Genomic DNA, 57,671 nt, shown 5'->3' with positions numbered 1-57,671 from the left:
GCGAGAACTGCTCCTGCCAGGAGACCTGCATCTGCCGCACCCGCCACTCTCCCGCTTCGGTGACGACCACCCGCTCGGGCCGGTGGCGCGCGATGGCCTCGCCGAGCTGCGCCGTGAAGGAGCCGCGATTGCCGGCCGCGTCCTGGGTTACGTACTCGACCGTCCAGCCCAGCCCGCGCAGTTCATCGGCGAAGTGGCGCATGGCAGAGAACAGGAAGGCGATCTTCTTCTTGTGATGGCGCACGTAGAGCGCCTCGTCGCCCAGTTCCGCCATGAGCACGAGGTCTCGCGACGGTTCGCCGGCGGCTAGGCTGCTGATCGCGGGCGAGAGCTGGTCGCCGAGGACGAGGATGAGATTGCGGACGGCCGTCATCGACATGAAGGCAGATACGGCCAAAGCCCCTGCCCGGTTCAGTCCGGGCTCAGACGCCGTCCGCTCCCGGCGCCGGCTGCAGGAGAAGCCGGACGAGTGGATTGGGGAAACGCCGCGCCATTGTGACCGCGTAGAAGGTCTCGACGATCCCGGGCAATTGCTCGCCTTCGACCAGCACAGCGGCCGCGATCTCGTCCTTGACCACGATGGGCGGAAGCACGGCGAGGCCAATATCCTCGCGGGCGAGAAGGCGCATCATCGCCATGTCCTCGACTTCCGCAACGATCTGCGGCCGGACCCCGAGGCGATCCGTCAGCGCGTCGAAACCGCTGCGCACGCTGCTGTCCACGGTCGGCAGGATGATCGGGTGGTTTCGCAGCTGATCCGCCAGGCCCAACGCGGATCGCATGCGATCCGGCGTGCCCACCAGGCTGACCGGCCGCTCGGCCAGGCGATGGGTGACCAGCGGGGTCAGCGCGTCGCCCGGCGGTGCCCGATTCAGAAGGACGACGTCGAGGTTGAGCGCCTCGAGCGCGCGCAGCAGCTCAGCCGCGCCACCGGAGCGCAGGATCAGGTCGATGTCCGTGCGGCCGAGCACCGGGCGGAGGAACTCCATCTGGAAGTTGCGCGACAGGGTGGCCAGCGATCCGACGCGCAGCGCCTGGCGTGACGCGCCCGTCTGGCGCAGCGTGCCCAGAAGCTCGTCGCCGGTGGCGAAGATCGTATCGGCATGGTCGAGCGCGATCTGCCCCGCCTCGGTGAGATGCAACTGTCGCCCGCGCCGCTCGAACAGCGCATGGCCGAGACGCCCCTCGAGTTTGCGGATCTGCACCGAGAGCGCCGACTGCGTGAGATTCAGCCGCTCCGCCGTGCGGGTGAGGTTGCCGTCATGGGCAACCGCCCAGAAGTACCGCAGGTGGTTGTAATTCAGCGACTGCATATCGTTCGATATTATCGAACGAATTTCATTACACAATGCATTTTATTGAACCAATCCGGAGAGCCATAAGGCGGGCCGTAAGCCCTCGGACCCCCCGGTGACTCCCTTGTCGTACGCTCTGCTGCCGCTCGCCGCCCCGCTCCTGCTGCTCTCCGCCGCCGCCCTCGCATTCGCCCGCCCCGGCCGGCGGCCGCGCCTGGTGCCGGCCATGGCGGTGAGCGCGGCGCTCGGCGCGCTGCTGATCGCGATCGGGTCTCTCGCACTTCTGGTCGTGCGCGGCGCCGGCACCAGCGGACTCTTGGGCTGGGGCGGTCTCGGCCTGTCGGTCCGGCTCGACGCGGTGAGCGCCACCATGCTCCTGCTGGTGGCCTTCGTCGGCTGGATCGTCGTGCGATACGCCCGGACCTATCTCGATGGCGAGGCCCGGCAGGGCACCTTCCTCGGCTGGCTGTGCGCGGCGCTCGCTTCGGTCCTCCTCCTCGTCCAGGCCGGCAACCTCGTCCAGCTGGTCGCCGCCTGGATCGCGACCGCGGTCGCCCTGCACCGGCTGCTGCTGTTCTACCCCGAGCGCGCGGCGGCCCGGCGCGCGGCGCGCAAGAAGAGACTGTTCTCGACCATCGGCGCCCTCGCGCTGAGCCTTGCTGCGGTCTTCGTCTGGGCGATCTTCGGCACGACCGACATCGCTACCATCAATGCGCTGGCCCGGAGCGGCGGCGCGACGGGGGCCGGCCTCGTCGCGGCCGCCCTGCTGGCGCTCGCCGCGGTGCTGAAGTCGGCGCAGTTTCCGACCCACGGCTGGCTCACCGAGGTCATGGAGGCGCCGACGCCGGTTTCGGCCCTGCTGCATGCCGGCGTGATCAATGCCGGCGGCTTCCTGCTGATCCGCTTCGCCGACCTGATGCTGTCCGCCCCTGGCGTCCTCGCGGTGCTGGCGATCGTCGGCGGCTTCACGGCGCTGTTCGGGGCGCTCGTCATGCTGACCCAGCCCGCGGTCAAAACCTCGCTCGCCTGGTCGACGGTGGCGCAGATGGGCTTCATGGTGCTGCAATGCGGGCTGGCGCTGTTCCCGCTGGCGCTGCTCCATATCGTCGCCCACTCGCTCTACAAGGCGCACGCCTTCCTCGCCTCCGGTAGCGCGGTCGAGCAGGTGGCGTCCATCCGCCGGCCGGGACCGGTCGCCGTTCCCGACGGGCCTGCCGTGGGCCGCGCCTTCCTGATCGCGCTCGCCATCTATGCCGCCATCGGCATGGCGTTCGGCCTGGTCTTCGGCTTCGACCACAAGTCGCCGCAGGCGCTGGCGCTGGGCACCATCCTGATCTTCGGTGTCGCCTACCTGCTGGCCCAGGGGCTGGCCGACGCCGCGCCCCGTGAACTGACCCGCCGGACCGCGCTGTACGCCAGCGCCGCCGCGGTCGGATACTTCGCGCTGCATTCCGCGGCCGAATGGCTGACCGCCGGCGTGCTGCCGGCAACGCCGGCGCCCGGCCGTCTCGAAGGGACGCTGATGGCGCTCGCCGTGCTGACCTTCGGGCTGGTGGCGGTCGCGCAGGCGCTGTTCCCGCTGTGGGCGACGCACCCCGCCGCCACGGGACTGCGCGTCCATCTTTCCAACGGCCTCTACGTCAACGCCACGATCGATCGGCTGCTGGGCGGCTGGTCGGCCTCGAAGGCCTCGTGATCCCCCGTACGCAAGGACGAAGACCATGATGACGACCGCGATCCTGCAGGCCGCCGACCGGGCGGCGCGTTCCATCCCGCCGCTCTGGCCGCTCGCCTCGAGCGTCGCCGTGAACCCGTTTCTCGGCCACACCGGCGAACCGCTGGCGACCGCGACCGCCCGCCTGCGGCGCACCGCCGGCATCGCCCTGACCCTGCCCCGCAGCTGGTACGCGGCGCGGCTGCGGTCGGGCGAGATCGCCGACGAAGATCTGCAGGCCGCCTTCGACGCGGCGCCCGCGGGCCTGCGCCCCAAGACGCTGGCGGCGCTCAAGCAGGCGGCCCAGGCCGAGCGGGAGACGCCGCGCGCCCTTCCGACGGTCGCCGAGCTGGCGCGCGACCTCTCCGCCATCGACTGGCCGCGCCTCGTCGAGGACCGTATCAGCCACTGGGCCTCCGCCTATTACGATCAGGGGCAGGCGCTATGGGTCGGCGCGCAGGCGCGGAGCGCCTATGCGGCGTGGCGGGCCGTCGCCACGCACGACCTGACGCCGGAGATCGTCGGCCTCGCGGGCTTTGCGCAGGGCGTGGCCGACGCTCCCGCCGATCCCGGGGACGCGCTCGCCGATTTCGTCGCCCGCCTCGGCCTCAGCGGGGCGGCGCTCGAGAGCTATTTCCACCGCCTGCTGACGACGCTCGGCGGCTGGGCCCAGGTCGCCCGCCATCGGCTCTGGCAGGCGGAGCTGAGCGGAGGGACCGACGGGTCCGTGACCGACCTCCTCGCCATCCGCATCGCCTGGGAGGCGGCGCTGCTGCGCCAGTACGGCGACGCGCTCGCGCCGCACTGGCAGGCCGCCATCGCCGCCTATGCCGAGCCCGTGGCCGCGACCTCGGACGATATCGTCGATACGATCCTGCAGGAGGCGGCCGAGCGCGCCGCGCAGCGGCGGCTGCAGACGCTGCTCGCCGCGACGCCTTCGCCGCCGACGGCTTCGGGTCGCCCGCGGCTGCAGATGGCCTTCTGCATCGACGTGCGGTCGGAAGTGTTCCGGCGGGCGCTGGAGAGCGTCGATCCCGCCATCCGCACCCTGGGCTTCGCCGGCTTCTTCGGCCTGCGGCTCGGCCATCGGTGCTTCGCCTCCGACGTGGTCGAGGCGCGCCTCCCCGTGCTGCTGTCGCCGACGGTACTCACTTGCTCCGGCGCCACGACTTCGGCGACGGAGGGCGCCGACCGGACGGCGCGTATCGCGGCCCGGGCGCAACGCGCCTGGGGCCGCTTCAAGCAGGCGGCCATATCCTCCTTCGCCTTCGTCGAGGCCGCGGGTCCGCTCTACGCCGGGAAGCTCCTGTCCGACGGGCTGGCGCTGAAGCGGCATCCGGCGCCGAACGACCCGGCGCCGCGCCCGGCCGAGAGCCTGGAGGACGCCACCAAACTGGCGATGGCCGCGAGCGTGCTCAAGGCGATGTCGCTCACCGACGGGTTCGCGCGGCTGGTCCTGCTCGCCGGACACGGCGCCAACGTCGTCAACAACCCGCATGCCAGCGCGCTGCACTGCGGCGCGTGCGGCGGCTACTCGGGCGAAGTGAACGCCCGGCTGCTTGCCGCGCTGCTGAACGATCGCGAGGTCCGCAGCGGTCTCCGCATGCAGGGCATCGAGATCCCCGACGACACGCTGTTCCTCGGCGCCCTGCACGACACGACGACCGACGCGGTCACGATCTACGCCGACGACCACCCCTCCGCCTCGCATGCCGCCGACCTGGAGCAGGCCGCGCGTTGGCTGAAATCGGCCGGCATGCTCGCGCGCGGCGAACGGGCGCTGCGCCTGCCGCGCGCCGCGCGCAGCGAGGACATCCCGCGCCGGGCCCGCGACTGGGCCGAGCTTCGGCCCGAATGGGGGCTGGCGGGCTGCCAGGCCTTCATCGCCGCGCCGCGCGCGCGCACCGCGGGCCGCGACCTCGCCGGCCGCGCCTTCCTGCACGACTATGACTGGCGGCGCGACGAAGGCTTCGGCGTACTGGAGCTGATCCTGACGGCGCCGGTCGTCGTCGCCAGCTGGATCAGCCTGCAATATTACGGCTCGAGCGTCGCGCCCGAGCTGTTCGGCGCGGGCAACAAGCTCCTGCACAATGTCACGGGCGGGATCGGCGTGGTCGAAGGCAATGGCGGCCTGCTGCGGGCCGGGCTGCCGTGGCAGTCGGTCCATGACGGCGAGGCTCTGACGCACGAGCCGCTGCGGCTGTCGGTGCTGATCGAGGCGCCGCGCGCGGCCATCGCCGACATCCTCGAGCGTCATCCCGGGGTGCGCGCGCTGTTCGACAATCGCTGGCTGCACCTGTTCGCGCTCGACGACCAGGGGCGCATGGCGTGGCGCTACGCCGGCAACCTGCGCTGGGAGAGCGTGATCGGCAAAGCGGCTGAGGACCACGCGCGTGAACGGGTCCTCGCATGACCGCCCTGCCGCACGATCTCGCCGCTCGGGCGGCGGATGCGAACCGCATCCTGCGGGACGGCGTCGCCGGCCCGCTCGCGAACCATAAACGGCAAGGCCGATTCTGAGGGAGGACGTTGGTGCCGCCACCCGATGACGCGCTGAAGACGAACGAGCAACGCATCGCCTGGATCCTCGCCCACCCGCGAACGAGCGCGTGGCTGAAGGATGCGCTCCGCGGGGCGCGGCAGCGCGATCCGGTCGAGCTCCTGAACGAGCTCGAGATCCTGAATTTGCTGCTGCGCAACGATTGCGACGTCAGGATCCGCGCGGGCCTTCTGGTTTCGGAGAGGAAGGCGGACCGCTCGAGGGATCCGGAAGAGGCAGACTAGCAGCGCCCGTCCCCGATCGCCCTTGCGGCACCAAGACAGTATTCCGGAACAGTCAGCGGGTCCGGCCGTCCTGCCGCAGTGCAGCTACCGCGATGCGGCAGCTGGACAATAATAGGGCTGACACATTACTGTGCAAAATCTCCGCTCTGAAACGCTGGGGCGTAACAAGGGAGTTGAGCTGTGACCAAGAGGATCGCAGGGCCTCTGAGAGGACCTTTCGTCTGGATTGCGTCGATTGCGCAAGCGGTGGGTATGCTCGTCCTGCACCTCGGCCTGCGGGTCGCCCTGATTTGACTCTGGCGTGACCGTTTGCGGTGACCGGACAAGGGGGTCGCCCAAGGCGGCAAACCTTTGATTTTTCGATTCGATGGCAGGCTTGGCCTACCCTTGTGCGCGTCGGTGTGAGAATCGGCCCTGTCGCAAGCCATGGCACACAATGTGCTCACCGTGCCGTGACCGGCAGGGAAGAACGAGCGGCTTCGGCATCTTGTCAGGCTGAGAGTGGATCGAAAAGCGTCAGACCATTTGTCCTCTTGGGGGAGTAACATGGACCGTGAATTCGTCGTCGGACTGGCAAAGAGTCTGCAGTTTTCCTACAGCAAATCGAAGCTTGGAACGCCCGTGAAGTGGCGGGAGATCGATGCGCAGGATCGCCTCATCTGGGAGCGGCTGGCGCGCATGGCCATCAAGCGCGTCACCAATCCGCCCGAGACCACCGCATCTTAGTTGCAGAGCCATCGCGACAGCAGTCCGGCTGATTTGCGATGACCTTCGAAGCAGCTTGCAACTACCGTTCGGGGCCAATAACGAAGAGGGCCTAATCGCTGCCGCAGGAGTAAGCCATGGCTCTCGATCTCGACAAGTCTCGTGACCTGCCGCCGCCGCTCGAACGGGCCAAGCCGCTACATCAGGCACGCCTGGCGGCTCCGTTCGACGCCTATCTGAAGCCGATCCCGGAAGTCGCGTCTTCGGTTCCTTCCATGATGTCGGACGGGGAGCGCCGCTTCCTGTTCAATATCGCCAAGGACTACTACAGCGGCGCCGGACTGATCGTCGACGCCGGTACGTTCCTCGGAGCCTCGACGGCCTGCTTCGGCAACGGCGTTTCGGCGAATCCGCATCTGGCGGAGATCCGCGCGAATTGGCAGAAGCCCATCGTGTCGCTCGAACTCGGCATTACGAACCAGCAGATGCTGCTCTCCTTCAAGCGGCACGGAATCGGCGAAGGCCTGGTGGCCGGCGACTCCTTTGGGCCCCTGATCGAGGGGCACATCAAGAATGTGCGTGACCTCATCGACCTGAGACTGGGCGATATCCTGGAGACCGGCCGTATCGAGGATCAGGCCAAGGGCAAGAAGCTGCCGGTCGAGATCCTGTTTCTCGACGTCCTGAAGGCGCCTGCCATCTCCGAGTTCGCCTTCCTCGAGTATCTGCCACGCCTGATCCCCCGCCGCTCGCTGGTGATCCAGCAGGACTATCTCAGCGGCGACCTGCCCTTCATTCACATCCACCAGGAGTTCTTCGCCTCCAAGTTCGAGTATGTCGGCGAGATCTCCTCGAGCGCCATCTTCCGGCTGATGCACCGCATCACGCGGGACGAGGTCGCGGCGTTCTTCGCGAACCCTCCCGACCCCGAGGCGGAACTCATGCTGGTCTCGCGCGCCGTGCAACGCTCGGTCGATCCCTATCGCCGGCTCATCATGTCCTTCGCGAAGCTTCGGGTCATCCTGAAGGCACGCGGTCTCGAGGCCGCGAAGCAATATCTGTCGTTCATCGAGTCGGAGTACGGCGACCAGATCGCACAGCAGCAACTCCGCCGGGTGCAGAACGTCGTGCGCGCCTCACGCTATCTCTGCGAGGTGGGCGGCGGCAACGCGAACGAACGCGAAGCCGTGAAGATCAGCACCGGTCATCGGGGCGCCGATCACCGGCGCACTGATGTTGCGAGCGCCATCTGATCTGGCGATCGCTCGGAGAGGGGCGAACTCAGCCTCATCGACGAGGCTTGCGTAGGGCCCCTCTTCTCCCCTGCGACGGCAGGAGAAAATCATTTCTCCTGCCACGCTCCGGATGAGCCAGAGCCCGCGCGGTCAGCGTGCCCGCGTCAGGAAGCAGAGCCGCTCGTCTCGGATAGAAACCAGTTCCAGGTCGCCTGCAGACCATCGGCCAGGGGCGTTGCCGGCGCAAAACCGAAAGCCTCTCGCGCCCGGGTGATGTCGCAATAGGTCTTCCTGACTTCGCCCGCCCGCCAGTCTTCATAGTTCACGGCGGGCCAGCGCTGCGGGCCCACGACCATTTTCATTTCGCCGAGCAGCTCGTTGATCGAGGTCGGCTTTCCCGTGCCCAGCTGGAACACGCCGGAGACATTGGCGTCGATCGCCTGCAGGATGCCCTTGCACAGATCGATCACGTACACGAGATCGCGCACCTGGCTGCCATCGCCATAGACAGTGATGGGCTTGCCGTCGAGGACCTGCTTGAAGAACTGCGCGACGGCACTTCCCTTCCGATAGGAGCGAGGCCCGTAGACGTTCGAAAAACGAAGCGCAGTGACCTGCATGCCGTAAGAACCGGCGAATGCAGAGGCGTAGCCCTCGCAGGCGAGCTTCGATGCGCCGTAGGGCGCGGCCGGTTGCGGAACCATGCCCTCATGAACGGGGGGCTCAACGTCTCCGAGAATGGCGCCGCCGGTCGACGCCATGACGACACTCCGCACGCCGGCGTCGCGCGCGGCCATCAGGACATTGAACGTGCCGCGAACATTGACCTCGAAGTTCAATGTCGGGTCCTCGATGGACTCGATGACCCGCGTGTTTGCCGCCAGATGAATGATGGTATCGCAACCCTTCGCGACCCGCGATACGAGGGCCAGATCACAAATGTCGCCCTTGTGATATTCGATGTCGACCGACGGCAGATCTCTCGGCGATCCCATCGTCTCGTTGTCCAGAACAGCGAGCTGCTCGCCTCGACCTCGCTCGACGATCTGGCGGATCAGGTTCGAGCCGACAAAACCGCATCCGCCAGTGATCAAAATCTTCGTCATGGCACAATCCCGTACTCGATGTTGCCTGGGCAGAACCCACTTGCAAAGCGGCGCCCACGAGGGGCGCCGCCGCACTTGCCGGATTGAGCAGAAGGACTACTGGGCGGCCACCCGGTCGGGGCCCTGCGCCGCGCTGGCGCGCTCCTTCGACCAGTAGGAAACGCAGGGGATCTTGGTCCGATCGCAACGATCCTTGTAACGCTCGGCGATCTGAGTGACTTCCTGCAAGAGGCCATGCTGCAGGGTGGTCGGATTGAGGCCCAGCTCGAGGAAGTTCTTGTTCGCCACCTTCAGTTCGTTCTCGTCAGCTTCCGCGCGCGGATTGCTGAGATTCTCGATCTGCGCGCCGGTCAATTCCCGGATGAGATTGGCCAGGTCGCGAACCCGGTGCGTCTCCGTCATCTGGTTCATGATGCGCACGCGGTCGCCCGCCTTCGGGGGCGATTCGATGGCGATGCGGACGCAATTCACCGTGTCGCGGATGTGGATGAAGGCGCGCGTCTGGCCGCCGGTGCCGTGGACCGTCAGCGGATAGCCGACCGCCGCCTGCATCAGGAAGCGGTTCAGCACGGTGCCGTAATCGCCGTCATAGTCGAAGCGATTGATGAGCCGTTCGTCCTTCTCCGTCTCGGGCGTCTGGGTGCCCCAGACGATGCCCTGGTGAAGATCGGTGACCCGAAGCTTGTCGTTGCGGGCATAGAACTGGAACAGCAGGGCGTCCTGCGTCTTCGTCATATGGTAGATGCTGCCGGGGTTGGCCGGATACAGGATCTCCTGGTCGACGTGGCTGCCGTCGGGAAGCGGCACTTTGACCTTGAAGTAGCCTTCCGGGATGATCGAACCGACCGTGCCGTAGCCATAGACCCCCATGGTGCCCAGATGGACACAGTGGATGGTGGGATCGGTCTCGACGACCGCGGCCAGGATGTTGTTGGTCGCGTTCAGGTTGTTGTTGACGGTGTAGATCTTGTGCTTCAGGCACCATCTCCAGAACAATGTTTGCGCGCTCCATGGCTTCGAGGAACCTTGCGTTGCTCGCCGCCGCTTTCGCCTGGATCAGATGCATATCTGCGGATGTCGACCCCTGCTTCAAGGCCTCATGCGAGGCAGTCAGCGCATCGGATGAAGCACCGAGGCGCACGGACATTCGCGGCTGGATGGCCTTCTCTGGCGTTCTGTTCGTTGTTGATAATATGCCGCCGAACCTGCGGGACATTGCGCTGTGGAATCCGATAACTCACGCGATCACGTACTTCAGAATCGGCTACAGGTCGTGAATATCTTGCACTAGGATGGCGCCTGCCCTTCCACGAACCACCACCACTTCTTGCAGCAGCGGTTCAACAATTTTATACGGCTTCAGATAGATGGCGCGCTCGACTATTTTTGTACGCAGAGGTGACCGCCTGATCGCGCGCCTCAAGCATCTTTTCTATGCATGGCGATTCGCCGACCAGATCGACGCTCGCGTCGTGATGGTATGGCCCTCCCTGCCCGTGTTCTGGCATCAGTTCGATGGCACGGACTACAGCCCTTCACTGATCTTCAATTTGCGGGATTTCTACGCTGCCGGCGGTGGCGATGATCTCGTCTTCCTCGAGGGTCCGGTGGGCTACCCTCTCCCCCGGCGCAGCCTACGGGACAAGGAATTTGCGGCGATGCGGCCCCGGGCCTTCGACAGGGCCTACTTCGCCGAGAACCCTTCGACGTTCTATGAGCAGGATGCGGTTGTCTTCTCGTTCGCGGACGAGCCTCGAACACGGGAATACACCTACAAGACCCTCCGCAAGCTTTACGACCGCCTCCCCCACGACGCCGCGATCACCCGGTCGATCGGGATTGCCGGTCAGCGCATCGGTGACGAGCAATATGTCGGTCTTCACGTCCGCCGCGGCGATGTCGACGAGATGCTCCGACAGGACCTGCCGAAGCTTGCTGAGGGCGCGCTCAGTCCTGAACGGCTTGCTCTCCTGATGGGGCACTATGTTTGCCGGACCGCCTTGAACGAGTTCTATTATAAGTCGATCGAAGCCGCGATCGCCGCCGGGCAGAGGATCGTCTATTTTTCCGACAGCCCCGACACCATGGACCACTTCGTGAAGACGTTCGGCAGGCGTCACTTCGTGGATGCCGGGGCGTTCCGCATGCGCTACCCGATCCAGAAGGCCTTCCTGGACTTCAACCTGCTGGTCGGCGCGAGCCGCATCATCAGCACCGGAAGCAACTACGCGTCCTTCGCCGCAACGCTGGGGAACAGCGAATTGACGAACGTTGCGGTCGCCGGCAGCCTGGAGCAACTCGAAAAGTATCTTCACGTCGAATATCTAAGCGATGTGCAGATCGGTGCCGACGGCAGCCGAATTCTACGCGACGAGCTCGAAAAGCAGTATCTGAGACGTTCGCGCATGAGGCCGTTGGAAGCTGAAGAAGCGCTCCCTGCCGCATTGTAGACATGAGCTGAAGTGCGATATTCCTAGAATGCTGCGGTGCGATTGGAGTGTTGTGCCGGACGTGCGCACCAGGAGGGCTTCAAGATGACCCAAAATTCACCCGAGGCAGTTCGAAGCGACGCAACGGCCGCCCGCGATCCTTCCAGCAGCGCCGGGCCCCTAAAACTTCATCTTGGCTGCGGTCCGAAGCACATCCCGGGCTTCTATCATGTCGATGCTCTCGAATATCCCAATGTAGACCGCGTCGCCTTGATCGACCGTCTCGATTTCCTCGCGGACGACACGGTCGATCTCATCTATGCGTCCCATGTCCTCGAGCATTTTGGCCGCCACGAGGTCGACAACGTCCTTCGCGAATGGCATCGCGTGCTGCGGCCCGGTGGGGTCCTGCGTCTCGCGGTCCCCGACTTCAAGGCGTGCAGCCGTCTCTATGTCGAAGGAAGGCTGGCAAACGGCATCAACGACATCATGGGTCTGATGATCGGCGGCCAGCGCAACGACCATGATTATCACTACGTCCTCTTCGACCAGGAAACGCTCGAGGCGCGCCTGAAGGGCGTCGGATTCTCACAGACCCGGCTGTGGGACTGGCGCTCGACCGAGCACAGCGGCCTGGATGACTACAGCCAGGCCTACCTGCCACACCTGGACAAGACCAACGGGACGCTGGTCAGCCTGAACATGGAAGCCGTCAAGTAAGCGCCGGCGCCTTTCCAGCCTCCGCGACATTCTTCACGTACCAGTCGTAGGCCTTGCCGATGCCGTCCCGGATGTCGATCTGGGCACGCCATCCCATGGCCGCCAGCTTGGCGCCATCCATCAGCTTGCGCGGCATCCCGTCCGGCTTCGTCGTATCGTAATTGAATCCGCCGCGGTAGCCGACGACATCGCCGATGATTCCGGCCAATTCGCTGATCGTATAGTCGACACCGCTTCCGATGTTGATATGGCCGAATCCGTCGTAATGCTCGAGCAGGTACAGGCAGGCCGCGGCCATGTCGTCGACGTAGAGGAACTCCCGCCTCGGTGTTCCCGTCCCCCAAAGCGTCACGGTTTCGCCGGCAAGCTTGGCCGAATGGATCTTCCGGATCAGGGCCGGGAGCACGTGGCTCGAGGTCAGGTCGAAGTTGTCGTTCGGGCCGTAAAGGTTGGTGGGCATCGCCGCGATGAAGTTACAGCCATGCTGCTTGCGATACGCCTGGCACATCTTGATGCCGGCAATCTTCGCCACGGCATACCACTCGTTCGTCGGTTCGAGCGGGCCGGTCAGAAGCGCCTCTTCGACGATCGGCTGCTCGGCCAATCGCGGATAGATACAGCTCGACCCGAGATAAAGCAGCTTCTCGACCTTGCTTTCGAACGCCGAGTGGATGACGTTCGTCGAGATCGCCAGGTTCTCATAGAGAAAGTCTGCCGGAAACGAGTCGTTCGCCAGGATGCCACCGACTTTGGCGGCGGCGACGATCACGACGTCGGGGCGATTGGCAGCCATCCAGCGCCGTACGGCCGGAAGATCCTTCAGATCGACCTCCTGCCGCGACGCGGTCAGGATCCGGCACTCCCCCGCTTTGGTCAGCGCCCGCACCAACGCGCTACCGACCATGCCGCGATGGCCGGTGATCCAGACAGACTTGCCCTTCAGTGAAAACGTCATCGCCAACTACCTCAACTCTGCCTGTGCGCTCTCAATCCGTGACTTCGGAAAGCCGGAGGGTGACGCCTTTGGGTCCGACGACCGAGTGATCCGTCTTGGCGAGAGCAAGATCCACCTGCACCATCTCCCTCACGAGTCCCTCGAAGCTGATGCGGTGCTTCCAGTCCAACAAACGCCGGGCCTTCGACGGATCTCCCAACAGGAAATCGACTTCGGCCGGCCGGAAGTAGCGCGCATCGACCCGGACGCGAGTCTGGCCGGTTTTCCTGTCGATGCCCCGCTCTCCTATGCCTTGGCCTTCCCAGGCAATATCGACCCCGACTTCGCGAAACGCCAGGTCGACGAATTCGCGAACGCTGTGGGCTTCGCCTGTCGCCAGCACGAAGTCATCGGGAACGTCGTGTTGCATGATGCGCCACATGCCCTCGACATAGTCCGCAGCATGACCCCAGTCCCTCCGGGCATCGAGATTTCCGAGAAGCAGTTCCTGCTGCTTGCCCTGGACGATGGCCGCGACCGCTCTCGTGATCTTGCGCGTGACGAACGTCTCGCCGCGCAGCGGGCTCTCGTGATTGAACAGAATGCCGTTGGAGGCATGGATGCCGTAGGCTTCCCGGTAGTTCACCACGATCCAGTAGGCGTAGAGCTTCGCCACGGCATAGGGGCTGCGGGGATGAAACGGCGTGGTCTCGCTTTGCGGCGGCGGCGTAGATCCATAGAGCTCCGACGTCGACGCCTGATAGAAGCGAACGCTGCGCTCGACACCCAGAATTCGCAGGGCCTCGAGCAGACGCAAGGCGCCCGTCCCGTCGGCGTTCGCCGTGTATTCCGGCGTCTCGAAACTCACCATCACGTGGCTCTGGGCCCCGAGATTGTAGATCTCTGTGGGCTGAATGCTCTGGATCAGCCGCACCAGGCTCATACTGTCGGTCAGATCGCCATAGTGCAGGTAGAACGGCAGCCCGTCCCTGGCCTGCCGATCCAACATGTCGTCGACGCGGGGCGTGTTGAAGCTGGAAGACCGCCTCTTGATGCCGTGGACGATGTAGCCTTTCCTGATCAGCAAGTCTGCGAGATACGCGCCGTCCTGACCGGTCACGCCGGTAATTAGTGCAATTGGCGAAGCCACTTCAGTACTCCTCTGGTATCCCGCAGCCGATCCCGTGGATACATCGAATTAGACGTGCTCGCCAACGGCACGAACGACCATCAGTCCCAATATCCAAATACCGAAGAAAGCCAAGGCCGCAATGAAGGTGGATTGTCCCCGCTTGGGGTATGTCGAGCTTTCGGCGAGCACGGGACGGACGTAAGGCGTGAGATAGAGGTGCTGCGCCGCGGCGTTCGCCCTGGCCTGATCGAATGCCTGTTGCGCCGCCACGTACCCCGCCTGCGCATACTGCCGTTCGAGATCCAGCCGCTCGTAGCGCCCGACAAGCTCGGTCAGGACCCGGTTCCCTTCCCTGTCTTTCGAAACCTCCTTCACCATCTTGTCCAGCTGATCCTTGGTGGCGGCGATGCGCGAGCGCAGGGATTGTGCCGCAGGTGTGTTGGGATTCTGTTGCTGGCTCAGCAGAGTGGCGAGATCGGCCTGCTGCTGAATGAGCTGGCCTCGCAAAGTCTGGACCAGCGCGACATTCGTCGAAAGCGCCCCGCTCGGATCGACCAACCCCTCCTTGAGCCGATAGTCCATCATCTCGTCGCGCGCCGCCTTGAGGCGCTCCTCGGTGCGCCGGACCTCTCCTTCGGCGAATCTCACCGCATCCATCTGCGGTCTCTTGGCGACACTGTTCACCAGATCTTCCGACAGGGCGACCATGGTATTGGCGATCAACAGAGCGTCCTGTGGCGAAAACGCCCTGACCGTCACGACAGCCAGGCCCGTCATCGGATCGTAATTCGCCGTGACCATTCGGTTCCAGTAAACGAGGAACCGCTCCATGGGCAGGCTCCTGGCAAAGCGGGCCCACAGATCACTCTTGGCCACGTCCCGGTCGTAGAGCGATCGAATGTCGATACGGCGTTGCAACTCCTCCACCACCTGCCGGCTGAGCAGATAGTCGGTCACGACATAGTTTTGCATCGTCGCGGTGGAGCCGCCCAGCATTGCGGCGCCTCCCATCAGAGCGAGACCGCCGCCACCGCCCGTGGCGGCACTCGGCGACGTGGCGCTTATCGGCGGCGGACTCCCGGGAAGGACGGGGCTCGATTCCATGACCGCGAACTTGAACTCGGCAACGTACTGGTCGGCCGCGAACACGTAGTAATAAAGCCCTATCAATCCGGTGGGGAGAACGACGCACAGCAGAAAGGACAAGGCCAGTTTTCGCCGCGACGGCGGCTTGCGCTGTGGCAGGGGCGGCAGATCCACACCAAGCGTGCGACGATCTGTCCTCTCCTTGGCCGCCGGCAGAACAGCCTCCAGCTCCGAAGGAGCGCGCGCAACGGAATCGGCGAATTCGTCTTCGTCCGAGACGAACGGGGGAACTTCACGAGGACGCTGGGCGCCCTGCCGTGTGTCCCTGCTGAACGGAGTATCATGCGTATCAGGCATAAAGCCGATGCTCCTCGGTCGACGCGTGCGGTAGAATCTGCGGCCAGCCTGAGGCGACCGGGGCCAGCCTAGACTTTTGCTTCAAGATGTCCGCGCGTTATTACCCTCGCCTAATTGGGGCGTTTCTACGGGGTGCGTATAGCACGTTATTGCTGTTTCAGCAGTACTCGACTGTTTTTGCCCCCGCCCCCGTCTTCACAACTCCGCGCGAATCGCCCGCAGGCCGCTTGGTGTGTTAGCGTGGCCGCCGGTAAGACGAAGCGGACAAGGTGATGAAAGCAGCTGATAGCGGATCCCAGCCTGTCGAACAGGCCCCCCTGCGAACGCCCTTGCGGGTTACCCATCTCGAGCGGCCTTTCGATCGACTTGTCGGCAACATTCCGAAGCAGGTCCTGGCGGTCCCCTCGATGATGTCCGTCCCCGAGCGACGGTTCCTGTATGGCCTGGCGTCGAAGTACTACACGGGCGAAGGGCTCATTGTCGACGCGGGCATTTTCCTGGGCGCCTCCACCACCTGCTTTGGCGAAGGGTTGAGGGAGAATCCAAACCTCGAACACGCCCAAGCCAAATGGAAGCGGCCGGTCGTCTCCTTCGAACGCGGCATCGTAACGCCGACGATGCCGGCATTCTTCAAGAGGAATGCCATCGAATTCGACTCCCTGCCGGGTGATTCGTTCGAGCAACTGGTGAGCGAGAACGTCAAGCCGGTCGCCGATCTCGTCGACCTGCGCATGGGTGACATCCAGGAAACCGGCAAGATCGAAGCCCCGATCGAGATCCTGTTTCTCGATGTGCTCAAGCTTCCCGAAATCAACAAGTTCATCGTCGAGAATTTCTATTCCCGACTGATCCCCGGCCGATCCATCGTCCTGCAGCAGGATTACTTCTACGATCTTCTGCCCTACGTGAAGACCTACCAGGAGTACTTCGCCGACTACTTCACCTATATCGGTGAGATCGGTTCGACGGGCGTATTCCTGTGCAAGGAAAAGATCCCCCAGGAGGTAACGGTCGGCATCGAGGACAAGCTCGAGGCGGAGGAGCAGATCCGCCTGGCCAGCGTCGCCCTGCAGCGATCGATCGATCCGGCGCGGCGCTTCCTCATGGCGCTGTCGAAGGTCAGGCTGCTCCGCAAGCTTCTCGGCGCCAAGGCCGCGCAGAGCTATCTGCAGTTCGTCAAGGGCGAGTACCCCGACGCGCGAGAGAAGGCCCCGCTCCGCCTCCGTGAGGCCCTGCGCAGCGCCGAGCTGGCGTGCCGCGCCAAGGGCACTTCGCCCCTGACGGAGACGCTGGACGCCTGATCCGGCCGCGCCTCGGGGCATTCCCGGGGTCAGCCCGGCAATACGGCCGCTGGAGAGGCTTCCGTTCCCGGTGGGGCGGACAGGCCTTACCAGCCGATGCGGCATCGAGGCCCCTCGCGGCGACAGGAGCGCTCAGCAGAGCCGGCCCGCGACGGGACGATCGGCTCGGCCTCCTGCCGGATCCTCGATCGGCGCTACGCGTGATATCGCATGATCTTGAGAAACCGGTTCGGCCGCTGCGCGAGGAGCACACGCTCTTACTCGGGAGCGAAACCAGTCACCGTCTCTGTCGCCCCATCAAGATCCTGAAGGGCGCCAGCCTGTCCTGAAGTCCGCGAGCCCGGGCTCGTCCTGCACCAGAGCTATCGCGGATAGATTGCATGGTCGGAGAACCGGGGTCGCCGGATCATCGGATCCCGAAACCCCAGTTCGACAACATCAACGAGCCCGGCGACGTTTGCGCCGGGCCCAACGATCAAGTGCCTTATTCGGTTTCCTGCTTGGCTGCCTTGCGGATCAAGCGCAGGCCTTCCATCAGGGCGGACACGATGATCTTCTTCTCGCTCTCGGTCGCGCCGTCCTGGATATACTCGGTGACGACCCTCATCGTTTCCGGGAAGTTCAGTGCAGCTGCCTTCTTCTGCACGACCTGGCACTCACGATAGACTTCGAGCGCCTTCTCGAGCTCGTCCTTTTCCTCGGCCTGAATGGCCCCCAGGAGTTCTGCCGTGGGCTCCAGCGCGCCCTTGGCGATCAAGCCCAAGCGCTCGCGCTTCATGGCACCCGACGCGTCGGCCGAGCTCCGCAGCACGCGAATGTGCTTGGGTTGGTCAATAAACAGCAACATGAGTATTCCCCCGAGTCAAAATAGATAAACCCACCGGTACTTAACAAATTAACGTTACTCGTTCATCAACGAATTCCCGGACAGGCGCACTTTACGGATCCCTGGACTTTGGCAAAAAGTCAAAAGACGGCCCGCTTGACTTGGAGCCCCAGCGAGCCCGCTGAACCGACAAAAACACCCGTAAGAACCATTCTGGGGCGATCAAGGCTTTTCGCTCCCCAATTGGCATGAGCTGGCGGAGGCGATCGCAGCTCATCTGACAGGAGAGAGAAAGCCCGATTGCATCTCCTGTGAAGCCTCTCGGCTGTCGAGGGCGCAACCGTTCCGCTTCGAACACAGCGGCCGCAGCCCGGTGACGTGATAAGCGGAGCCTTGTCAGCAACGGAGGCAATGGACGTCTGGACGGCCGCCATCGCTGCGTCCGGGCAACCGATCCTCGACGCTCCCCTTCTCCAAGCCCGCCGGGCCTCTTTGCCGAAAAAGCCCTCGCCAAAGTGCGATACTATTTCCCGGACTTTAGTGTGTTTCTCTGCCGGACCGGTCCCGCCGGTCACTTGATCGCACGGACGTTGCAGCGGGCCAGACGTCAAAGTTCATTGGCATGGGAGGAGCAAAGCCCTGTCTTCGAGGTTCAGGGCGAAGCCTTCGCCGCGGGTCTCGGGACGCGACAGGCGCAGGCTGTCAATGGGCCGAGCCGAGCTTGCGAAGTCGCCTCGTCCAGGTCGGCGCCTCGACGGCGCTCAGCTCGTCGCCCACCAGCGTCAGCCGGCCCTGCTTGAGAAACACGCCCGATTCGGCCACGACCACATCGACCCGTCGCGGCGTGCCGTCGCGCAACGACTTGGGCAGCGGGATGCGGAACCCGTAGCCTCCGTCGCCCACACCGGCCGCCTTGAGGTCGTCGCGCATCAGGGAAGCCGTGGTCCGGCTGAGGAAACTCCCATCGACGAAAACCGAAACGTCGACGGTGTTCTGCGGATCGGCGGGTCGCCACACCCACCCCTGGAGATTGGCATCGACGATATCGCAATGGCCGTCGAACCCCGCCGCCTGGAGGTCGGAGGGATCGCGTCTGGCCGAGAACGACGCCAACGTCGTCCGGGTGTCCTTGATTCGAAGGAGCACGTTCTTCTCGGACGGCTTGCGCAGCATCTTCTCCCACTTGTTCCAAAGGGGCAGCACGAATCCGTGGCCGCGCAACTGCAGCGACGGCGGCAAGACCGTCGGCGGGCTCTCATCGGCGCGCAGCAACTGGGCCGGCGCCCCGTCCATGACGACTTCGACTTCGATGACGTCGTCGGGACGATCGTCGTTGCGGACCCAGCCATAGGCCGTGCCGTCGTACACGCCCAGGAGTCGGCCGGAATAATTCTGCCCGCCGCTGGAGGACAGGCGATAGGGCGTGGCTTCGGTGCGGGGGGCCACCTTTACGGGCGGGCGCGGGTCGGTGACCCGCTCGCGCTTGGGCTTCGCCTTGGGCGGCGACGGCTCCACCTCGACCACATCCGCCGAGAGCTCGTCGATCAGCTTGACCAGTCCCGCCCCGCGAACGGCGGCCTGTCGAGCGGCCGCGACATCCCGGCGAACGGCGCTCGCGACGTCCTGGGGCCGGATGATCGCCGGTGCGCCGTCGGAGGGCGACGGCGCCTTTTGGGGAGCTGGTGCACCGTCTGCGGCCGGCGACGACTTCGTCGTGGTTCCGAGGGCCGGTGGCTTGACGGCCGGTGCGGCCGCCGGCTTGGCGGCGGGAGCCGCCGGCGGCTTCGGCTTGGCGGGCTTCTCCCCTTCCAGCACCTCCTTCGACAAGGCGTACAGCAGCCTGCCGATCGGCCCCTCGGCCTCCATGTCGACCTTCTCGGCGCGGGGCTTCTTGTTGGCGGGCCCGCGCCGGCGCACGCCGGACTGCTGCAGGCCCTTGGCCATCAAGAGAAGTTCCCGCAAGGCCAGCGGCGCGGCGGCAAGCTCCGGCCGGATCGCCCTGAAGAGGGCCACCGACTGGTCGTAGCACTTGACCTTCAGCCACTCCTCGTCCCACGCCGGCACCGTTCCCAGTTCGAGCAGGGCCGTCTCGCAGTGAACGCCGCTGATCTGGGCTTTCGCCACCAGCTCATGGTCGTGCGCGAGAACGCGGTAGTCGGAGGTGAAGCCGCCGAGTTCGGCAAAGGTCCGGCGTCGCACCAGCAGCGGCACGGCCGTCACGTCCGTCCTGAAGAAGCTCTGGGCGATGTTGCCGAGCACGATCGCGCTCAGATAGTCCTTTTCCGACTGCTCGGCCGAGTGGGTCACCCGGAAGAAATAGTTCACCAGTTCGGCATTGCTCGACGCCGCCACCTTGGTGAGGGCCCGCAGCGCCATCGGACGAAGCGTCGACCCCGCCCACAGGAACAGCAGGAAATCGCCGCGTGCCTGCTCCGCCAGCAGGTTGAACGACAGTCCGGCATCGAGGTCGAAGGCCGGCACGACGACGACATCGAGGGCCAGCGCCTCGGCGATCGAGCGCGCTTCCTCGAGCGAGGCCACGTCGTCGGTATCGACGGCAATCAGGACCTCTTCGGGAGGATGATCCTGCTCCTTGATCGACTGCAATGTCGTCCGCAGGGTCTCGGGCCCGCCCGTATGGTAAACACAGACCGAGACGGTCGAGAGCAGCTCGGGGCCGCCCTGGGCGTTCAGCAGCAGCCGCTCGAGCAGGCCGCGCCCGAGATCGAGATGGAAGCGCCGCCATTGCTCCAGAATCTCGTTGTTGTCGAAGCTCGGATGCGCGACGTACCCGCCCAGCTTCAGGGCCTCGGCGATCTTGTCCGCCAGCGGAATGGGATGGGCCTCGCACAGCACCGGCTCGTGATCGGCCGCCGCCACCAGTTCGGGCGTACCGCCCGACGCCGAGGCGATGAACGGAATGCCGCAGATCGCGGCCTCATAGACCGCCAGCGAGGAATTCTCGATCGTCGACGGCATCACCGCCAGGCGATTGCCGCTCAGCAGGTACTTGAGCGCGTCGTACTGCTGGAACTCGCTCAGGATCTCGACCTTGGTCGGCCAGTCGGCCGTCTCCGACGTGATATAGTCCACGATGTCCTGGTCGGGACGCGCCATCAACCGGGCGCCCGGCTTGCCCATGAACGTGATCTGCGGCGGCAGCTGCACGTTCTGCCGCAGCAGGCGCTTGATCGCCTGCACGAAGGTGAAGAGACCCTTGCGCGCCTCCAGACGACCGAAGAACACGATCTCGTCGATCGGATGGCGCTGGCCCCTCGCCCAGTTCCGGGCGGTCATCAGCTCGGAGAGATGGTCGAAGGTCGCCACGTTGGGCTGAACGAAGGTGCGATCGCGCGGAATGCTGTAGCCCTGGCTGGCCATCCAGCGCAGCAGATGAAGGCTGCCGCCGATCACGATGTCGGCGAACTCGACGCTGCGCCTCTCGGCGTGGACCTTCGCCAGGTCGTCGATCCGGTCGAGCGGCTGCGACCCGTAGAGCCGGTTCCAGATCCAGGGCGACGAGGTCTTGACGATGAACAGGGTTTCCTGGAACGCGAGGCGTTGGCGCTTCGCCAGCAGGCTGAGGTAACCCGAGCCGCGCCATTCCGAGACGTGCACCACGTCCATCGGATGGTCGGTCAGGTATTTCAGCATGTTGTAGGGGGCGTGCAGCCAGCGGTCGGCGCCGGTCTGGAACTTGTCCGTCGCGGCATAATTGGGAACAGGCACGAACTTGACGGACTTGGCCGCGTAGAAGTCTATCCATTGTTCGATCGTGCCGTTCTCGACCTCGTGTCCCTTGAGGTAGAGAATCGTCACGTCGTGCCCGAGCTTGGCGAGCAGTTCGGAGAGGGCCGAATAGGTCGTCCCGATGCCGCCGTTGCGGACGGGACCGACGATGTCTTCCGTTGCAATACAAATGCGCAGCCGGGCCGGTTCCCCCTCGAAACGGGGCAGGGCGTCGAGCCCCGGGAGCTGGATCGACCACGCATCGGTGGCGTGCGGGACAAGCTCTCCCAGAACGCCCACCGGGCTCACTCGGCAAAGAATGTCCTCAAGCGCCGCGCTGCCCAGCTTGAGGGAGCTGCTGGTCGCAATACTATCCACTCGGCAACGCTCCTCGGTGACGGGACGGCAAACAACTACCCCAGCATGAACCACATAGACAAACCCGAATCCAGAGACGCAACGGGCTCAAATCCCGATGCGACGCGGTCGCGTTACTGAAACAAAGAAGCATTCAACATGCCACGGCGGGGACAGAGGCCCGCGGCCACGCGCGGACCGGGCGGGGACGCCGAGCGCCTGCGCCAAACCGTCTGCCGGCCGCCCCGGAAAACGCCGGCTCATTGCCTCGCGTCGACGGCCCCGCGTGCTCGCCGCCGAGCGCCCAGGACCGATCCGCCTCACCTCACCTTTCAGCAAGACCGGTGGCCCCCGCTCTTCAGTGTCGCTCGCAAAGCGTGCGCAGGCTGGAATGCGTCCAATGCGACCCGAGGCCGATGCCCGAAGGCGGGTTGCCCCGCAGCGGGGCACGTCGACCGGCAAAAGGACTGTCACTGACACCTCGAACGATGGGGCCTACGGCAACATCTCGACTATGGTCTTCCGGTGCCGGTCAAGCCGCGCTCCGATCACTTCTTCGAGCGTCCGGCGGATCGACGCGCAACCGCCCTTCCACTTGCACGAGAGAGAGCCAGCGCCGTTGCGATCCCCGGGGGAAGAAGAGAGCGACCGGGCGATGGATCTCGCGGGACGTTTTTACACCCGCGACGTCTGCAGGCTCTGCGACGATGTGGTGATCATGCCTCGGTGCAGGCACAGCCGATCCTCACACGCCGGCGGCGGGCGGAGCGCGGTGGGCCGCGGATTGTCCTTGCCGGCCCACTCTCTTCGTGACGGTACGGTCATGCCGAGCCGAAGCCTCGTCGGCCCTGCCTTGACCGCGCCTTAGACATCTCCCACCTAACAGGTCATCCCGGCGGCCCGCCGAGCGCATTGGCAAAAGAGGAAACCTCGACATGGCAGTGACGGGCCCCCTGGGCTGTTCTCCCCAGTCGCTTCGGCGTCCTCGGTCGCTTCAGCATGAGGGGCGGCCATGAGCGGCGGTCTCGTGGCGCTGCTCGACGACATCGCCTCCCTGGCGAAGCTCGCCGCCGCCTCGATCGACGACATCGCCGGACAGTCGGCAAAGGCCGGCATCAAGGCGGCCGGCGTGGTCATCGACGACACGGCCGTCACCCCACGCTACGTCACCGACTTCAGCCCGGCGCGCGAGCTGCCGATCATCGGCCGGATCGCGCTCGGCTCGCTGCGCAACAAGATCCTGATCCTCCTCCCCGCGGCCCTGGCGCTCAGCCTCCTGCTGCCCGGGGCGATCACGCCGCTTCTGATGATCGGCGGGGCCTACCTCTGCTACGAAGGCGCGGAGAAGCTCTACGAAGTCGTTTTCCCGCACGAGGCGCAGGCTCACGAGGCGACGATCGAGCCGGTCGCCCTCGATGCGCGGACCGTCGAGGATCAGAAGATCGCGAGCGCCATCAAGACCGACTTCATCCTCTCGGCCGAGATCATGGCGATCACGCTGGCCTCCCTGCCCGCGGACGGCTGGCTGAGGCAGGCGATCATTCTCGCCGTCGTGGCCGTCGGCATCACCGCGGCCGTCTACGGCGCCGTGGCCCTGATCGTCAAAGCGGACGATTTCGGCCTGGCGCTGGCCCGGCTGTCGCCGGCCTCGGCGCTTGCCGCGCCGTTGCGCGTCACGGGCCGCGCGATCGTGCGGGCCATGCCGCATCTCCTGAAGGCGCTCGCGGCGATCGGCACGGCGGCGATGATCTGGGTCGGCGGCGGCATCATCCTGCACGGCCTCGACGCCTATGGCCTCGGCGGACCGACGCACATGCTGCACGACGCCGGCGCCGCCGTCGCGCGCGCCGTTCCCGTGGCCAAGCCGGTCGTCGCCTGGGCGGTGGAAGCCGCCGGCTTCGGCGTGGCCGGACTTGTCATCGGGCTGCTGGCGATCCCCTTGACCAGCCGCGTGCTGTCGCCCCTCTGGCGCCGGGTCAAACCGCTGGGCCGCCGGATCCTGTCGAGAGGCCGGGCCTGACAAGCGATTGCCGGTGAGGCAAAAATCCTTTGCAAGTGACCAGGATGATGCGCGCTAGATCGACGCCGTGCGCCCCGCCGCCCAGCGTGCGAAGTCGGCCGTCGGGCACAGGAAGCGCTCGTCCGACATTATGTCCACGGGCAGCGAGAACCGCTCGGCCCAGGAGGCCTGCATCTGCCGGACCCGCCACTCCCCCGCCTCGGTCACGACCACCCGCTCGGGCAGGTGGCGGGCGACGGCCTAGCCCTGCTGCGCGGTGAAGGAACCGCGATTCTCGGCGGCGTCCAGGGTCACGTACTCGACCGTCCAGCCCAGCTCGCGCAGCTGTCCGGCGAAGGGACGCATGGCCGAGAACAGGAAGGCGATCTTCTTCATGTGATGGCGCACGGAGCGCGCCTCGTCCTCCAACTCCGCCATGAGCATGAGATCCAGCCCCGGATCGCCGGCGGCGAGGCTGGTGATGTCTGGCATCAGCTGGTCGCCCAGGACGAGGATGAGGTTGCGGATGGGGCGCATCGCGGTCGGGAATGATGGTCTTAGGTATCCGCTCAGGCACTGAAAACCAAATCGGCGTCACAAACCTGCAAAGGCGGGCCTACGCCGCCTCAAACGCGGCGCTCTCTTCGGCCAGCCAGCTCGCGGACCCGATGCCGTCTTTGACCGCCGAGACAGCCCTCATCCCAGACACTCGCCGACGTCTGATGCGCGTTGCTTGTCGGAAAGAGCCGGCAAGCCAACCAGAGCAATCATGTACTATGCGCACTTGTGCCCTCGCCATCGAGCCCGGACTTGCGGGCTCGCCTGCTCACCAAGTCCTCCAGCGTGCACTGATCTTAATCAGGAACTACAATATCTATCTGCTCCGGCTCGACCAGTTTCCGGTCAATAAGCTCCTGTCGAGCCGCGGTCGGATTAGTCGTGAATAAAAGCACGCGCAAGTCTTCGAGCGCACGAGAGAACGACACATAGGCAAGCCGCCGACCTCTATCGCGTTGTCCATCAGTCGGCTCTCCTGAAGTGGCAGGTGTAAACATCTTGCTGAAATTGTAGAGATTCCAACCCGCCTCCACATCGTCATAGACAACTACAACCTTTGCGTATTCCTCGCCTTTGACTCCGTGCTGCGTACTAAAAGCCGTGTTGTTAGATATGAAAGACGCATAACGTTCAATTTCCACTGTGGGCATTGCAAACAACGCATCAGCCAGCCAATCGCCTTTATCTAAACTATGGACTGCCTCGTCAAACTTCTCGGCTCTGGGGCCGCGCGCCAAATGTTCCTCCGCCTTCTCTGCAGCAATGAGCTGCTTGGCAATGCTGAAGCGTAACACCTCACCGATTGTGCCAGATTTCCATAGCCCACTCAGTTGTTTGACTAAGCTAAGTGCGGTTTCGACCATTGACTTGAGCGATTTTTCCGCATTGACACCATCGACAGAGAAAGCCGGGCTCTGACGTCGTAAGATATCGACGATAGTACGGCTATCGTCCGCCGCATTTGCAGCGACGAGGGGGAAAATCGTAGTTGTAAGTGGCTTCAGCAGAAAGTGCTCACCCGCATCGAATGCTTCCTCGGCTCGGGTTGAAGCATACTCCCCATTGAACAAACGATTGAGCTCAGAAAAGCCCATTCGCCGAGCAATCATCTGATTGGCGAGAAACAGCTTAACTACGTCATCGCGCCCGGCCCATCACCGAATACAATGCTTCTGAGCTGAGCCGGACATTTGATCTCGACCCGTACGTATATATCAGCTCATTTATTTCGAGGCCGGAAAGTTAATCAGCCGTCGCACCACATATCCATTGGCCTTTGTTCAACTCACTTGAGCGCACCCGGCGGCTCGCTCGCGATGTCGTACGTCACGCGGTTCACGCCCTGCACCTCGTCGATGAGGCGGTTGGCGACGAGGCCCGGGAAGCGCGATCGGACGGGTAGTAGTCGGCAGGCATGCCGTTCAGAACCTAATCTGCAGGCCAGCCACGAACAGGTTGTACGACTGACGCCCCAAACTCACCGTCCAGGATCCGTCGGCAAGTGAGGGCGAAGCGTCTCGCCGAACGTGTACTGCGTGGGATTGAGGGAGAGGTGCCTGTATTCGGCGAACAGGAGCAGGTTCCTGGCCACCTCCCCTTTCAGGCCGGCCTTGAATTGAATCGCGAAGGCCGTCGCCGACGCGTCCGGCCTCGAGTCGAAATGTTTGATGCCGGGCTCGCTGGGGCTGGTGGAATTGGCTCCCTGGATAGAGACGCGCGCCACGCCCGCGCCCACGCCGAGATAGGGAAAGATCCTGCTTGATCAGGGCGTCTCGCCGGTGAAGACCGCGTTCGCGAGCACCACGCCGACGGTCATGGGAAGGGTGACATCCTGCGTTCCCAGGACGCCGGGGGTGATGGGCATGTCGCCGACCGGCGATTGCTGCCCGATGTAGAGCCCCTCCAGCTCGGCGGCGGGCTTCAGGGCCCATTCCGATGGCCCGAAGGGCTGGCGCTTCCCTTCGTAGCCCGCCTGGAGGCCCAGCACGCCGACGGGTTCGCCGCCGGTCTTGCCCTGGGCATCGACGCCGACCCGCGTGTTCAAGGGGCCGGGAAGATAGCCACCTTTCTGCCGCGCGCTCATCGACGAGGCCGAACCGGCGCCGCCCGAACAGTCCGACGTAGCAGCCCGGCTCGCTTGGCGTGTCCGCCGCGAAGCACGGGCTCGAGCCGAGCGAACAGACGAGGGCGAACAGAGCGCTCGACCGGTTTTTCAGGGGCTGCCTCTCCCCCTGGCCCGCCCTGATAGCCCGGATTGCGCAGATCGGCGCTCGCCTCGCGGCCGCTCCGGATCCCGTTCCGCCCCGCGTCCTGGCGGCAATTTTTGGGCTACAAACGAAATAACCGAAATAAACGAAACATTCGAAATGAACGTCGCACCCCCGGAATCCGGCGCGAATGGTTCTCATTTCCGGGCGTGCGCGGCCGGCGGGGCGTTTCGGGGCCGGGCGTCTCTATCGCCGCCCTTGCGGCCGGGTACGGGGTCGCGCTGGCGTCGCGGGATGGCGGCGGGTTCGGAATCGATTCAGGCACTTGCCTCATCCTGGGAAGCGCCGCCCCTCGAGTACCTCGGGGTAAACTCCACGGCGCGTCTCGAAGGATGGGTACGAGCACCGCGTCTGTTGCCCATCCTTCGAGACGGCTGCTGCGCAGCCTCCTCAGGATGAGGTTTGCGTTTGGGTGAACCTGGAGCGGAGACTCGAGTGACGTAACTCACATCACGTGGGAGCAGATCCCTCGCAAAGGCTCGCGCTTGGATCCCTTGCAAGTGCTCGGGATGAGCGCCACGGGCGCTCACTCCCACTCGATCGTCCCCGGCGGCTTGCTGGTGATGTCGTAGGTCACCCGGTTCACGCCGCGGCATTCGTTGATGATGCGGTTGGCGACCCTGCCCAGGAAGGCGTGGTCGAACGGGTAGTAGTCGGCGGTCATGCCGTCGGTCGAGGTGACGGCGCGGAGCGCGCAGGCCTGGTCGTAGGTGCGGCCGTCGCCCATCACGCCGACGGTGCGGACCGGCAAGAGGACTGCGAAGGCCTGCCAGATCTCGTCGTAGAGGCCGGCCTTGCGGATCTCGTCGAGATAGACGGCGTCGACCTGGCGCAGCAGGTCGAGCTTTTCCTTGGTGATGTCGCCGGGGATGCGGATGGCGAGGCCGGGACCGGGGAACGGGTGGCGGTTCACCAGGTCGGCCGGCAGGCCCAGCTCGCGGCCGAGCGCCCTCACCTCGTCCTTGAAGAGCTCGCGCAACGGCTCGACCAGCTTCATGTTCATGCGCTCGGGCAGGCCGCCGACATTGTGATGGCTCTTGATCGTCACCGACGGGCCGCCGGTGAATGAGACGGACTCGATCACGTCGGGATAGAGCGTGCCCTGGGCCAGGAACTGGGCGCCGCCGATCTTCTTGGCCTCGGCCTCGAACACGTCGATGAACAGCGCGCCGATCGTCTTGCGCTTCTTCTCTGGGTCGGTGACGCCGGCCAGCGCCTTCAGGAAGGTCTCCGAGGCGTCGGCGTGGACCAGCGGGATGTTGTAGTGGTCGCGGAACAGGCGGACGACCTGCTCGCCCTCGTCCTTGCGCAAGAGGCCGTGGTCGACGAACACGCATTGCAGCTGGTCGCCGATCGCCTCGTGCAGCAGCACGGCCACGACACTCGAGTCGACGCCGCCGCTGAGGCCGCAGATCACCTTGCCCTTGCCCACCTGGGCGCGGACCTGCTCGATGGCGCGCTCGCGGAACGCGGCCATGGTCCAGTCGCCTTTGGCGCCGGCGATGTTCAGCGCGAAGTTGCGCAGCAGCTTGGCGCCGTCGGGCGTGTGCATGACCTCGGGGTGGAACTGCACGCCGTAATAGCCGCGGCTCTCGTCGGCGATGGCGGCGAAGGGCGCGTTCTCGCTGGTGGCGACGACCGAGAAGCCGGCCGGCAGCTTCGTCACGCGGTCGCCATGGCTCATCCAGACCTGCTTGCGGTCGCCCGGCTCCCACACGCCCTCGAACAGGCGGGTCGAGGCCTTGATCTCGACCTCGGCGCGGCCGAACTCGCGGTGATGGCCGCTCTCGACCGAGCCGCCCAGCTCCTTGGCCATGGTCTGCTCGCCGTAGCAGATGCCCAGGACGGGCACGTCGGCTTTGAAGATGGCGGGATGGGCGGTGGGCGACTGGCCCTCGGTCACCGAGGCCGGGCCGCCGGAGAGGATGATGCCTCTCGGATCGAACGCCTTGATCCGGGCGTCATCGACGGACTGGAAGGGCAGGATTTCACAGTAAACCCCGGCTTCGCGCACGCGACGGGCGATCAGCTGGGTAACCTGGGAACCGAAATCGACGATCAGCAAACGGTCGGTCATGGGGCGATATAAGCGTGACGGGCCGGGGCAGCAACCGTAAAGACCACTCCGAATTCACACCAACAACCTCATCCTGAGGAGCGCGCCGAAGGCGTGCGTCTCGAAGGATGGGCAACGGACCCGGTGCTTGTAGCCCATCCTTCGAGACGGCTGCTGCACAGCCTCCCCAGGATGAGGTTGTGCGGGTTGGACGGTCACCCCTCCGCGGCCAGCCGTCGCCGGATCAGCGGAGCGCCGAGGTCGTGCCAGGCGAAGGCGATCTCGTCGACGTCGGTGCCGCCCAGCGTGTCGACCCGCTCGCCCACCCGCTCGCCGCCCAGCCCCTCGTAGAAGAACCGGGTCGGGTTCTGGGCCAGCATCCACAGCACGGCGGTATCGCAGCGGTCGGCCTTGAGCTGGCGGAACAACGCACCCAGCAGCTTGCGGCCGAGACCGAGATTCTGGAAATCGGGCTCGACGTAGAGCGTGTAGACCTCGCCCACCTTGATCTCGCGGCCGTCGAGCCCCTCCGGCGGATCGCGCACCGGGCCGCAGCTTCCGAAGCCCACCACGCCCATGTCGCGGTCGTCGGCCACGAACACGCCGCGCGCCTCGCCGGGATCCTTCAGGAGCTGCGACCACCAGGCCGACTGGCGGACGTCCGACATGGCCACCAGCATGGCGTCGGGCAGCAGGCCGGCATAGGTCGCCTGCCAGGTCTCGACATGGACCCGCCCGATCGCCGCGGCGTCGTGACGGCTGGCCCGGCGGATGCGGATCACGCGGCGGCCTCGCCCGGTTCCTCCGGCGCTTCCGGGGCCGCCTCGGCGGCGCCCTCGGCAGCGGTGGCCTCCGCGGGGTTGGACTCGGGGACAGGCGCCGGCGCGATCTTCTGCGCCGCCTTGCGCACCAGGGCGGCGCCGAAGAAGCCGTCGGTGCCGTGCTTCAGGGGCGAGAGCCGCAGGTACGGGCCGTTCTCGACCTCGGGCGGCGGTTCGCTCTCCAGCACGTCGCGCCACAGCGCGCCCACCGGCACCACCTCGAACTCGGGGTGACGCTCCAGGAAGGCGGCGATCTGGTGCTCGTTCTCGGCCGGCAGCACCGAGCAGGTGGCGTAGATCAGGCCCCCGCCCGGCTTCACCAGCCTGGCGGCGGCGTCGAGGATGGCGGCCTGCTTGGGCACCAGCTCGGCCAGATCCTCGGGCCGCAAGGTCCAGCGGCCGTCGGGATTGCGCCGCCAGGTGCCCGTCCCCGTACAGGGCGCATCGACCAGCACGCGGTCGAAGGCGCCGGCCTGGCGCTTCAGCCATTTGCGGTTGTCGGCATCTATGGCCCGGCGCTCGACGTTATGGGCGCCGGCACGGCGCAGCCGCTGGGCCGAGCGGTCGAGCCGCGACTCATACACGTCCATCGCCACGACGCGGCCCTTGTTGTTCATGCGGGCGGCCATCGCCAGGGTCTTGCCGCCGGCGCCGGCGCAATAGTCGGCGATCTGCATGCCGGGCTGGGCATCGACCAGCGCGGCCACCAGCTGCGAGCCCTCGTCCTGGATCTCGACCAGGCCGTTCTGGAAGGCATTGCCCTTCACCACCGAGAGCCGCCGGCGCAGGCGCAGACCGTCGGTGGCGTAGCGCATCGGCTCGGTCTCGATGCCGTCGCGGGCCAGCGCCTCGCGCGCCTGCTCGACGGTGGCCTTCAGCCGGTTGACGCGCAGATCGACCGGCGGCGGCGTCTCGAGGGCGGCGATCTCGCGGCCCCAAGCCTCGCCATAGGCCTCCTTGAAGTGCGGCGCGACCCATTCCTGGACGTTGAGGCGGACCCAGTCGGGCTGCTCGGGATGGGGCAGCGAATGGCCTTCCATCTGGCGCAGCGCGCGATACTCGGCCTCGTCGAGCCGCGACGGGCGATAGGTGCCGCCGTCGAACATGCTTTCGAGCCCGGCCATGTCGAGCCCCTCGACCAGCATCAGGTCGGCGGCCACGATGGCGCGCCCCCCGCGGTCGGGATGGCGCGTGCGCTCCAGCCACCAGGCGAGCTGCCCGTAGCGGCGCAGGATGCTCCACACGCGATCGGACACGGCCCGCCGGTCGCCGCCGCCGATGAAGCGGCGGGCCCGGAAATAGGCATTGGCGACGAGATCCGCCGGCCGCCCTCTTTCACCCAAGAGGCTATGGCTGACGATTTCGTCGAGGAGTTCTATGGTGGCCGCCACCCGCGCGCCCGGTGTCACGTCTGTCTCCTTGTCAAAGCATGCCGCTACGATGAATACGCCCGACGCGCAACGTCCGCGCTCCGAGCTTCTCCACCGCACCATCCTCGTCCTCGTCTCGGTGGTGATCGGCCTCGGCCTGATCGAGCTGGGCGTCCGCGCCTCGACCTGGACCTGGCTGTTCGCCTGGCCGAACTACGTGCTCGACGCGCGCAAGGTCCTGGCGGAGACCGACAACGGCCGCTCGGTGCATGACGACCGGCTGGGCTACCGGCCGCGTCCCGGCTATGCGGCGCCCGGCGTCACGATCGGCGGCGACGGCTTGCGCGACACCGGGCCCGTGCCCCCTGGCGACAAGCCGCCGATCCTCGCGGTGGGCGATTCCTTCACCTTCGGCGAAGAGGTCGGCGACGGCGACAGCTGGCCCGCCGATCTGCAGCGGATCACCGGCCGGCGGGTGCTGAACGGCGGCGTCAGCGGCTACGGCTTCGACCAGGCCGTGCTGCGCGCCGAGGCGCTGGCGCCGGTCTACCGGCCGGGCGCCATCGTCGTGGCCTTCATCGCCGACGATATCCGCCGCACCGAGATGCGGCGCCTGTGGAGCGCCGACAAGCCCTACTTCGACCCCGAGGGCGACGGGCTGGCGCTGCGCAACGTGCCGGTGCCGCCGCGCGCCCCGGCCGAGACCACGCTGACCTTCTGGCAGCGCACCCTGGGCTATTCCTACGCCTTCGACTTCATCATGCGGCGGCTCGACCTGCTGCACGACTGGTTCGGCGACCATATCCGCGTCCACCCGGCCGGCACCGGCGAGCGCATCGCCTGCCGGCTCACCGCGCGGCTGGCCGGACTGCAGAAGAGCAGCGGCGCGCCGGTGCTGCTGGTCGCCGAATACGATCCCGTCGTGTGGGACGATCCGACATTTGCCGCCGAGCAGCGCCGCCTGACGGCGGGCCTGCTGGACTGCGCCCGCCGCAACGGCCTGGCCACGCTCGACACCTACGAGGCCCTGGCGGCGACGCCGCGGCCACGCGATCTCTACGTGCTGTGGCACATGAACGCCCGCGGCAATGGGCTGGTCGCGCGGCTGGTCGCCGGCGCCCTCGGCGACAAGGCCAACTGAAATGTTCGGCCGGGCCGCGCTGGTCGTCGGCTCGGTGCTGGTGACGCTCCTGATGCTCGAACTGGGCTGCCGCCTCTGGCGCGGCCCCGCCGCACTGCTGGACTGGTCCAACATCATCCGAGCCGAGCGCCAGGCCACGCTGAACGCCGGCGCCGGACGACTGAAGCGCGACAGCGAGCTGGGCTTCGTCCTGAGACCGGGATTCACCGCGGAGGGCATCACCTACGACCTGCACGGCCACCGCCTCACCCCGGCCCCGGCCGGCAGCGTGCTGGCCGAGCCGCCGGTGCTGGTGGTGGGCGATTCCTATGCCCATGGCGACGAGGTGAGCGACGAGGAGACCTGGGCGGCCCTGCTGCAGCCGCTGATCGGCCGCCGCACCGTCAATGCGGGCGTGAGCGGCTACGGGCTCGACCAGACCGTCCTGCGGGCCGTGCAGCAGGTGCCCGAGGTCAAGCCGGCCGCGCTGGTCCTGGTCTTCATCGCCGACGATCTGCGGCGCAGCGAGATGAGCCGCGTGTGGGGGGCGGAGAAGCCCTATTTCGAGCCGGCGGGCGACGACCTCACCTTGCGCAACGTCCCCGTCCCGCCCTCGCCGTCGCCCTCGGCCAGCCTCGACCTCTGGCAGCGCCTGTTCGGCTGGTCGGTGCTGGTCGACACGATCCTGCGCCACAAAGGCTGGCAGTACGAATGGTCGATCGACCATGTCCGCGTGCTGCCGCGCGGCGCCGGCGTGGCCATGGCCTGCCCGCTGCTGAAGCGGCTGGCCGGCCTCGACGTGCCGACCCTCGTGGTGGCGGAATACGACCCCTATGTCTGGAAGAACGCCGAGTATGCCGGCGAGCAGCGCCGCCTCTCGCGCAGCGTGCTGGACTGCGCCCGCGCCGCGGGCTTGGGCACCCTCGACCTGTTCGACGCCATCGACGAGGGCGTCAGGCGCGACGGTTACGCCGCGATGTTCCAGTCCTCGCACCCCGGCCCGCTCGGCCACCGGATCGCGGCAGAGCGGATCGCCGAGGCGCTGAAGAACGGTTACATGCCGCCGCGGTAGTTCGGCGCCTCGCGCATGATCTCGACGTCGTGCACGTGGCTCTCGCGCAGGCCCGAGCCGGTGATGCGCAGGAACTGGCAATTGGTCTGCATCTCGCGGATCGTGCCGTTGCCGGTATAGCCCATGGCCGCCCGCAGGCCGCCGACCAGCTGGTGCAGGATGCTGCCCACCGCACCCTTGTAGGGCACGCGGCCCTCGATGCCCTCGGGCACCAGCTTGAGCGTGCTCTGCACCTCCTGCTGGAAGTAGCGGTCGGCCGAGCCGCGCGCCATGGCGCCGATCGAGCCCATGCCGCGGTACGACTTGTAGGAGCGGCCCTGGTAGAGGATCACCTCGCCCGGCGCCTCGTCCGTGCCGGCCAGTAGCGAGCCGATCATGGCGCAGTCGGCGCCGGCGGCGATCGCCTTGGCGAGGTCGCCGGAATACTTGATGCCGCCGTCGCCGATCGCGGGAACGCCCGCGGCGCGGCAGGCCTCGGCCGCCTCCATGATGGCGGTGAGCTGCGGCACGCCGACCCCGGCCACCATGCGGGTGGTGCAGATCGAGCCCGGGCCGATGCCGATCTTGACGGCATCGGCGCCGGCATCGATCAGCGCCTGGGCGCCCTCGCGCGTGGCGACGTTGCCCGCCATCACCTGGGTGTAGTTGCTGAGCTTCTTCACCCGCGTCACGGCCTCGAGCACACCGCGCGAATGGCCGTGCGCGGTGTCGACCACGATGACGTCGACATCGGCGTCGATCAGCAGCTGGGCGCGGCGCAGCCCGTCCTCGCCGACGCCGGTGGCCGCAGCCGTGCGCAGCCGGCCCTTCTCGTCCTTGCTGGCGCCCGGGAACTTGTTGGCCTTCTCGATGTCCTTGACGGTGATCAGGCCGATGCAGCGATAGTTCCCATCGACCACCAGCAGCTTCTCGATCCGGAACTGGTGGAGCAGCCGCTTGGCCTCTTCCTTGGTCGCGCCTTCGGTCACGGTGACGAGGCGTTCCTTGGTCATCAGCGTGCTGACCGGCGTGCCGCTCTCGGTAGCGAAGCGGACGTCGCGGTTGGTCAGGATGCCCGCCAGCTTGCCGCTGCCGCGCTCGACCACGGGAATGCCCGAGATCTGGTTGACCTCCATCAGCGCCAGCGCCTCGGCCAGCGTCTGGTCGGGATGGATGGTGACGGGGTTCACCACCATGCCGCTTTCGAACTTCTTGACCCGGCGGACCTCGTTGGCCTGCGCCTCGGGCTCGAGGTTCTTGTGGATGACGCCGATGCCGCCGGCCTGGGCCATGGCGATCGCCATGCCCGACTCGGTGACGGTGTCCATTGCCGCCGACATCAGCGGGATGTTGAGCTCGATGGTGCGCGTGAGGCGTGTGCGGGTGTCGGTCTGTCCGGGCAGGACCGACGAGGCAGCAGGCTTCAGGAGGACGTCATCGAAGGTGAGCGCTTCCTGAATCTGCATACCAACCTCCAGTGAGGAGAAATAAAAACGGCGGCCCTCGGAGAGGGCCGCCGGGTTGGCGAGCCGTTATACACAGTGCTGCGCACAAGCCAAGTGCGCTCACGCGTGTCCGTTATGCACAGGTAACCCTACACGGCACCCAGGAAATCGCGTTTCCCGATTTCGACACCGGACTGGCGCAAGATTGCGTAGGCGGTGGTGCAGTGGAAATAGAGGTTCGGGAGGGCGAAGTGCAGGAGATACTGCTCTCCGTTCAGTTTCAGCGGATTGCCCGCGATGGTCAGGACGATCTCGCGGCTCTCGCTGCCGTCGATCTGCTCCGCCTTGAAGCCCTTGATGTAATCCAGCACCGCAGCGATGCGCTTCTGCAGCTCCGCAAGCGTCTTCTCGGCATTGTCATGCGGCGCCGGCACCTCGACCCCGGCGAGGCGGGCCGCGCTCTCCTCGGCGAAACGGCAGGCGATCTGCACCTGGCGGGTGAACGGCAGCATGTCCGGCGTCAGCCGGGTCGCCCCCAGGACGGCCTCGTCGATCTTCTTGGCCGCGGCCCAGGCCGAGCCCTTCTCCAGGACCTTGGCCAGAGCGCCGAGCTGGCGCTGGTAGACGGGAATCGAGGCACCGTACATGCCGAGCGACATGGGACTTTCTCCGGTTGGGACAGAACCGGCGAAATCTATCCGCGGAAGCCCGTGCCGACGACATACATTTCCGCCGAATCGGCTCGGCTGGCCTCTGGCTTGAAGTGACGAACCTTCTCGAAGTCCTTCTTCAGCCGGTCGAGCAGGGTCCGCTCGGTGCCGCCGCGCAGCACCTTGGCGACGAAGGCGCCGCCGGGCTTCAGGATCTCGCGGGCGAAGTCGTGGGCGGCCTCCGCCAGCCCCATGATCCGCATATGGTCGACCTGGGTCTCGCCCGTCGCCGCGGCCGCCATGTCGCTCAGCACGACGTCGGCCGGCCCGCCCAGCAGCTCAGTCAGCAGCGCGGGCGCATCGTCGTCATAGAAGTCCTTGGCGAGCACGGTGGCCCCTGCGATCGGCTCGACCGGCGTGAGATCGATGCCGATCACCACCCCCTTGTTCTTGCCCGAACTCACCCGTTCGACCGAAACCTGCGTCCAGCCGCCCGGCGCCGCGCCGAGATCGATGACCCGGCCGCCCGGCTTCAGGAAATGGAACTGGTCGTCGATCTGCAGCAGCTTGAAGGCCGCGCGCGAGCGATAGCCGCGCTTCTTGGCCTCCTCGACATAGGGATCGTTGAGCTGGCGCTGCAGCCAGCGCTGGGAGGAGACGGTGCGCCCGCGCGCCGTCTTGACGCGGACCGTGGCGCGCCGGCCCGTGGGGACGCTGCCCTTTGTGTCTTTTGCCATGGTCAGCCGCCCCGGCGGCAGTGCTGGTCGGCCTCGCGATCGGCCTCGCGCATCAGGTCCATCAGCACGCCCTCGCGCAGGCCGCGGTCGGCCACCCGCACGACCGGTGCCGCCCATTGCCGGCAGACCGCCTCGAGGATCGCCCCACCCGCCAGCGCCAGATCGGCACGATCGTCGCCGATGCAGGGCAGATGGGTGAGTTGATCGACCGACAGCGTGGAAAGCTCTTCACAGATACGCAAGATCTCCTCTCGGCCGATTCGCGAACCGTCGACCAGGGTGCGGTTATAGCGCTTCAGGCCCTGATGGTGTGCACTGATCGTCGTCACGGTGCCGGAGGCGCCAATCATCTGGACTTCGCCGCGCGCGATCGTCGGTCCGATCTGGTGCAGCGCGCAGAAAGGCCGGAGGTCGCTCTGGATCCGCTCGACCATGTCGGCGTAGCACGCCCGGGTCAGCGCCCGCTCACGCGGCTGGCCGCGCGTGCAGGATTCCGTCAGCGTAACGACGCCCCAGGGCACCGAGGTCATGCCGATCAGCTCGGTCGTCGCACAGCCGGGGCGACCCGGGCGCGGCGTGACCCTGATCCAGCTCACCTCGGTCGAGCCGCCGCCGATATCGACCAGCAGGGCAAAGGGGATGTCGGGATCCAGCAGGTTCTCGCAGCTCGCGAGGGCCAGCCTCGCCTCTTCCGGCGGCTGGATCAGGTCGAAGCTGAGGCCGGTGCGCGCTTTCACCATGCCCAGGAAGTCGCCGGCGTTGCCGGCGCGGCGGCATGCCTCGGTCGCGATGTGACGGGCACGGGTCACGCCGTTGCGCTCGATTTTGGCCGCGCAGACGCCAAGCGCATGCAGCGTGCGTTCGATGGCTTCCCCGCATAGCGAACCGCTCAGCGCCACCCCCTCGCCCAGCCGAACGGGGCGAGAATAGGCATCGATCACCTCAAAACCCTCGACCGATGCCTTCGCCACCAGGAGCCGGCAATTGTTGGTGCCGAGATCGATGGCAGCGAAGGTGTGCGCAAATCGACCGCTGTGCCAGCCTCCCTTGGGCGTGGATTCCCCGGTCATTCACAACTCTTCCTTGGTGGGGATCGTAACCGAGGAAACAGTCCACGGCGAGGCCCCGCTTGCCAATCGGTTCCGTCATCGCTAAATCGTGCGCCGACGAGGTCCGCAGGGTCCTTGGGGGATAGTTTAACGGTAGAACAACTGGCTCTGACCCGGTTAGTCTTGGTTCGAATCCAGGTCCCCCAGCCACCTCCTGCACCTGAAGCTCCTGATTTTTCTGCACTTTTCGACCGCCGGCCTTGTTCGGAAGGTCGCTCATGGGCTCCGCGCTCCCACAATGCTCCCACATCGGCTTGCGCTCCGGCCGCGTCGAAGTGGCTCACCTCACGCGGAAGCGGGGTATCTATTACTGGCGTCGCCGTCTGCCCGCTCGACTTGGAAGCGAGGTCTCTCTGTCGCTCGGGACGCGCGGGTTCCGGGTGGCCGAGTACCTCGCGGCGAAGTTAGACGGCGAGTTCTTTCGCGTAGTGGCCACCGTGACCGACCTCCCCCTAATTCGCTCCATCCTTCGCGCGTACCTCGCCGAGTGTTTGGAGGCTGACAGCCAGCAACGCTTGGCAGCCAAACCGGGGAAGCCAGTCTATGGCTGGGGCGCGTCGCCGGATGACGACCCGGTCGACGTCGACCTCGACGCCGTGGTCGACAACTTGGGTGACGCCCGCCGGGCCCTTGCGGAGCGGGACTACCGATCAGTTGCCCACACTGTAGGCGGACTCATCCAACGGCACGGCATCCCCGCTGAACATCGAAATGCGCTTGCCCAAGGGATTTTGGAAGTTCGCGTCGAATTGTTCGAGGAGATGAAGCGCCGCGTTCTGGGCCAGGTTCCACAGGTCTTCAGCAGCGAGCCGACTCCCGCGAGTTTCCCAACCCTACCGACCTCGCGCCCCCCGGAGCCAGTTGGCCCGCTCTTCTCGGCGGCCCTACCCTCCTACATCGACCTCGCGGTCAAGGATAAGGGCTGGCGCGGCCAGTCGCTCGCTCAGAACGAAGCCACCTTCGATATGTTCAAGGAAGTCTGCGGCGACCTGCCGGTGGAGCAGTACACCCGGCGCAATCTGAGCGAGTTCTATAACACCCTTCGGGCTCTCCCCGCGCTTTACTCCAAGGACAAACGTTGGCGCGGCATGACGCTGGCGAAGATCGTAGAAGCGGCCAAGGACGATCCCGCTCCGCGCCTGACAATGAAGACCGTGGCTCGCCACTTCTCCGCTATGGGTGGCTTCTTCACCTACGCGAAGCGCCATGGACTCATCGAAGGCGACAATCCCGCGCACGGATTCGAGTTCCCTCGGAAAGGCCGCGCCAACAGCCGGCGGAAGATGTGGGAAGGCGACAAGCTGACGAAGCTGTTCCAATCGCCAGTCTGGACGGGGTGCCATCCAGTTTTCAGGTCGCAGCCCGGTCCGCACGTGATCCGCGATGAGAAGTACTGGCTGCCGCTCCTAGGCCTGTACCATGGCAATCGACTTGAGGAGTTCGCGCAGCTTCGTGGTGAGGACGTCAGGCAGGCGGACGGCGTGTGGTTCCTCCGCGTTCACGGAGAGGATGGGCGCCAGATCAAGAATGATCAGTCCGCGCGGCGGGTACCTCTGCATCCCGAGCTGGAGCGCCTAGGGTTCCTCGACTATGTCCGCGAGACGGCGCCCAAGGCGGGCGACATGGTTTTCCCGCTGCTGAAGCCTGCCGGGCCAGACAAGAAGCTCGGCTATCACTTCACCAAGTGGTGGACGAACTACCGTAAGGCCGTTGGCCTCTACGAAACGGCGCTCGACTACCATTCTTTCAGACATGGCGTGACCACCAAGCTGTTCGCGGCGGGCGTCTCGACCGTGATCGTGGACGAGCTGACAGGGCATGAGGGCGAAGGGACATCGGAAAGGGTCTACAAGAAAGACATGCCGCTACCGTTGCTGCGCGACGCGATAGCCAAAGTGGCTTGGCCGGAGGTTCACATTTCAGCGCCCGATTGATCTGCACAGACCGCGCCCAGCGAGAACTATCGTCGTGCCTCTGAGTAGCGTAATTGTATATCTGCACACAACCAGTAGCGACCTAGATGCCACTCGGAGCGGAACGGCAATTGCTTGGAGGTTAGAGATGTCTCAGGAGCAGGAGCCCTGCCCCATATGTACTACGCCCTGTCTGCAGACTTTCGCCGGACCTGAAGTGGGTTACACGATCCGTTGTCCGCGCTGTGGCGAATTTTACTTGGATACCGACGCCAGCCATTCCTTCAGTCGGGCATTCTTACAGATGCAGGAAGCAGAAGCTTTGGTTGTGCGGTCTGTGGCGTCCCATGTCATTCGCCGGATGACGCGAACACCCAATCGGTACCCTCAGGTAACACGCGCAGTTTATGAGGACGTACTCCGACGACAGATGCCCTCGCCTCAGGAACAGGCAGACAATCTCATTCAGTGGCTTGGCACGCTCCTCGTGTCCACCCCGGAGCGGACGTTAGCTCTCCCTGCTCCGCAAGTGGCGGCGACAATCGGCACCGCCGACAAGCCGGCTCGAACAGAAGGGCTCTCCTACATTGCGTCACACCTTCAGGACCAGAAGCTCATCAGCTATTCGGTGAGCGGAGTCCTCTCTTCGCCGCAGTTCCTAGTGCAAATGACGTTTGCGGGCTGGGCAAGGTACTCGGAACTACAGCATGAGGTAACAAGAAGCCGCACGGCATTTATGGCGATGCAGTACAATGACCCCCAGCTTGATATCGTCTATCGGTCTTGCTTCAGCGCGGCAGTTGACCGCGCAGGGTTCAAGCTGCGGCGCTTGGATGAGTATCCTGAGGCCGGGCTGATCGACAACAGGCTACGCGCCGAAATTCGCTCTGCCGCGTTTTTGATAGCGGACCTCACACACCGCAACGCAGGGGCCTATTGGGAGGCGGGGTTCGCCGAGGGACTGGAGAAGCCCGTTATCTACACCTGCTCCAAGGACGTCTTCGATGATCCCAAGTCTCGTCCCCACTTCGACGTCAACCACCACACGACAATCATCTGGCATTCTGACCATCTTCAGAAAGCTGCCGATGAGCTGACGGCGACGATCCGGAACACTCTACCCAGTGAGGCCCGGATGGAGGACGCCTAGCCGGCGCCGGACGAGGCGCCGCCGCTGTCATGCACGCCGTTGTCGACCGGCCTTGGCTTTGTCCACATCGAAGCGACCATTAACTCGGCATGAGCGATCCGCAGGTCGTCATCGCTCATGGCCTCGTATCGTGCGTAGTCTGGGCGCTGACGCAGATGGGCAAGGAACGACTCGCGCGTACGGCCGGCCTCGGCTTCAATCAGCCACTCAAGCATCTCAAGCGGCTCTGTGATCGTCCGTCCCGACATCGTGACTTCGCCGAAGTAGGCGTCCCGGTGCGCCCGGAAATCGCGCAGCTCCGCTTCGGACATCGGGCGACGAAGAGTCGAGTGGACCGTGCCACGGGTAATCCCAAGGATCATCTCGCTCCGAGGTTCGTCAACGGTTGCCGAGGTAACGGTTCCGACTACGTCGGGGGAACTGTCACCGCTCTCGAAGCGATATGTCTCTCCGATCAATATTCGTTGCGCCCCGTCGAACGCAACGGACGGCAGTGAGCCATCGAAGGTCGTGGGAAACGTCATATCGGTCTGAAAGGAGTTCAAGATCGCGTAGGCATCTGCGTGGGCTCGCTTGCGTCGATAGGCGTCCCCCAATTGTATCGTGCCGGGCTTCATGAAATCAGGCATCCCGAGCCCATATGGGAACACGCTTGCGACCGGCCGCCGGGTGAGCTGCAGGTGGTAGGCGATGTTGGTCACGAACAAGTATCCACGGGTACCCGGGGGCATCTCGCGCTGCTCGTACTGCTCCAGTCGCGACGCCAAAGGGGCCATCCACCGCGGGTTCTCGACGTCCCCCTGGAGGCCGTGCTCTGTGTTCTGGTCGATGAAGATGAGGCGCTCGTTGGCGGCCGGCTTCGCTAAGGCGGCATTCAGATGCGTGACAACTTTTTTCGTCGGCTTGTCGTCCGAGCTACCGTCGAGCCGGGTCTTACCCAATCGGCCGGCTACTGCCCGCATCTTAGCCTCGACCCAGTACTTCTTTCCCGTCTTTGATGTAGCGGAGAACTCGCAATGCTTGGTTAGCCCGTCGGTCTCGTCCTCCAAAGCCAAGGTGAACCCTGCCTTCAGCAAGACACGCGCCACGATGACCTCGTAGTACGCGCCTTGAAAGTTGCCGGGGTCCTTCAGGCGCCGGATCAGGCGTTCCTGCAGTTCAACGTTGTGGTCGAGCAGGTAGAGCCCGTATGCCAAGCCCAAGTAGCACATGACGATTCCGGTGATCTCGGCGCTGCTGACCTCGTCCGGAATCTTGATGGTCGCGTGTTGGTGCTCGCAGCATATCTGGTACCACTGAATGATCGGGTGGCGCTGGGCGAAGGGCTTGGCGATCTCTGCATTGCCCCACTCGGGCCCCAGCTTGGTCTTCAGGTAATGAGACAGGAAGTCAGGGAAGGTCTTCCATCCCTTTCCCCAATAGACCGTATTGGCGACCCCAACGATCGTGTGGTCCCCAAGAGTGCCTGAGATGATCGGCTTCCCTTGGCCTTGCTGAACCTCGCGGATCCGTTCGTCCGCAAGATGCTGCTGCTGTAGGCGCTTAACGCGATCCCAATCGATCTCCAACGGGGCTCTCGGCGCAGGACCGTTCCGGGTGGGAGAATTGCAGCACTTCTTATACTTCTTCCCACTGCCGCACGGGCAGGGCTTGTTGGGGCCGATCTTCACAGTGGCTCATTCCTCAACTGGCTCCCCACAGCAGCCGAGAATATATCACCAAGCGGAATTTCGAGTAAGCTCGATCCTTGGGGACAACGGGCAAAATGAGCGGAAAATTCGTATGCCCTCCCGACGTCATCGGCTCACGGGATACCCCCCGGCCCCCCCCGGTCCCGAGTGAGGCTGAGCACAATGAGTCGTCCTGTCGCAGGTGGAAAAGGAGATCACTTGCATTCGTTCCCTTGGAAGCTGAAGCCCGTAACCTTCCCCTGCTCCACCTTGAACGTCGTCTTACACCGGCCGGTCAGTATCACGCCCTCGGCGTTGTACTTGCGGACCCGTGAGTAGGTTAGCAGGCGGGTGCCGTCGTCAGCGCGGTACGACGTGTCCGGTGCGCCCCACTCGGCTACAAGGTCGGCCTCAGGCTTCCCAACCCATGTCTGGAGGGTTTCCCGGTACCGCTCCGGCGACGCACATCCCGCCGATAGCATCGCAATCACAACGACGACAATCCACTTCATCACCATCCTCCAAGGTTGATTGGAAGCGCGGTTGTGGCACGGGTGCCCCCTCAACCGTATATGAGTCGTTTTGACTCAGGGACCATCCGTGCCAGCCCGTCGTATCAATCCGCGCAACGTTCGTTAGGCGGTTTGGTAAGGACCGGAGGTCGTGATGCGCGAGGCGAAGTGGGTGAGCTACTTGCGAGTGTCTACGGGCAGGCAGGGCCGTGGGGGTCTCGGCATCGAAGCCCAACGGGACGCAGTTGCTGCACTGGTACGGTCGCAGGGGGGCCGTATACTCGACGAGTTCGTTGAGGTGGAGAGCGGCGGCAACAACGAGCGCCCCGAGTTGCAGCGTGCCATACGTCGCGCCAAGGTTAGCGGGGCGCGGCTTCTGATAGCGAAATTAGATAGGTTGTCGAGGAATGCAGCCTTCCTCCTCCACCTTCGTGATAGCGGCGTACGATTCGTAGCGGCGGACCTCCCCACGGCTGACGAGACGGTGGTGGGGATCATGGCCGTGATCGCCCAGCGGGAGCGCGAGTTGATCGCTCAGCGCACCAAGGATGCTCTCGCGGTGGCGCGTCGGCGGCTCGCCTTGGAGGGCCGCAAGCTGGGCAACCCCAATGGCGCATCGGCGCTCCGCAAGGCGGCCAAGGGGAACCATGCGGCCATCGCGGCGGTGTCAGCGGCAGCCGAGCGGCGAGCAGAGGAGCTGCGGGAGACTCTGGCCGACGTCGTGGCGAGCGGCGCGGTGTCCCTATCGGCCATCGCGGCGGAGCTAAATCGGCGCGAGATCGAGTCGCCTCGGGGCGGCAGGTGGTACCCTGCGGGCGTGGCGCGACTACAGGAGCGGCTCCGCGCGGGCGGTTAGAGCCCCTGCCTGTCGCCCCCATCTTCCCGCCCGCCGACTCGCACTGCGAGTCTCTTCGCCAAGGCCCTTTTTCTGCCCGTAGGGAGTCTTCCATTCTGGTGGGAGGGAACCCCGTGATCCGGCCGAGAAACGAGTCCAGCGAGTCAAAAAATGGCCTTGGCGGGCATCCTACGCGCTACCCCCCCAGTCAAACCCTGCAGGTCGCGACTATCGCTCAATGAGCGGAGTCGGGTGGCGGCCACCGTAAGAGGAACCAGCGCCATGGGGCGGAAGTGCCAAGAGTACCGATGGTGTCAGCATCCAGAGGCCTTGGCGGGCAATTAGCACACACTCTCGCCCTACGCCCCCGTGCAGCTATACTCTAGGATAGCCTCTAGGATGATCTTTGGGATCGCCTGGAGAGCCCCTAGAGAGCAGTCAGACGTGGGGCTGGGCTTTCCTGTGGTGGGATGGGGGTTGGTCTCGGCATGGGACACCCCTCACACCCGTCCTGACTGAGCTGTCAAATGTGGGTGCTGAGCGAAGGGGATGGCTGGGGCCTTGTCCATACCCGCTACCGTCGCATCTCCATCAAGCAGGGCACTCCATCCAGAGGACCCAAAGGCGGTGCTCGCCCAGTAGGCCCATACGCACGTCTCGCCATCATCGCGTGCCACTATCTGTTTTTTGCTGTCGCCCTTCTCCCATTCGATGGACGTGACGTTCGCGCTGCGCGACGTGTAAGAGAATCGCTCCTAAAACGCGGGAGGGCCCGTGGGGTTCGTTCTGTGGGCTACCAAGTACGGCGCAATCGCATTCGCGATTTGGATTGTATTCACTTCCATTGAGCGGGCAGCGGAATGGCAGCGAGCCCAGGGCCGAGCTGAAATATGCGAGGCGATAGGCTGGAGGCATGCCGCCTGCTCGACAGCGAGGCGGTAGGGCGGGGGCAATAGCCGCGAGCCGACCAGTCCTCGGGGACTTCGAGAGCGGCCCGTGTCGTGGGGCCCGCTCAGACCTCCGCGTCGCTGGCAGGTCGCAGGCCAGCCTACACACATCATGGGTCTACGCTGTGCAAATGAGCAGGCGCAGGCCACCAAGGTGACCACGCTCGCGCAACTCGCCACCACGTCAACGAAGCGGGCATCGCCGCACCGCGCGGGGGAGCTTGGGGCAGGTCGCAGGTCCGAAGCCTGCTCGCGCGGCTGGCCGGACAGGGTCCAGTTCGGTCATCTCGAATCGCACCGCGAATCTCTCCGCTAAGGGCCCTATTCTGCCCGCACAGAATCGCGGGCCCTCGGGTGGCACCCACCTAGCCGCCCACCTTCGGATCGAATCCCACGAGTCAGAAAATGGCTCTGGCGGGCATCCTACGCGCCACCCTCGGTCACCCTACTGGGAGCGGCCATCGCTAACTGAGCGGAGACGAGTGGAGCCACGGCGAAGGCATTCAGCACCGTGGGGCCGAAGTGGCAAGAATACCGATGGCGTCGGCATCGAGGGGCCTTGAGGGGTAATTAGGGCCCACTCTCGCCTAATGCCCCCTGTGCTGTATTATAGGATAGCTTTTAGGATCGTCTTTAGGATCGCTTAAAGAGCGCCTAGAGAGCAGTCGGGCGTGGGCCAAGGGCTTTCCCTATGGTGGGATAGCGGGTGGCCATGGCATGGGCCACTCTCCACAGCCCTCCTAGTTGGGCTGTCAGATGTGGCCTCCAAGTTGGGGATGGGTGTGGTCCCCCTATTCCTCCCTTCCCAGCACCCCTTCTGGCTGGGCACTTCAACCGGGGGCCAATAGGCTACGAACGCCAAGCGTAGTGCCGTTCCAAGCGAAGCTGTCCAGATCAGTTTCCCTTGTGCGGGATCATCCCCCATCGCCCGCTTGACCCTCCCGTGGCCGTGCGCCCACAATGCGCCCACAACCGGCCGACGCCGGTCGAGAAGAGCCGCAGAATCGGGACATCCGTCAAAGTTGGTGCGCGTCCAGGTCCCCCAGCCACCCTGCAGAAGCGCTCTCCGGCATACCGGCCGCTCCTCCCTTGTGGATCGTTTGGCCCGCGACGGCGCCCCCGAGCCAGGTTCGCCTGCTCTGGTATGGAAACGCATTCTGGCAGCGCACAGGCGCACCGAGGCCGAGACGCGAGGCACCGGCAGCTGAATGACACTCGATCTGCGCGACCCCGATATTCTCCGCCGACACTCGATGGTGCCGTTCTGGTTCTGGAACGACACGATCACCGAAGCCGGCATCGCCACGCAGATCGACGACTTCATCGCTCACGGCGTACACGGCTTCGTGCTTCATCCCCGCGTAGGGCTGCCGACCGACTTGAGCTGGATGTCGGCGCCGCTGTTGGACCTCATGGAATTTGCCATCGACACGGCAAGCCGGCGGGGAATGCGGGTGATGCTCTACGACGAGGGAATGTACCCGTCCGGGGCGTGCGCCGGCGCCATCGTCGCCGCCCGGCCGGATCTGGCATGCCGCGGACTGGCCTGTCTGGAACTGATCGACGGCCGGGTGCCTGCTCTTCCCGACGGTCATCACCTGGTCGCGAGCGTGACCGCACGCGCCGGGCAGACGGTCGCCGTGATCGACCGACCCGTCGCTTCCTACAGCCGCGGACTGCATTTCATCGGCGAAGGCCCGGACGGCACCACACCGCCGATGGCCGACCTGCTCAATCCGGAAACCGTCGCATTGTTCATCCAGCTCACCCACGAGAGATTCTTCGCGCGGCTCGGCAAATATTTCGGCAGCACCATCATCGGAGTGTTCAGCGATGAGGCGAGCCCTCTCGGCAAGTGCCGCGAGCGAAATCTGGTACAGCCAGGAACCACAGGAATTCTGCCGCATGTCAGTCGACTGCTCGGCTACGACTTCACGCGGCATCTGCCCACGCTCTGGTACGACGACGAACCCGATGCGAAACGACACAAGCAGGACTACCTGCTGGCAATAAGGAAGCGGCTCGCCGAAACCTGGTACGCTCCGCTCAGCCGTTGGTGTGGCGATCATGGCGTGGCGCTCTGCGGCCATCCCGCGCGAGGCGACGAGATAGCCTCGCTTCGGTATTTCCATATTCCCGGTCAGGACCTGGTCCACCGGAAGGTTGAGATGGATCAGCCCTCTGCCGTGAATGGCAAGGAGTCGCCGCAGGCCAAGGCGACCTCCTCGACCATGAGTCATTTCAAGAGGCGCCTCAACAGCAGCGAATTCGGCGGCGGATACGGCCTCCAGACGACGTTCGAGGAGATCCGCTGGCTGGCATGGTGGTGTGTCAGCAGGGGCGTGAATCTCCTGATCCCGCATGCCTTCTTCTATTCGGTGCGGGGCCATCGCCTCGAGGATTCACCACCGCCGATCGGCCCGCACAGCTCCTACTGGAGCGAGTTCAAACCCTTCGCCGAGGCCAGTGCGCGGCTCTGTTGGGTCAATACCGATTCCCGCCAGGTTTGCGACGTCGCCATCCTGGCCCTCGGAGATCGATGCCTCTGGGCGGCCGCGCGGGCATGTTTGCAAAATCAGATCGACTTCAACTACCTCGATGCCGGCATCATCGACGCCTGCGCGACGATCGACGCGAAGGGCATCGCGATCGGCGATGCGTTCTACAGCGTATTGATCGTCGAAGGTGCCCTGCCCCCTTCCCTGATCGAGCGACTGAAGCCGCTCGCCGCGGCTGGCCGGATCGTGTCATGGACCAAGGAAAAGCCCGGCCTTGCCGCGCTTCGAAAGCTGTGGAAGCCCGATCTGCAATTCGCGTCGGCCGTGCCGGCGCTGAGGATCCGACACCAGATCAAGGACGGCGATCACTACTACATCTTCTTCAACGAGGGGGCGGCACCGATCGATACCGCCGTCACGATGGCGCCCCCTGGACATTGGGAATGGATCGACCTGGCGACGGGTCTGTCGGAACCAGCAAGCGAGCCGCTGCGAATCGCCGTCCCCCCGCATGACATCCGCTTGGCCCGGGTCTCCGTCGCAGGCTAGGGCGCGACGCCTCGCGCCTGGCGCGCCTGGCGAAGGGCGCGACGCTGTTCCAGGGTCATCCTGGCCATCCGTTCTGCCTTCCTGACTTTCCTGCTCTCTCCGGTCGGCTTGGGGGCTTTTTCATGCGCGAACGCCCAAAGCCGGGCGCTGAGGTCGACGGCCTCATCGACGGACAATGCCGGGGGTTGCTCGGGGGCGTCACCCGGCACCTCGTGGAATAGCTGGCCGTCAGTGCGCCCTAGGTACTTCGCGGCGATCGCCGCGTTGCTGTCCCGGTATCGGGCGAGGATTTCGAGGGCGCACTTGCTGTCCAGGCGCAGCGGCGGCCCGTTGGAGATGCTTGTCAGAGCCTGTACCAGCGAGCGCCGCTGCTCGTTGAACCGGTCGTCGATGAATCGCGGAAACAACGGATTGAGCCGGCGCAGGAACTCCGTTTCCCTCGCGCCGAGGCTGACGTTTCTCTCGACGTTGACCGCGCCTGCCAGCGGACAGCCCACGAAGGACATGAAATCGGCGACGGCATCATTACCGGTCAGCTGGCCTCTTTCGAACACGCGCACGCATATGCGTTCTCTCCCGAAAGCACTTTCCCACCGGTCGAGCAGCACCTGATAGTCCAGCACGAGATGATCGAAACTCTCGGGGGACATCCAGGCTGCCGTGCTGCCGCCCCTGACGTGCTGGGCATACGCGCTAACATAGTAGGCGTCCTGCCGTCGCAGATAGATCACGATGCGCACGGGACGCGGCCCCATTGCGGCAAGGACCTCCTTGAGCCTGTCGAACTCCGCGGAGTCCTGGAGGTGGATCAGGTGCTCGCTGGACAGGATGACCGTGTCGTCGTCAGCCCACGAAGCGGCGTCGGCTTTCAATGTCGCGAGCAGCGCTCCCCGGAACCCGCGCACTTTCTCCGCCGTCGACAATCCATGGATCAGTCGCAGGGCGCCCCTGTCTTCATCGGCCAGGGCGAAGAGCGGAATATTATAGTGATTCTTCAGCCCCGCCGAGGCGGGGACGACCAACCCCTTTTGGCGAAGTGCAACTCTGTTCTTCGCCAGGTAATGCTGAATCGAAGAGGTCCCGGTCTTATGGGTCCCGATATGAAGAAAGATAGGGCGAATGTCGCGACTCCGATTGGTTCAAGCAGTCTAGCCCGAACGCGCCGCCTGGGCGAAGGCGCCCTCACCGCCGGGCGGCCATCTTCCGCTAGACCTGCTCGTCACGCCTTTGGCGGCGCCCCAGCCTCGAGAAAGTCCAGCAACTGGCGGACGGCCTCTTCTATTGAGAGCTTGGCCGTCTCGATGCGCACCTCCGGGTTCTCCGGCGGTTCGTAAGGCGAGCTGATGCCCGTAAAGTTCATGATCTCCTGGCGGCGGGCCTTGCGATAGAGCCCCTTGGGATCGCGAACCTCACAGAGCTCGAGCGGCGTATCGACAAAGACTTCGATAAACTCGCCCTCGTTCATCAGGGTGCGTGCCATCTCCCGCTCCTCCCGGAACGGCGAGATGAACGAAACCAGGACGATGAGACCGGCTTCGGCCATCAGACGCGCGACCTCGGCCACGCGGCGAATGTTCTCGACCCGATCGGCATCGGTGAAGCCCAGGTCACGGTTCAGCCCATGGCGGACATTGTCGCCATCGAGCACATACGTATGCCGGCCGAGGCTGAAGAGCCGCTTCTCCAGCGCAGAGGCGATCGTCGACTTGCCCGATCCGGAGAGGCCGGTGAACCAGACGACGGCAGCCTTCTGATTCTTCTGCGCCGCCCGCTCGGCCCGTCCGATTTCCAGACTCTGCCAATGGATGTTCGTTGCCCGGCGAAGGGCAAAGTCGATCATCCCCATGCCGATGGTCTGGTTGGTGATGCGGTCGATCAGGATGAAACTGCCCAGTTCCCGATTGTCGGCATAGGCCTCGAACGCGACCGACTTGTCCAACGACAGATTGCACAGGCCGATCTCGTTCAACTGCAAGGTCTTCGCCGCCGTTCGCTCCAGGGTGTTGACGTTCACCTTGTGCTTCAGCGACGTCACCGTGGCCTGCGCGGTGCCCGTTCCGAGCTTCAGAAGATAGGAGCGGCCGGGCAACAGTTCTTCCCGCGCCATCCACAAGAGATGGACCTCGAACTGATCGGAAATGAGAACCGGTGCGTCGGCGCTGCAGATCACGTTGCCGCGGCTGACGTCGATTTCGCGATCGAGCACCAGCGTCACCGCCTGGCCGCAGACGGCGACATCGAGGTCACCGTCCTTCGTGACGATCCGCGTAATATTGGCCTCCTGGGCGGACGGCATCACCTTGATGCGCTCTCCGGCCCTGACCGTGCCGCTGGCGATCGTGCCGGCAAACCCCCTGAAATCGTGACTGGGCCTGTTCACCCATTGAACCGGCAACCGAAACGGCCTTCCCAGATCGTCGCCGACGACGTCGACCGTTTCCAGATACGGAAGCAGCGCGGGGCCGTGATACCAGGGCATGTTCGCGCTTGGGACGACCACGTTGTCGCCGCGCAATGCCGAGATCGGGATGCATTCGACATGCTCGATGCCGAGTTCGCTGGCGAATGCCAGGTACTTGGCGACGTAGGCCTCGAACACATCCTGGCGGTACCCGACGAGGTCCATCTTGTTGACCGCAAGCACCAGCTTGCGAATGCCGAGCATCGAGCAAATGTAGGTGTGCCGCCGCGTCTGCGTCAGCAGATCGGTGCTGCGATAGGCGTCCGCCAGGATGATCGCGATGTCCGCCGTCGAGGCGCCCGTGGCCATGTTGCGCGTGTATTGCTCGTGCCCCGGCGTGTCGGCCACGATGAACTTGCGCTTGTCGGTCGTGAAGAAACGGTACGCGACGTCGATCGTGATTCCCTGCTCGCGTTCGGCGGCGAGACCGTCGACAAGAAGGGCGAAATCCAGGTCACCGCCCTGCGTGCCGACGCGGGCACTTTCGGATTTCAGATTATCGAGCTGGTCGTCGAACAGCAGCTTGCCCTCGTAGAGCAAACGTCCGATCAACGTGGACTTGCCGTCGTCGACGCTGCCACAGGTGAGGAATCGCAGCAGATCCTTCTTTTCCTGGGATTGCAGATAGGAATCCAGGGTCGGGGCCGATCCGTGCATCAAAAGTAGCCTTCCTGCTTCTTCTTCTCCATCGAGCCTTCGCTGTCACGGTCGATGACCCGGCCCTGACGCTCCGAACTCCTGGCCCGCAACATTTCCTCGATGATGGCCGGCAGAGTCGCCGCCGAGCTTTCGACCGCGCCCGTCAAGGGGTAGCAGCCCAGCGTCCGGAACCGCACCATCCTCATCTGAGGCGTCTCACCGGACAGCAGCGGCATGCGCTCGTCATCCACCATGATCAGCGTGCCGTCGCGCTCCACCACCGGCCTCTCCTTGGCGAAATACAGTGGCACCACCGGAATATTCTCCAGGTAGATGTATTGCCAGATATCCAGCTCGGTCCAGTTCGACAGGGGGAAGACACGAATGCTCTCGCCCTTGTTCTTGCGGGCGTTGTAGAGACTCCAGGGCTCGGGACGCTGGTTCTTCGGGTCCCAGCGATGATGGGTGCTGCGCACCGAGAAGATACGCTCCTTGGCGCGCGACTTTTCCTCGTCGCGCCGCGCGCCGCCGAACGCAGCATCGAATCCGTGGCGATCCAGGGCCTGGCGCAGCCCTTGCGTCTTCATGACATCGGTGTGGATGGACGAACCGTGGTCGAAGGGGTTGATGCCGCGTCGCGCGCCCTCCTCGTTGATGTGCACGATCAACTTCAGGCCGAGTTCCGCCATGATGCGATCGCGAAAGGCGATCATCTCCCGGAACTTCCAGGTCGTGTCGACGTGCATGAAGGGGAACGGCGGCCTGGCCGGATAGAACGCCTTCATCGCGAGGTGAAGCATCACCGCCGAGTCTTTGCCGATCGAATAGAGCATGACGGGATTTTCGCATTCCGCGACCACCTCCCGCATGATGAAGATGCTCTCGGCCTCCAGTCGCTGGAGATGGGTCAATCGATTAGTCTGGTCCCACAAGATCAACTACCTCTTCATCATACTAAGCCGACCACTCTTGCGGCCGGGACTTGCAGCTTCGACGCTTCCAACAACGATCAAGCCCCTTCATCCCCCTGATCGCGTCGCCGCTAAGGCGACAAAGACGAAGGCAACGTTCCACTCGCCTGCCGCAGTCACCCAAGCCCCTCATTAATCGGTACACACTTCCGTCAGACGTCGCCACGCTACAGACGCTGACAACTGGACTATCCAAAAGATTGCTGGAACAATGTAGCACTCTTGAGAATACAAAAATTCCAGCCTGCGCACAGCACTTCCCGAGAGTGCAAATGATCGTTCTGAATTCAGTTTCAAAAACCATCAGCCGAGGGCGATTCAAGAGAACGCTCCTGGAAGACGTAAGCTGGGCCATCGAAGCGCGCACCCAGGTCGTCATCCTGGGTGATCGCCATTCGGGTGCCCCTGCCCTGCTGAACATTATCGGGGGCCTCATGCTGCCATCGTCCGGCTGGGTAGAACGCCGCTCAACGACATCGATCCCAGGCGGACTGCTTCGGTACGTAAGGCACGACACAACCCACCAACTCGTCGCCCGGTTATCACGGCTCTACCGCGTAGATCAGAAGGAGATTACCGATTTCGTAGCGCAAGGCGTCGGAAGACGAGACATCCTAAACGTCCCTCCCCGTTCGCTCCCTGCGCAAGTCCGGCAACAGGTTGCCATTCTATTGAATTATGCATTCCCCGTTGATTTCTACCTGTTCGAGAGTACCTCGATTGGGGTCAACACGGATCGAAGATTTCAGTTGTTCTGCGAGAGGGCATTCGAACTCCGAAGCAGTCATGCCGGAATCATCATGTTGGCCAGTACCGGAAAGGTAGCTCGCCGAGTCAGCAGCGACATGATGGGCGCTCTGGTCTACCGAGGAAGCGTCACGCTATATAAGCGCCTGGCAGATGCGATCATGGTATTTGAAAGCCTTCCCCCAGAGCGCCCCTCCGCAGAACATCCCACTTCTGGCTCTGAAATACTCGTTCAGAATGACGACGACATACTCGCCTTCTAATGGCAAGGCACACGGCTATTTTCTGTCGAGTCTCAATGCGGCACGGTCCAGCACAAATCCCAGAAACAATGTGATCAAAGTGAACTCGACTAGATAATCTCTGGAAAGAGAAATATGCGGATATCGCCCGTAGACTCCAAGGCGATACCATTCGATCGCGTGAGATAGTGGATTGACGATCATGATATCTCGCAACCAAGGTGGAGACAGATCGACGATAAAGATCACACCGGAAATGAAAATCAGGCCGCGGGTGGATATCCTGTAAACGACATACCAAAACGGCAGGAAGCCGTTGATTACGTTGTTAATCATCCCGACGCCCATTCCCAACAGAAAAAGCAGCAAGGTCGGAATAGCACACGACACAAGAGAGACGGGACGAGCGTCGTCAATCCCAGCGAGCCACAATGCGTACAGTACGAGAATCGTTGTGACGATGTTAAGCAAGGCTTCCAGTAGCGCTGTCGCAATATAGACGTCGAGTGCGCTGGCTCGCGGCATAAAGGAATATGCACCCGTTTCGGCCGCCCGTGTTCGCGACGAAACCCTCATGAAAAGGTAAAATGGCAAAAAACCCGTGGCGTAGAATAGAAACAAAGACGTGCCGTAGTTCGGAGTGGCTTGCTTTAGAAAGGCCCTAACTGTGTAGAAGACGCAGACGATGATGAGAGGCTCCAGTAGGTACACGAAAAACATCATCTTGCTTCCGCGTGTAGCTCTGGACAAGATTTGAGGCATCGACAGCCATATGACGGCGACCCAATTGCCAAATGCGATGAGGAAATTCCGAAGCCCCGTGTCCATTGGTCGGACTAGTCGACTGCGATGGCAAAGAGGATTGCGGCGGGCCGCGTCTGATACTCAGCCTTTTGATATAAGTTAGCAGAGCACGCCATGTATGGTTTCTACTTAGCTCTGGACTGGTTGAATCGACACTGGGCTTGGGCTGCACTCGGGATAGGAATCGTCGTTACGACGATTGCAATCAGCTGGTACTTCGAGAACCGTAAGCCACGGTGAGTCTCTTGCGGAGGGGCATATGAGAAATGCCTATCGTTCACGCCAGATGCTCTCGAATCGACCGCCCCAACAACAAGGCAATCACCCATAGCAGCAAACACGCCCCGCCAACCGTTGCGATGGCGAGGGGACGATTCGGGTACGTCGAACTCTCGGGAAGAGCGGGTCGAACATACGGCACGACGAACAGCCGCCGCGCCATCGAATTGGACCTCGCCTGCTCCAGAGATTGCATTGTGGAGGTAAGCATTGCGAGCGCAAATTGCCGCTCAGCATCTAGTTGCTCGTAGCGACCAACAACTTCGGATAAGGACTGATCCCCTTGCTTGGCACTCCGCACCTCAGCCTCGACGGCCTTGAGTTGCTCTTGGGTTGCCTTGATCCGCAATCGAAGACTCTGAACTTGGGATGCATTTTGGCCAACTCCGCCACTCAGCACCGCCGCCAAATCAGTCTGATATTGAGCAATCAATTGTCGCAGAGTGGATGCCAACGTGGTGTTGCTCAAGACCACGCTGCTGTTTGGCTCAATCACCGCGGAACTATTCCGGTACTCAAGAATATCAAGACGGTTCTTTTTAACCCGGTCTTCAGCACGCTTCTGGTACGGGCTATCTCAGGCCCTCGCTCGCCATAATCACCATGCAGGCGCAATGCTAGCCTCGTACGCCGCAGCGAGCATCCTGGTGTCCAGCGGGCGAATGAAGGACATCGCGCTTCGCCGAGATATTCTGCGCTCAGCCATCGAAATGGCTACCGCAGCCGACATGCCTGAAATTGCCGAGAGGTGGCTAGCGAGCCTCAAGGAAATCGAGAGTAGCAGCCAGCACCTGGCCCCCTGGGAGGCACTGGTCCAACGATCTTACGGGAACTGGAGCAAGGTAGACCAGACAGTCGACAGAATATTGAATCGCGGACGGAATGAGCCTGTCGAGACTGCGATCAAGATCGAAGCATTGAGCAAGCTAAAAGGCCCGGCAGCGGCATTTGAGTATCATCAGGCGCTCCCGCCCGCCCTCAAACGCTCTCCCGCGGTACTGCTGGCATATACGAACGCGCCGAACTATCGCTACTGGCGGAGATCGATCTCGGGCGTACCATACGGTGAAGTAGACCCGGTCGGATCTTTTCCGTTTCGACTTACAGCAACGGACAAAGTGGCAACAGCGGGCAGTTGCTTTGCACAGCATCTGGCACGCCGCTTGAGCTCAGGGGGGTTCACATATTTGGTGACGGAACCCGGGCACCCGCTGCTCGGTGCGGAGACTAACAAGGAATACAATTACGGCGTCTTTTCCGCGCGCTATGGCAATATTTATACATCCCGGCAGCTTCTGCAGCTCTTTCAGAGAGCGTTTGGCATGCTTCATCCGATCGACGACGTCTGGACTTCTTCGGGCCGGTATATTGATCCCTATCGGCCAAACATCCAGCCAAACGGCTTCAGCTCCCTAGCTGAGTACAAGCGGGATCGCGAATATCACTTCGCTGCTACACGCAGAATGTTCGCTGAGCTTGATGTGTTTATTTTCACACTTGGGTTGACCGAGGGATTCGTAAACAATCGAGACGGAGTCGCCTATCCCGTTTGCCCTGGGGTAGCAGGCGGGACCTTCGATCAAAATGAACATGGATTTGTCAATGAGACCGTTGGGGACATTGTCGCGAACTTCGATGTGTTCCTCGACGAACTGCGCAAGATCAATCCCCGAAGTCGAATAATCCTGACTGTGTCACCGGTGCCCTTGATCGCGACGGCGCTGGATCGACACGTATTGCAATCAACGACCTATTCGAAGTCTGTTCTCCGTGTCGCGGCACAAGAAATCGCGGACAAACACCAAGCCACTGCCTATTACCCCTCCTATGAGATCATCACCGGCAACTTCAGCCGAGGAGCGTATTTTTCGGAGGACCTGCGAGACATTACCGAGGAAGGCGTAGAGCATGTGATGCGGCTTTTCTTCCGCCATGCCACAGATGCACCTGCCCGCTCTGCCCCGCCGCTACGCCCATCCAAGGATAGCGATTTCTTTACCCAGCGCGAAAAGGCTGTGGCGGTAGTGTGCGATGAGGAGCTTCTCGATTCGGCGAAATAGACGTTCTTGTACTGAGGTCTACGTCGCCTTCGAGAAAGTGAATGAAGAGACGCTTCTTGTTCGAAATACGAAGCCTCCTCCTTCAGGGTCAGACTCCCGACCTATTAGTACGCACCGCCACGTCTGCCTTACTTTGAAGAACTGTCCAGGTCATTTCCCTTGCCGCCCTTGATTGCGGTGCGACCGAGTTCGGGCCTGTCGTACCCGCCTGGGCGGGAGCGAAGGCGGATGCCCGCATTCGTCTGCTGGCCGCCACTCAAATTGTAGCCGTCCACCGTGATGTTATCGAGCCTTAGTCCCCGGCCCGCGACCGCACTTACGCCCATGCCGCGAGAGTTTCTGATGGTGACATCCGAGACAGAGCCGGTAACCTGCCCGCCGAAATCGGGTTTGGGTTCGCGCAGTACGAGGGCCGCGCCCGCCTCCTTGTCATCCAAGGTCCGCGGATCCGACATTACGATGTTCTTCATAGTGAGGTTCTCGCAGTCGTTGACCGCGATCGGGGCACTGTTCTCGAGCGTCCAGTTCTCGATCGTGATGTTCTTGGGGCTCGGCCCGCCGCGCTGCCTTTTGAACCAGTGTTCGTTGCGGTAGGTACCAACCCGAAGACTTTCACCCAACGTCTCTCCTCGAGACTTCAATGTCCCGCCGACATTGCGCCCCCAGACGTCGCGAACCGTCCAATTGGACGGTACGACGAACGTTGCCGGGTGCTTGTCACCGTTCTCGAGCCATTGCCGGTAAGTCGGCCAGCCATTTGCCTTCACGTAGATCATGACGATCGGGCCGGTATTCTCCGCTCTCACACCTGAAATGGTCCATCGATCGCCGGCGGCGGTATCGATACATTGCGCCTCCCTGAACCCATTCCTGAACTGCAAGCCATCCAGCGTGACGTCGGAACACGGACCGTCGAAATCCAACGCTTCATTGAACTTGTCGAACGAGATATCCCGCATCACGACACCGGTCTCGTATCGGGTATAGATACCCTGGACGATGTTGACATGCTTGAGGCCGATATCGGTGCGCCGTCGCGTATTCTGCGAAAGCAGTCCGCGGCCGGCCAGCGTACCGGTCGAGGTTACCGTAACGTTACGACGCTTGAAATCGTCGACACCCACAATCCCGACGGCGTAGGTGAAGGAGTGAACCGGCCCGAACTCCTCTCGGAAGTCGAAGGTCAATCCCTCGAATTCGATGTCGGTCAAGGCGCCCGACTCGATACTTTCATCCGTGCCGAAGAGGATGTGTCGCTCATCCTTGGAGATCGGCGGCACCTCAGGGCGCCCGACGAGTATTGTGCAATTCTTTGCAAAGATACGGGTGTGGCTGTGGAGTTGGACCGCCACGTGCGTAGTTGCGGATGGCCGCCTGAACCAGTTCCAACGGCTCTTCGCTGGCGCGCGCAATACGTAGGTGCCGCTTGCCATGACGGGCCGGCCAAGCCGCGCCCCTTCCGCAACAGCCCGGTTCCAGCCCAATGTGTCGGCTGTGGCGTCACCACCGCTCGCCCCGAACTGCTGCGGAGTGAGCTCTGACTGAACGATGGGCGGCGCCGACTGTGCGCTGGTTGAACCGAGCGCCGTGGAGGCAACTGCGCCGAATGACTTAAGAACCGTTCTGCGACGAATGTTGGCCATCAACGCCTCCTCGCCCTCTAGCCGTCATCTTGGGAGATGGCACCCTTGCTTCCGTTTGAAGCTGCGTCAACAGGGACAGAGATGCTCGCGCGATCGGGGCGGTGACGAATGCAGGCGGGCTCGATTTGTCGCATTGAGACAAGTCCCTCTCGACGACGTGCGAATGCCTCACAAGGAAACTGTCGTCGCGTCATTTTAGCGATGCCAACCTTACGCGTTGTTGATCCGCCGGTAGTGCTGTGGGACAAGGCTGTCTGCCTCGTTCCACGCTGGCCGCAACTCCATGAATGACGCTTCTGCTCCTATCCTGGTTACGGGGACTGCTGGTTTTATCGGCAGTCATGTTGCCCTCCGACTTCTTTCGCAGGGTGAGCACGTAGTTGGAGTGGATAATCTCACGCCATACTATGATGTCGCACTGAAGCGTGCTCGCCGTGCCCGACTTCTCGCCCACCCGAACTACGTCGATGCGGAACTTGATCTGGCCGATGGATCTGCAGCCGCCGAATTGTTCAAGCGGCACCGCCCCGGCCGAGTCGTGCATCTGGCGGGTCAGCCGGGGGTGCGATACGGCCTAGATCATCCGCGCGGATACACGCACAGCAACATCGAGGGGTTTCTGTCGATCCTGGAAGGATGTCGCCGGCACGACGTGCGCCATCTCGTCTACGCTTCGACCTCCTCGGTGTACGGCGCCAACTCGACCATGCCGTTTTCGGAGCGACACGGGGCCGACCACCCGCTCTCGATCTACGCCGCGACCAAGCGCGCAAACGAGCTCATGGCTCACAGCTACAGCCATTTGTTCAACATTCCGATGACGGGTTTGCGCTTCTTCACGGTCTATGGGCCGTGGGG

General features: G+C 63.9%; 45 protein-coding genes, 1 tRNA gene and 3 pseudogenes (2 of these 49 cut by a window edge). 19 read left to right on the top strand and 30 right to left on the bottom strand.

Translation table 11 applies throughout. From position 1 onward, the window contains the following. Nucleotides 1-379, bottom strand: partial view of a cryptochrome/photolyase family protein gene (locus tag ACP15H_RS06045; RefSeq protein ID WP_425065300.1) — the start only. It extends 1,157 nt beyond the left edge of the window; the window shows 379 of its 1,536 coding nt (coding positions 1-379); its start codon is at nt 377-379; the stop codon falls past the left edge of the window. A gap of 43 nt (nt 380-422) precedes the next feature. Continuing rightward, nucleotides 423-1,313, bottom strand: a complete 891-nt coding sequence (locus ACP15H_RS06040) for a LysR family transcriptional regulator (RefSeq protein ID WP_425065299.1) — start codon at nt 1,311-1,313, stop codon at nt 423-425. A 106-nt stretch (nt 1,314-1,419) separates the two neighbouring features. Here ACP15H_RS06040 and ACP15H_RS06035 point away from each other — a divergent pair, with 106 nt between their 5' ends. The 5 genes from ACP15H_RS06035 (at nt 1,420) to ACP15H_RS06015 (ending at nt 7,751) form a co-directional block, all read left to right on the top strand. Then, nucleotides 1,420-2,991: a proton-conducting transporter membrane subunit gene (locus ACP15H_RS06035; protein WP_425065298.1), complete on the top strand. Its 1,572-nt coding sequence runs from the start codon at nt 1,420-1,422 to the stop codon at nt 2,989-2,991. A 25-nt stretch (nt 2,992-3,016) separates the two neighbouring features. Further along, entirely contained in the window at nt 3,017-5,422 is a 2,406-nt protein-coding gene (locus ACP15H_RS06030) for a YbcC family protein (protein WP_425065297.1), read from the top strand. A gap of 119 nt (nt 5,423-5,541) precedes the next feature. Then, nucleotides 5,542-5,793: a hypothetical protein gene (locus tag ACP15H_RS06025; RefSeq protein WP_425065296.1), complete on the top strand. Its 252-nt coding sequence runs from the start codon at nt 5,542-5,544 to the stop codon at nt 5,791-5,793. Between the two features lie 546 nt (nt 5,794-6,339). Next, nucleotides 6,340-6,519: a hypothetical protein gene (locus ACP15H_RS06020; protein ID WP_425065295.1), complete on the top strand. Its 180-nt coding sequence runs from the start codon at nt 6,340-6,342 to the stop codon at nt 6,517-6,519. 116 nt (nt 6,520-6,635) lie between these two features. Continuing rightward, the gene (locus tag ACP15H_RS06015; protein WP_425065294.1) at nt 6,636-7,751 is read left to right on the top strand and encodes a hypothetical protein; all 1,116 of its coding nucleotides are present in this window, start codon (nt 6,636-6,638) and stop codon (nt 7,749-7,751) included. A 146-nt stretch (nt 7,752-7,897) separates the two neighbouring features. Here ACP15H_RS06015 and ACP15H_RS06010 read toward each other — a convergent pair whose 3' ends face one another. Beyond that, on the bottom strand, nt 7,898-8,839 hold the full coding sequence (locus ACP15H_RS06010; protein ID WP_425065293.1) for an NAD-dependent epimerase/dehydratase family protein: 942 nt from the start codon (nt 8,837-8,839) through the stop codon (nt 7,898-7,900). Nucleotides 8,840-8,935: 96 nt separating this feature from the next. Beyond that, a pseudogene (locus tag ACP15H_RS06005) lies at nt 8,936-9,814 on the bottom strand (NAD-dependent epimerase/dehydratase family protein); the annotation flags it as partial. Nucleotides 9,815-10,206: 392 nt separating this feature from the next. Between ACP15H_RS06005 and ACP15H_RS06000 the strand changes: the two are divergent. Beyond that, nucleotides 10,207-11,289 (top strand): hypothetical protein, encoded by a 1,083-nt coding sequence (locus ACP15H_RS06000; protein WP_425065292.1) that lies wholly within the window; start codon nt 10,207-10,209, stop codon nt 11,287-11,289. 84 nt (nt 11,290-11,373) lie between these two features. Further along, complete coding sequence (locus tag ACP15H_RS05995; RefSeq protein WP_425065291.1) at nt 11,374-11,988, top strand: class I SAM-dependent methyltransferase; 615 nt, start codon at nt 11,374-11,376, stop codon at nt 11,986-11,988. Here ACP15H_RS05995 and ACP15H_RS05990 read toward each other — a convergent pair. Genes ACP15H_RS05990 through ACP15H_RS05980 form a run of 3 tightly spaced genes read right to left on the bottom strand, consistent with a single transcriptional unit; the run spans nt 11,981 to nt 15,497 of the window. Next, a complete protein-coding gene (locus ACP15H_RS05990; RefSeq protein WP_425065290.1) occupies nt 11,981-12,943 on the bottom strand; it encodes a GDP-L-fucose synthase family protein in 963 nt (320 codons plus the stop codon). The genes ACP15H_RS05995 and ACP15H_RS05990 overlap by 8 nt on opposite strands. 31 nt (nt 12,944-12,974) lie before the next feature. Continuing rightward, nucleotides 12,975-14,072 (bottom strand): GDP-mannose 4,6-dehydratase, encoded by a 1,098-nt coding sequence (gmd, locus tag ACP15H_RS05985; RefSeq protein WP_425065289.1) that lies wholly within the window; start codon nt 14,070-14,072, stop codon nt 12,975-12,977. A 48-nt stretch (nt 14,073-14,120) separates the two neighbouring features. Next, nucleotides 14,121-15,497, bottom strand: a complete 1,377-nt coding sequence (locus tag ACP15H_RS05980) for a hypothetical protein (RefSeq protein ID WP_425065288.1) — start codon at nt 15,495-15,497, stop codon at nt 14,121-14,123. A gap of 272 nt (nt 15,498-15,769) precedes the next feature. Between ACP15H_RS05980 and ACP15H_RS05975 the strand changes: the two genes are divergently transcribed. Continuing rightward, complete coding sequence (locus tag ACP15H_RS05975; protein ID WP_425065287.1) at nt 15,770-16,798, top strand: hypothetical protein; 1,029 nt, start codon at nt 15,770-15,772, stop codon at nt 16,796-16,798. A 484-nt stretch (nt 16,799-17,282) separates the two neighbouring features. On the opposite strand, the gene ACP15H_RS05970 is transcribed toward ACP15H_RS05975, so the two are convergent. Then, entirely contained in the window at nt 17,283-17,645 is a 363-nt protein-coding gene (locus tag ACP15H_RS05970) for a hypothetical protein (protein WP_425065286.1), read from the bottom strand. Nucleotides 17,646-18,326: 681 nt separating this feature from the next. Beyond that, nucleotides 18,327-21,731: a glycosyltransferase gene (locus ACP15H_RS05965; RefSeq protein WP_425065285.1), complete on the bottom strand. Its 3,405-nt coding sequence runs from the start codon at nt 21,729-21,731 to the stop codon at nt 18,327-18,329. A gap of 991 nt (nt 21,732-22,722) precedes the next feature. Here ACP15H_RS05965 and ACP15H_RS05960 point away from each other — a divergent pair. After that, nucleotides 22,723-23,730 (top strand): DUF808 domain-containing protein, encoded by a 1,008-nt coding sequence (locus ACP15H_RS05960; RefSeq protein ID WP_425065284.1) that lies wholly within the window; start codon nt 22,723-22,725, stop codon nt 23,728-23,730. Between the two features lie 54 nt (nt 23,731-23,784). Here the strand turns inward: ACP15H_RS05960 and ACP15H_RS05955 are convergent. The 8 genes and pseudogenes from ACP15H_RS05955 to ACP15H_RS05920 form a co-directional block, all read right to left on the bottom strand. After that, a pseudogene (locus ACP15H_RS05955) lies at nt 23,785-24,246 on the bottom strand (cryptochrome/photolyase family protein). 317 nt (nt 24,247-24,563) lie between these two features. Continuing rightward, nucleotides 24,564-25,361: a hypothetical protein gene (locus ACP15H_RS05950; RefSeq protein ID WP_425065283.1), complete on the bottom strand. Its 798-nt coding sequence runs from the start codon at nt 25,359-25,361 to the stop codon at nt 24,564-24,566. A gap of 191 nt (nt 25,362-25,552) precedes the next feature. Then, entirely contained in the window at nt 25,553-25,711 is a 159-nt protein-coding gene (locus tag ACP15H_RS05945; RefSeq protein WP_425069865.1) for a hypothetical protein, read from the bottom strand. A gap of 33 nt (nt 25,712-25,744) precedes the next feature. Continuing rightward, nucleotides 25,745-26,002 (bottom strand): outer membrane protein, encoded by a 258-nt coding sequence (locus ACP15H_RS05940; RefSeq protein WP_425065282.1) that lies wholly within the window; start codon nt 26,000-26,002, stop codon nt 25,745-25,747. 27 nt (nt 26,003-26,029) lie between these two features. After that, nucleotides 26,030-26,311 carry a hypothetical protein gene (locus tag ACP15H_RS05935; RefSeq protein WP_425065281.1) on the bottom strand — a complete coding sequence of 94 codons (282 nt, stop codon included), beginning with the start codon at nt 26,309-26,311 and terminating at the stop codon, nt 26,030-26,032. A gap of 749 nt (nt 26,312-27,060) precedes the next feature. After that, a complete protein-coding gene (guaA, locus tag ACP15H_RS05930) occupies nt 27,061-28,611 on the bottom strand; it encodes a glutamine-hydrolyzing GMP synthase (protein ID WP_425065280.1) in 1,551 nt (516 codons plus the stop codon). 194 nt (nt 28,612-28,805) lie between these two features. Next, nucleotides 28,806-29,372: an N-acetyltransferase family protein gene (locus tag ACP15H_RS05925; RefSeq protein ID WP_425065279.1), complete on the bottom strand. Its 567-nt coding sequence runs from the start codon at nt 29,370-29,372 to the stop codon at nt 28,806-28,808. Then, nucleotides 29,369-30,820 carry an RsmB/NOP family class I SAM-dependent RNA methyltransferase gene (locus ACP15H_RS05920; protein ID WP_425065278.1) on the bottom strand — a complete coding sequence of 484 codons (1,452 nt, stop codon included), beginning with the start codon at nt 30,818-30,820 and terminating at the stop codon, nt 29,369-29,371. The genes ACP15H_RS05925 and ACP15H_RS05920 overlap by 4 nt, the downstream gene beginning before the upstream one ends. A gap of 31 nt (nt 30,821-30,851) precedes the next feature. On the opposite strand from ACP15H_RS05920, the gene ACP15H_RS05915 reads away from it, so the two are divergent. Both ACP15H_RS05915 and ACP15H_RS05910 read left to right on the top strand, forming a co-directional pair. After that, a complete protein-coding gene (locus tag ACP15H_RS05915) occupies nt 30,852-31,922 on the top strand; it encodes an SGNH/GDSL hydrolase family protein (protein ID WP_425065277.1) in 1,071 nt (356 codons plus the stop codon). Nucleotide 31,923: 1 nt separating this feature from the next. After that, nucleotides 31,924-32,973: an SGNH/GDSL hydrolase family protein gene (locus ACP15H_RS05910; protein WP_425065276.1), complete on the top strand. Its 1,050-nt coding sequence runs from the start codon at nt 31,924-31,926 to the stop codon at nt 32,971-32,973. Here the strand turns inward: ACP15H_RS05910 and guaB are convergent. The 4 genes from guaB to ACP15H_RS05890 all read right to left on the bottom strand — a co-directional run bounded on the left by guaB (nt 32,955) and on the right by ACP15H_RS05890 (nt 36,854). Beyond that, nucleotides 32,955-34,418 carry an IMP dehydrogenase gene (gene guaB, locus ACP15H_RS05905; protein WP_425065275.1) on the bottom strand — a complete coding sequence of 488 codons (1,464 nt, stop codon included), beginning with the start codon at nt 34,416-34,418 and terminating at the stop codon, nt 32,955-32,957. The genes ACP15H_RS05910 and guaB overlap by 19 nt on opposite strands. A 128-nt stretch (nt 34,419-34,546) precedes the next feature. Then, complete coding sequence (locus ACP15H_RS05900; protein WP_425065274.1) at nt 34,547-35,056, bottom strand: DUF1993 domain-containing protein; 510 nt, start codon at nt 35,054-35,056, stop codon at nt 34,547-34,549. Between the two features lie 35 nt (nt 35,057-35,091). Beyond that, nucleotides 35,092-35,784: an RlmE family RNA methyltransferase gene (locus ACP15H_RS05895; RefSeq protein ID WP_425065273.1), complete on the bottom strand. Its 693-nt coding sequence runs from the start codon at nt 35,782-35,784 to the stop codon at nt 35,092-35,094. 2 nt (nt 35,785-35,786) lie between these two features. Next, complete coding sequence (locus ACP15H_RS05890; protein ID WP_425065272.1) at nt 35,787-36,854, bottom strand: Ppx/GppA phosphatase family protein; 1,068 nt, start codon at nt 36,852-36,854, stop codon at nt 35,787-35,789. Between the two features lie 115 nt (nt 36,855-36,969). On the opposite strand from ACP15H_RS05890, the gene ACP15H_RS05885 reads away from it, so the two are divergent. The 3 genes from ACP15H_RS05885 (at nt 36,970) to ACP15H_RS05875 (ending at nt 39,956) form a co-directional block, all read left to right on the top strand. Next, nucleotides 36,970-37,043: transfer RNA gene (locus ACP15H_RS05885), tRNA-Gln, on the top strand. A gap of 68 nt (nt 37,044-37,111) precedes the next feature. Next, a complete protein-coding gene (locus ACP15H_RS05880) occupies nt 37,112-38,827 on the top strand; it encodes a tyrosine-type recombinase/integrase (RefSeq protein ID WP_425065271.1) in 1,716 nt (571 codons plus the stop codon). A gap of 409 nt (nt 38,828-39,236) precedes the next feature. Next, entirely contained in the window at nt 39,237-39,956 is a 720-nt protein-coding gene (locus ACP15H_RS05875) for a hypothetical protein (RefSeq protein ID WP_425065270.1), read from the top strand. Here the strand turns inward: ACP15H_RS05875 and ACP15H_RS05870 are convergent. The 3 genes and pseudogenes from ACP15H_RS05870 to ACP15H_RS05860 all read right to left on the bottom strand — a co-directional run bounded on the left by ACP15H_RS05870 (nt 39,953) and on the right by ACP15H_RS05860 (nt 42,138). After that, nucleotides 39,953-41,524, bottom strand: coding sequence for a hypothetical protein (locus ACP15H_RS05870; protein WP_425069990.1), 1,572 nt, complete (start codon nt 41,522-41,524; stop codon nt 39,953-39,955). The two genes, ACP15H_RS05875 and ACP15H_RS05870, sit on opposite strands and share 4 nt — an antisense overlap. A gap of 39 nt (nt 41,525-41,563) precedes the next feature. Beyond that, nucleotides 41,564-41,626, bottom strand: a pseudogene (locus ACP15H_RS05865) (SEC-C metal-binding domain-containing protein); the annotation flags it as partial. 215 nt (nt 41,627-41,841) lie between these two features. Next, a complete protein-coding gene (locus ACP15H_RS05860; RefSeq protein WP_425065269.1) occupies nt 41,842-42,138 on the bottom strand; it encodes a hypothetical protein in 297 nt (98 codons plus the stop codon). 154 nt (nt 42,139-42,292) lie between these two features. Here ACP15H_RS05860 and ACP15H_RS05855 point away from each other — a divergent pair, with 154 nt between their 5' ends. Further along, nucleotides 42,293-42,994, top strand: a complete 702-nt coding sequence (locus ACP15H_RS05855; RefSeq protein ID WP_425065268.1) for a recombinase family protein — start codon at nt 42,293-42,295, stop codon at nt 42,992-42,994. 2,134 nt (nt 42,995-45,128) lie between these two features. Then, a complete protein-coding gene (locus ACP15H_RS05850) occupies nt 45,129-46,967 on the top strand; it encodes a hypothetical protein (RefSeq protein ID WP_425065267.1) in 1,839 nt (612 codons plus the stop codon). On the opposite strand, the gene ACP15H_RS05845 is transcribed toward ACP15H_RS05850, so the two are convergent. From ACP15H_RS05845 to cysD, 3 genes are all read right to left on the bottom strand, one after another. Continuing rightward, a complete protein-coding gene (locus ACP15H_RS05845) occupies nt 46,964-47,989 on the bottom strand; it encodes a hypothetical protein (RefSeq protein WP_425065266.1) in 1,026 nt (341 codons plus the stop codon). The genes ACP15H_RS05850 and ACP15H_RS05845 overlap by 4 nt on opposite strands. Nucleotides 47,990-48,186: 197 nt before the next feature. Then, entirely contained in the window at nt 48,187-50,085 is a 1,899-nt protein-coding gene (gene cysN / locus ACP15H_RS05840) for a sulfate adenylyltransferase subunit CysN (RefSeq protein WP_425065265.1), read from the bottom strand. Continuing rightward, nucleotides 50,085-50,936 carry a sulfate adenylyltransferase subunit CysD gene (cysD, locus tag ACP15H_RS05835; RefSeq protein ID WP_425069864.1) on the bottom strand — a complete coding sequence of 284 codons (852 nt, stop codon included), beginning with the start codon at nt 50,934-50,936 and terminating at the stop codon, nt 50,085-50,087. The genes cysN and cysD overlap by 1 nt, the downstream gene beginning before the upstream one ends. Nucleotides 50,937-51,310: 374 nt before the next feature. On the opposite strand from cysD, the gene ACP15H_RS05830 reads away from it, so the two are divergent. Further along, a complete protein-coding gene (locus ACP15H_RS05830; RefSeq protein ID WP_425065264.1) occupies nt 51,311-52,048 on the top strand; it encodes a hypothetical protein in 738 nt (245 codons plus the stop codon). A gap of 15 nt (nt 52,049-52,063) precedes the next feature. Here the strand turns inward: ACP15H_RS05830 and ACP15H_RS05825 are convergent, their stop codons facing one another. Beyond that, nucleotides 52,064-52,855 carry an ABC transporter permease gene (locus ACP15H_RS05825; RefSeq protein ID WP_425065263.1) on the bottom strand — a complete coding sequence of 264 codons (792 nt, stop codon included), beginning with the start codon at nt 52,853-52,855 and terminating at the stop codon, nt 52,064-52,066. A gap of 253 nt (nt 52,856-53,108) precedes the next feature. Next, a complete protein-coding gene (locus ACP15H_RS05820; RefSeq protein WP_425065262.1) occupies nt 53,109-53,579 on the bottom strand; it encodes a hypothetical protein in 471 nt (156 codons plus the stop codon). Here ACP15H_RS05820 and ACP15H_RS05815 point away from each other — a divergent pair. Next, nucleotides 53,554-55,170: a GSCFA domain-containing protein gene (locus tag ACP15H_RS05815; RefSeq protein WP_425065261.1), complete on the top strand. Its 1,617-nt coding sequence runs from the start codon at nt 53,554-53,556 to the stop codon at nt 55,168-55,170. The two genes, ACP15H_RS05820 and ACP15H_RS05815, sit on opposite strands and share 26 nt — an antisense overlap. 128 nt (nt 55,171-55,298) lie before the next feature. Here the strand turns inward: ACP15H_RS05815 and ACP15H_RS05810 are convergent, their stop codons facing one another. Then, on the bottom strand, nt 55,299-56,813 hold the full coding sequence (locus ACP15H_RS05810; protein WP_425065260.1) for a hypothetical protein: 1,515 nt from the start codon (nt 56,811-56,813) through the stop codon (nt 55,299-55,301). Nucleotides 56,814-57,096: 283 nt separating this feature from the next. On the opposite strand from ACP15H_RS05810, the gene ACP15H_RS05805 reads away from it, so the two are divergent. Further along, nucleotides 57,097-57,671: the 5' portion of an NAD-dependent epimerase/dehydratase family protein gene (locus ACP15H_RS05805; RefSeq protein ID WP_425065259.1), read on the top strand. It continues 463 nt past the right edge of the window; only the first 575 of its 1,038 coding nucleotides appear in the window; the start codon lies at nt 57,097-57,099; its stop codon lies beyond the right edge, outside the window.

This window comes from Reyranella sp., from assembly GCF_965249915.1.
Lineage (GTDB): Bacteria > Pseudomonadota > Alphaproteobacteria > Reyranellales > Reyranellaceae > Reyranella.
The sequence above is the reverse complement of the archived record's forward strand: the minus strand, read 5'-3'. Positions and strand labels throughout refer to the sequence as shown.

Bases quoted from the DNA above. Each gene is read 5' to 3' on its own strand.
- ACP15H_RS06040 (WP_425065299.1), bottom strand. From the start codon at position 1,313: ATGCAGTCGCTGAATTACAACCACCTGCGGTACTTCTGGGCGGTTGCC.
- ACP15H_RS05960 (WP_425065284.1), top strand. From the start codon at position 22,723: ATGAGCGGCGGTCTCGTGGCGCTGCTCGACGACATCGCCTCCCTGGCG.
- ACP15H_RS05830 (WP_425065264.1), top strand. From the start codon at position 51,311: ATGATCGTTCTGAATTCAGTTTCAAAAACCATCAGCCGAGGGCGATTC.
- ACP15H_RS05995 (WP_425065291.1), top strand. From the start codon at position 11,374: ATGACCCAAAATTCACCCGAGGCAGTTCGAAGCGACGCAACGGCCGCC.
- ACP15H_RS05850 (WP_425065267.1), top strand. From the start codon at position 45,129: ATGACACTCGATCTGCGCGACCCCGATATTCTCCGCCGACACTCGATG.
- ACP15H_RS06010 (WP_425065293.1), bottom strand. From the start codon at position 8,839: ATGACGAAGATTTTGATCACTGGCGGATGCGGTTTTGTCGGCTCGAAC.
- ACP15H_RS05990 (WP_425065290.1), bottom strand. From the start codon at position 12,943: ATGACGTTTTCACTGAAGGGCAAGTCTGTCTGGATCACCGGCCATCGC.
- ACP15H_RS05880 (WP_425065271.1), top strand. From the start codon at position 37,112: ATGGGCTCCGCGCTCCCACAATGCTCCCACATCGGCTTGCGCTCCGGC.
- ACP15H_RS06000 (WP_425065292.1), top strand. From the start codon at position 10,207: ATGGCGCGCTCGACTATTTTTGTACGCAGAGGTGACCGCCTGATCGCG.
- ACP15H_RS05910 (WP_425065276.1), top strand. From the start codon at position 31,924: ATGTTCGGCCGGGCCGCGCTGGTCGTCGGCTCGGTGCTGGTGACGCTC.
- cysN (WP_425065265.1), bottom strand. From the start codon at position 50,085: ATGCACGGATCGGCCCCGACCCTGGATTCCTATCTGCAATCCCAGGAA.
- ACP15H_RS05825 (WP_425065263.1), bottom strand. From the start codon at position 52,855: ATGGACACGGGGCTTCGGAATTTCCTCATCGCATTTGGCAATTGGGTC.
- guaB (WP_425065275.1), bottom strand. From the start codon at position 34,418: ATGCAGATTCAGGAAGCGCTCACCTTCGATGACGTCCTCCTGAAGCCT.
- ACP15H_RS05970 (WP_425065286.1), bottom strand. From the start codon at position 17,645: ATGTTGCTGTTTATTGACCAACCCAAGCACATTCGCGTGCTGCGGAGC.
- ACP15H_RS05915 (WP_425065277.1), top strand. From the start codon at position 30,852: ATGAATACGCCCGACGCGCAACGTCCGCGCTCCGAGCTTCTCCACCGC.
- ACP15H_RS05980 (WP_425065288.1), bottom strand. From the start codon at position 15,497: ATGCCTGATACGCATGATACTCCGTTCAGCAGGGACACACGGCAGGGC.
- ACP15H_RS06015 (WP_425065294.1), top strand. From the start codon at position 6,636: ATGGCTCTCGATCTCGACAAGTCTCGTGACCTGCCGCCGCCGCTCGAA.
- ACP15H_RS05860 (WP_425065269.1), bottom strand. From the start codon at position 42,138: ATGAAGTGGATTGTCGTCGTTGTGATTGCGATGCTATCGGCGGGATGT.
- ACP15H_RS05875 (WP_425065270.1), top strand. From the start codon at position 39,237: ATGCCCTCGCCTCAGGAACAGGCAGACAATCTCATTCAGTGGCTTGGC.
- cysD (WP_425069864.1), bottom strand. From the start codon at position 50,936: ATGCGGGAGGTGGTCGCGGAATGCGAAAATCCCGTCATGCTCTATTCG.
- guaA (WP_425065280.1), bottom strand. From the start codon at position 28,611: ATGACCGACCGTTTGCTGATCGTCGATTTCGGTTCCCAGGTTACCCAG.
- ACP15H_RS05895 (WP_425065273.1), bottom strand. From the start codon at position 35,784: ATGGCAAAAGACACAAAGGGCAGCGTCCCCACGGGCCGGCGCGCCACG.
- ACP15H_RS05950 (WP_425065283.1), bottom strand. From the start codon at position 25,361: ATGGGCTTTTCTGAGCTCAATCGTTTGTTCAATGGGGAGTATGCTTCA.
- ACP15H_RS05900 (WP_425065274.1), bottom strand. From the start codon at position 35,056: ATGTCGCTCGGCATGTACGGTGCCTCGATTCCCGTCTACCAGCGCCAG.
- ACP15H_RS06030 (WP_425065297.1), top strand. From the start codon at position 3,017: ATGATGACGACCGCGATCCTGCAGGCCGCCGACCGGGCGGCGCGTTCC.
- ACP15H_RS05975 (WP_425065287.1), top strand. From the start codon at position 15,770: ATGAAAGCAGCTGATAGCGGATCCCAGCCTGTCGAACAGGCCCCCCTG.
- ACP15H_RS05890 (WP_425065272.1), bottom strand. From the start codon at position 36,854: ATGACCGGGGAATCCACGCCCAAGGGAGGCTGGCACAGCGGTCGATTT.
- ACP15H_RS05810 (WP_425065260.1), bottom strand. From the start codon at position 56,813: ATGGCCAACATTCGTCGCAGAACGGTTCTTAAGTCATTCGGCGCAGTT.
- ACP15H_RS05855 (WP_425065268.1), top strand. From the start codon at position 42,293: ATGCGCGAGGCGAAGTGGGTGAGCTACTTGCGAGTGTCTACGGGCAGG.
- ACP15H_RS06020 (WP_425065295.1), top strand. From the start codon at position 6,340: ATGGACCGTGAATTCGTCGTCGGACTGGCAAAGAGTCTGCAGTTTTCC.